This window comes from Devosia sp. Soil_C_22, assembly GCF_057657195.1.
Genome location: NZ_JBDGIY010000001.1, coordinates 1,126,345 through 1,179,938, shown reverse-complemented (window position 1 = coordinate 1,179,938; position 53,594 = coordinate 1,126,345). Strand labels below are relative to the sequence as shown.

Genomic DNA, 53,594 nt, shown 5'->3' with positions numbered 1-53,594 from the left:
CACCCGCGCACCGGGCACTACGCCGTGCCGCTTCTCGAACTCGCGACGCACCGCCTCGAACAGTTTTGTCAGCAGCGCCTCGGCCAGCGTGGTGAACTGCTCTCCTGCCCGCACCGCGTCGATCGTCCCGGCCAGCAGCCCGGCGGCGATGAGGAACATCTGCTCCTGGCCGATGATGCGGGCCCGGTCGATCACCTCCTGGTAGTCGCGCGCGTCGGCGAAGAACGCCTCGATCTTGCCCAGCAGCACCTCGCGCCGCCGCACGTCGTCGGCAAAGGCCGGGTCGATCAACCCGTCCATCACATGGGCGCGGTGGATCACCGCATCGGCCATGCGCGGCGCCGAGGCCATCAGCGCCACCAGCAGCGTGCGCAAGTTCTCATGGTTGCGCAGCAGCGCGAAGAGCTGCACGCCCGAGGGCAGCCGCGACAGGAAATCGTCGAAGCGCCGCAGGGCATCGTCCGGGTTGCCCGCCTGCGCGATGGTCGAAAGCAGCGCCGGCAACAGCTCGGTCAGGTGCGCGCGGGCCGCCGCCGCCCGCGTCGCGGCATAGCTGCCATAGTGCCACTTCTTCACCGTCTCGATGGCCTTGGCGGGCTGGCGGAACCCCATCCGGCTCAGCGTCTCGACCGTCTCGGGATCATCGTCCGAGCCGGTGAAAACGAGGCTCCCCTCCACCGCTGCGAGGCTCTCGCCCTCGGCGAAAAGGTCGGAATAGTAGCCGACAACCTGATTCAACGCGCGCCGGTAAACCGTTTCGAACGTTGGCAAATCCATGCCCATCAGGGTCGCGATGGTGGTGACGCCGCCCTCGTCCTCCGGCATCACATGGGTCTGCTCGTCGCGCAGCATCTGCAGCCGGTTCTCCACCGCGCGCAGGAACCAGTAGATACGCGTCAGATCCTCGGCGGCGCGCGGCGAGATCCAGTTGGCCGCCGCCAGCGCCGCCAGCGCCCCGGCGGTCGGCTTCACCCGCAGCGAGACGTCGCGGCCGCCGGCGATGAGCTGCTGGGTCTGGGTGAAGAACTCGATCTCGCGGATGCCACCAAGCCCGAGCTTCACATTGTGCCCGGCGACGCGCACATCGCCGACATTCTTCGAGATATTGATCTGGCGCTTCATCGCCTGGATGTCGGCAATGGTCGCGAAATCGAGATGCCGCCGCCAGACATAGGGCGCCAGTTCCTTGAGGAAGGCCTCGCCCACCGCCTTGTCGCCGGCGCAGGGCCGCGCCTTGATCCAGGCGGCCCGCTCCCAGTTCTGCCCGCGCGCCTCGTAGTAGGTCAGCGCCGCCTCGATCGGCAGGGCCACCGGCGTCGCGCCGGGGTCGGGGCGCAGGCGCAGATCGGTGCGGAACACATAGCCATGGGCGGTCCGGTCCTGCATCAGCGCGGCCAGCCGCTGCACGACCCGGGTGAAGAATTTCGTCTCCTCGCCCGGCTCGTTCAGCCCCGCCCTTTCCGGATCGAAGAAGGCGACGATGTCGATATCGGACGAATAGTTGAGCTCGCGACCGCCGTGCTTCCCCAGCGCAAACAGCGCCAGGCCGCAATCCGATGCGGTCTTGGTGGTCAGTCCGCGCGCCGCCGCGAGCCGCATCAGCACGCTCAGCCCGGCATGCAGCGCCGCATCGGCGAGATCGGACAGCGCCGCCGTCGATTGCGCCGGCCCCCAGCGCCCGGTCACCTCGGACACGGCGGCGAGCAGCGCTACCCGGCCCTTGGCGATCCGCAACTCGCGGCCGATGTCCTCCTCGGTCTCGACCGTATCCCCGGCCGTCGCCACCTGCGCCAGCGCCGCGGCGAGCGCCACGTCCGGGGTCAGATCCCGTGCCGTGGCGAACCAGTCGGCATGGCGTTCGGCGAGGTCGCGCAGGTAGGGGGCGCTGGCGAGGAGGGTATCGAGCGAGACGGTCATGCCTCCCGCATACCTCTCCGAGCGCCGGATGTCATTCCGCACCGCTCGAAAACCATCGCGAGCGCGAATACTGCGAATTGTCGCTGGATTTTCAGCAACGTGCCGCTATTTTGCTGCGTCCTCACCTTCCGGTTTCATCATGCGCCTCGCATTTGCCGCCCTTGCCCTCACCCTCGGCATGGGCTCCGTTTCGGCCGCTGAACTCAGCGGCATCGGTGCCGCCATCTTCGGCAACAGCTTCAATTTCAAACAGGCCAATCTCGAGAAGGCGCCCGTCGGCGCCATCAAGGTCGGCAAGCTCGACGTGACGCTGCAGCACACCAAGCTCAGGGACATCCAGAAGGCGTTTGGCGGCACGCTGCAGGCCAGCGGCGAAGGCGGCGGCCGCGCCGACTGGCTCTGCTATGCGGCGGACGGCGCCAATGTCTGGTTCATCGCCAACGCGCTGGGCGGGCATGAATTCGTGATGATGGTCGCCGCCGAAGCCGGCAAGCCCGCCAAGGGCTGCGACCCGGCCCCCGCCGGCTTCGCCGTCCCCAATTTCGGCGTCCCCGGCCTCGGCGCCCCCGCAGCCGAGCTGAAGGCGAAATTCGGCGCCGCCTCAGGCAACAAGATTGCCTACCGCTCCGACCGTCCCGGCGGCTATTCCGACATCGCCCAGTATATCGGCTACGTGATGAAGAGCGGCAAAGTCAGCGCCATCGGCGTGGGCGAGACGTCGGTCCCGACGGCGCACTGAGGGTAAGCGCCGGCCTCGCCAAATCTCCCCGTTTACGGGGGAGGATAAAGGGAGCTCACGCCACCAGCGCCTGGAACTGCCACTCCGGGAACATCTTCGACATCTTGCCGATGGTCCGGAAACTGGCGCGGATCATGACGATCTCGCGCGTCCGGTTGAGGCTCACCACCTGCGGCGCCGGCACGAGCTGCACGGCGGCACGGCCGAACATGGTCAGGCGGTGCAGTTCTGTCGCGGGCATATGGACGATGAACGTGGTCATGGCTCCTCTCCTGCCACGCGCGCGTCTCGGAATGCTTACGTGACACACGCAATTTGCGTGGATTTTTCGCGGGTTAAGCCAGACAGGCGATGGCCGCTCTCATCCTCCTCCGCGCAGCGGGGGAGGGGGACCAGCGAAGCTGGTGGAGGGGGCGGCCGCAAGCACTATCGCTTTCAACACGCCGTCCATGTTTTCCATCACCTCGATGGCGGGGATGCGCAACACGCGGACGCCCTGCTCTCTCAGCCAGTTGGTCCGTCGCGCATCATGCGCGGCGCTCTCGGCGTTGTCGTGGGCATAGCCATCCACTTCGACGCACAGGAACGTCTCGACGCAGAAGAAGTCGAGGACATAGGGGCCAATGGGATGCTGGCGGCGGAAACGCAGTCCGCCCACGCCATGACCGCGAAGGTGCCGCCACAACAGCACTTCGGGCAGCGACATCTCGCGCCGCAACCGCCGCGCCCGCTTGAACGTGATGATCGGTCCGCGCATGTGGTCGCCCCCTCCACCATGCTTCGCACGGTCCCCCTCCCCGTAAACGGGGGAGGATTAGGCCCCCGGCAGATCAATCACCGCCCGCACCCCCGGCTCGTTATCCTCGAGCCGCAACTCGCCCCGATGCAGCCGCGCCACCGCAGCCACCAGTGAGAGGCCAAGCCCCGAGCCCGGTTCGGTCCGGCTCTGTTCCAGCCGCACGAAGCGCTCGACCACCCGGCCGCGATCCGCCTCGGGAATGCCCGGGCCGTTGTCGGCGACGGTGATCAGCACGCGCCCGCCTTCCGTGCGCAGCCCGACGCGGATCACCCCGGCCTTGCCCTCGGCCGGCTCGTAGTATTTCAGCGCGTTCTCGATCAGGTTGACCAGCGCCTGCCCGAGCAGCTCGCGGTTGCCGAGCAGCCTCACGCCCGCAGCGATGTCGGTCTCGAGCGCCATGCCCTCGTCCTCGGCGAGCGGGCCGTAAAGCTCGGCGACATCCGCCACCACGGCGCTGAGGTCGGTCTCGCTCAACGCCCCCGACGGCGTCCCCGCCTCGGCGCGCGTGATCATCAGCAGCGCGTTGAAGGTCTTGATGAGCTTGTCGCTCTCCTCGATCGTCGCTGCCAGCGCCTCCTTGCGGGCCCCCTCGTCCTGGCTTTCGCGCAACGCCGATTCCGCCTTGTTGCGCATGCGGGTCAGCGGGGTCTTGAGGTCATGGGCGACGTTGTCGGTCACCTCCTTCATGCCCAGCATCAGCTTTTCGATGCGATCGAGCATGGCATTGAGGTTGGTGGCGAGCGCATCGAACTCGTCGTTGCGCTTGGTCACCGGCACGCGTTCGGACAGGTCACCGGCCATGATCTTGTTCGAGGTGGTGGTGATCGTCTCCATGCGGCGGAGCACGCGCACCGCCGTCACCACGCCCGCCACCAGCGAGAACAGGAGGATGCCCCCTGCCCCGATGGCGAACCAGTTGAGCACGATGGCGGTGAAGCCGCGCCGCTCGACCACGTCGCGGCCGATCACCACGATCAGCCCGCTGGTCAGCTTTTCCGAACGCACCACGGCATTGCCCTGGCGCGGGCGCAGGTCTTCATCCCCGTCCAGCCCCTGGGCGCGGTCGTAGTTGAAGCTGTAGGTGCCGGGCTCGGCCACCACTTCGGGCGGCAGGTCGGAGACGTTGCCGACGATCATCTGCCCGGCCGGATCGGCGAGGTAGTAGATGCCCGGCCCCGGCTGGCTGGCGAGCTGGCCGATAGCGACGATGGTGGCGCGGAAACCGCCATCGTCGTCGAGCTTGCGGATGGCGCGCGTCTCGCGATCGATCTGCTGGGTCTGCTGGCGCTGCAGGTCCACCGAGGTCTGCCAGCTGATGAGGCCGAGCAGCCCCACGGCAAAGACCGTGAAGATGAGCATGAAGATCGCGGTGAGGCGTACCGTGGTCGTCCGCCACAGCTGGACCAGGCGGGACATGTCAGTCGCGGATCATGTAGCCAGCGCCGCGGATGGTATGCAGCAGCGGGTTGGCGTGCCCCTTGTCGATCTTGGCGCGAAGCCGCGACATGTGCACGTCGATGACGTTGGTCTGGGGGTCGAAATGGTAGTCCCAGACGTTCTCCAGCAGCATGGTGCGGGTCACCACCTTGCCGGCGTTCTTCATCAGGTATTCGAGCAGCCGGAACTCGCGCGGCTGCAAGAGGATCGCCTCGCCGTCGCGCTCTACCTTGCGACTCAGCCGGTCCAGCGCCAGCCCGCCGACTTCGTAGGTGGTCGCGGCCTCGGCCGGCGACGAGCGGCGCGCCAGTACCTCGATGCGGGCGAGCAGCTCGGTGAAGGCATAGGGCTTGACGAGATAGTCGTCGCCGCCGGCGCGCAGGCCGGTCACCCGGTCGTCCACCTCGCCCAGGGCGGAAAGGATCAGTACCGGCGTCTGGTTGTCCTCGGCGCGCAAGGATTCGATGATCGACAGGCCATCGCGGCGCGGCAGCATGCGGTCGACCACCAGAACGTCGTAGTCCATCGACGAGGCCATGGCGTAACCGGTCTCGCCGTCGGAAGCATGGTGGGTCACGTGCCCCGCCTCATCCAGCGCCTGGATCAGGTAGGTCGCCGCCTCGCGATCGTCCTCGATGAGCAGAATCTTCATTTGCACCGCCCAAAAGCGAGTAGCGAATAGTGAGTAGCGAATAGCAGGAAGGCGTCGCCGCTCATCTACTCGCTAGTCGCTATTCGCTATTCACTCAAGAACGGGCCCCGGAGCAATCGCCCCGGAGCCCCGGTAGTTACGACTTGGCCGAGTCGATCGGCAGGCCGATGAAGCGGGTCGCGCCATCGCGCTGCGCCTTCACCAGGGCCGTGCCGCGGCCGGCGTCCTTGACGCCCTGGATGGCCTTCTCGAAGTCATCCACCGAGCCGACGACCTGGTTGTTGACCTCGAGGATGGTGTCGCCCACCGCGATGCCACGCTCGGCGGCAGCGGAGTCGGGGTTCACGTCCTGCACCAGCAGGCCCTGGCCGCCATCGTTGGGCACGAGCGTCAGGCCGACGGAAGTCTCGGCCGGAGCGATCGGCTCGGGCGGGGTCGGCTGCTGCCGCTGGTCATTGCTGGCCTGGGCGGTTTCGTCGAGCTTGCCCAGCGTCACCGAGATCTTCTGCTCGGCGCCATCGCGCCAGATGGTCAGCTCGACCGCGGTGTCCGGGTTCTTGCCGGCAATGGTGCGGCTGAGGTCGAGCGCGTTGTCGATCGCATCGCCGTCGACGGCAGTGATCACGTCACCCGATTTCACGCCGGCTGCACCGGCGGGGCCGCCTTCGCTCGGCTCGGTGACGAGCGCACCGGCTGCCGTAGCAAGGCCGACGCTGTCGGCGATGTCACGCGTCACGTCCTGGATGCCGACGCCGAGGAAGCCGCGGGTCACGGTGCCCGACGAAATCAGCTGGTCGGTGACCTGCTTGACCACGCTGGCCGGGATGGCGAACGCGATACCGACATTGCCGCCATTGGGGGAGAAGATGGCGGTGTTGACGCCCACGACCTCGCCCTGGAGGTTGAAGTCCGGACCACCCGAGTTGCCGGTGTTCACGGCGGCGTCGATCTGCAGGAAGTCGCCATAGGCCGAGCCGGCAATGTCGCGGCCGCGGGCCGAGATGATGCCGGCGGTCACGGTGCCGCCCAGGCCGAACGGGTTACCAACGGCAACCACCCACTCGCCGACGCGCGGCTCGATGTCGCTCAGCTTGACGAAGGGCAGGTCGGTCTCGCCGTCGAGCTTGACCACCGCGAGGTCGGTCTTCTCGTCGGTGCCGACGACCTTGGCTTCCTTCTCGGAGCCGTCGTCGAAGACCACGGTCACCTTGTCGGCATTCTCGACGACATGGTTGTTGGTGACGATGTAGCCGTCAGCCGAGATCACGAAGCCCGAACCGGCGGCCATGAAGCGGCGCGGCTGCTGGCGCGGACCATCCTGGCCCGGACGCTGGCCCTGGCCGAACTGGTCACCGAACTGGTCGAAGAAGTCGCGGAACGGGTGATCGTCCGGCAGGTCGGGGAAGTTGAACTGGAACTGGCGGCCGCCGCGCTGCAGGTTGCGGCCCTGCTCGGCGCCTTCGACGACGATCGACACGACCGCCGGCTTCACGGCGTCGACGAGGTCGGCGAAATTGGGAGCATTGGTCACGGCCGGCGCAGTGATCTGCGCAGCCGGTACCAGCTGGGCGGTCTGGGCATTGCTCGCGGTCGTCGCGGCAACGAGGGCGGAGCCGCCACCGATACCCGCGATGATCGCAAGCGCCGAGGCACCGATCCAGCGGCGGGCGCGAGTATTGAGGATAGAGCGCATGGTGATCTCCTTCAGTCAGGCACTCGTGATAGGCCTGACATATGGAGACCGCTGCCTTTCTGCACCGTGGCAAGGGCGTTAATTATCGGTAATGTTCACCGGAGGGCGCGGCCTACCGCTCCAGCTCCTCGAGCGCCCTGGCCTCTTCCTCTGTCAGCGTGCCGCCGGTCGCGACCGCCCGCCGCCGTCGCGCCGCGAGGAACACGCCGACCGCGCCGATCGCCAGCACCACCGGACCCGCGACCCACAGCAGCAGCGTGTGCGGGGCCATCACCGGGTTGAGCAGCACGTACTCGCCGTAACGGGCGACGATGTAGTCGCGCGCCTCGGCATCCGTATCGCCGGCCACCAGCCGCTCGCGCACCAGCAGGCGCAGGTCGCGGGCGAGATCGGCATCGGAATCGTCGATCGACTGGTTCTGGCAGACGAGGCACCGCAGTTCCGCCGAAATGGCCCGGGCCCGAGCCTCCAGCGCCGGGTCGGCCAGCAGCTCATCGGGCCGCACGGCCAGCGCCGGCAGGCTCATCAGCGCGACCAGCAGGATGGCGAGCAGCGCCCTCATTCGGCCGCCACCCGGGCATGGGCGGGCTGCGGCGCGCCGATGCGCAGCCGCCGGTAGGTCAGCGACAGGAAGCCGGCGCCGGCCATGATGATGCAGCCGAGCCAGATCAGCGTCACGTACGGTTTGAACCACATGCGCACCACCGAGCGCCCGTCGGCCTGTGGCTCACCCAGCTGCAGGTAGAGCTGGCTGAAGCCGTAGGTGACGATCGCCGCCTCGGTGGTCGGCTGGCCGCTGGCGCGGTAGATGCGCCGCTCGCCCGATGTGTCGGTCAGGTTGCCGCCGGGACTGCGGATCTGGAAACGGCCGGTGTCGGAGATGAAGTTCGGGCCCTCGACATGCTCGGTGCCGAGGAAGCTCACCTCATGCTCGGCGATCACCGCCGTATCGTTGGGCGACATCGCCGTCACCACCTCGGTGCCCCAGGCGCTGGCCGCGACGATGCCGATCACCGTCACGCCGAGCCCGAAATGGGCGATCGCCGTGGCCCAGGCCGTGCGCGGCAGGCCGAACAGGCGGCGGAACGAGGTGAGGAGGTCGGTGCGGAAGAACTTCGCCCGGTCGATCAGCTCGGCCAGCGCCCCGAAGGCGACCCAGAAGCCGAGCAGCAACCCGAGCGGCGCCAGCGAGATCGAGCCGCCGGCCAGCGCAAAACAGAGGATCGCCGCGAACAGCGCCAGCCCCGCCGCGCCCGCGAGCCGCTGCGTCACCGCGACGAGGTCGCCGCGCTTCCAGGCCAGGAACGGCCCGAATGGCAGGATCACCAGCAGCGGCGCCATGATGGCCCCGAAGGTCAGGTTGAAGAAGGGCGGGCCCACGGAGATCGTTTCGCCCACCAGCGCATCGAGCAGCAGCGGATAGAGCGTCCCCACCAGCACCGCCGCGGTAGCGCTCGCCAGGAACAGGTTGTTGAGGATCAGCGCACCCTCGCGGCTGATCGGCGCGAACAGGCCGCCGGCCCGCAGCACCGAGGCGCGGAAAGCAAACAGCGCGAAGGCGCCGCCGATGAAGGCGGCGAGCAGGCCGAGGATCACGAGCCCCCGGGTCGGGTCCGAGGCGAAGGTATGCACCGAGGTCAGGATGCCCGAGCGCACCATGAAGGTGCCGAGCAGGCTCAGCGAGAAGGTGATGATGGAGAGAAAGATCGTCCAGATCTTCAGCGCATTGCGCTTTTCCATCACCAGCGCCGAGTGCAGCAGCGCCGTACCGGCGAGCCAGGGCATGAAGCTCGCATTCTCCACCGGGTCCCAGAACCACCAGCCACCCCAGCCGAGTTCGTAATAGGCCCAGTAGGAGCCCATGGCGATGCCGAGCGTCAGGAAGCACCAGCTGACCAGCGTCCACGGCCGCACCCAGCGGGCCCAGGCCGCATCGATGCGGCCCGAGATCAGCGCCGCCATGGCGAAGCTGAAGCAGACCGAAAAGCCGACATAGCCCATGTAAAGCAGCGGCGGATGCACGGCGAGGCCGATATCCTGCAGGATCGGGTTGAGGTCCTGCCCCTCGAACGGCGCGGGATTGAGCCGCGCGAACGGGTTGGAGGTGAAGATGGTGAAGCCGAGGAAGGCGGCAGCCAGCAGGCTCTGCATGGCCAGCACCAGCGCCAGCAGGTCCTTGGGCAGGTTGCGCGCGAAAGCGGCGACCCCCGCGCCCATGATCACGAGGATCAGCACCCACAGGACCATCGAGCCCTCGTGGTTCCCCCACACGGCGGTGATCTTGTAGAGCAGCGGCTGGGCCGAATTGGCGTGCTCGAACGCGAGCTTCAGCGAGAAGTCGGAAGCCACGAAAGCCTGGATCAGCGCCGCAAACGCCGCCGCCACCAGCACGAACTGCAGGATCGCGCCCTGCTGCAGGTAACCGGCAACCACCTCCCGCTTCCAGAACACGAGCCCCACCACCGCCGAGATGGTGGCGATGGCGAACGCGAGGATAAGCGCGAAGTGGCCGAGTTCGATGGTCATGCCATGCCTCCGGCCAGAAAGGCCCCCTCACCCGCCGCTTCGCGGCGACCTCTCCCCCAAGGGAGAGGTAAGGTACGCACCGGCAGTGCCGCATCGCCACCTCTCCCTTTGGGGGAGAGGTCGGCCGAAGGCCGGGTGAGGGGGCCTTTCCCTAAGCGCACAAGCATCATCACAGCGGCGCTCCCTCGGGCTGCCATTCCCCCCGCTTCTTCAGCTCGTCGACGAGCTCGCGCGGCATGTAGTTCTCGTCGTGCTTGGCCAGCACGTTGGTCGCGGCGAACGTGCCCTGCGGGGTGACGCTGCCCTCGATCACCACGCCCTGCCCCTCGCGGAACAGGTCGGGCAGCAGGCCGACGAAATGCGTCGCCATCTCGGTCTGCCCGTCGGTCACGACGAAATCGGACACCTCGCCCTCGCGCTTCCAGCTGCCCTCCTTGACAAGGCCGCCGAGCCGGATCGGCGTCCCTGCCGCCACCTGGCGCTCCTGGATTTCGCTGGGCGAATAGAAGAACACGATCTGGTCGCGCAAAGCCACGAAGATCAGCGTCGCCGCGACGACGAGCACGGCCCCGAGGCCGGCAATGATGGCGAGGCGTTTCTGCTTACGGGTCAATTGCTTGCTACCAGTCCGTTATCCGCTGCAAGAACATCGAGCTCGGTGCGCTGGGCCGGGTCGGGGTAAGCCTTGCGCGCCGCATCATAGGCCAGTTGCGCCGCATCCTTCTGCCCCAATACGAGGCGCGAGCGCACCAGCCGCGTCCATTCCTCGATCGGGCCGCCACCCTGCATCAGCCGATCCGACAGGCCTTCGACCATGGCGGCGACATCGGGCGTATCCGGCACTTCACCGCGCAACCCCGCCTCGGCGCCCTCGAGCCCGGCCTGCGCGCCGGCGAGCCAGGCTTCACCGCCCGCGGCCAGCGCCAGAACGGCCTGCCATTGCGCCTTGGCGGCGGCGAAGTCGCCGCGCCGCATCGCGTCCTCGGCGAGATAGTAGCGCGAGCGCACGTGCTTTTCGTCACGGCCGGCGGCGCTGATGAACAGGGCCAGCGCCTCCTCCGACGCGGTCCCGCCATTGGCCATCATCACCGCCTCGGCGAGGTCGGTCTCGCGGTCGGCCGTCGGCCCGTCGAGCGCGATCACCTTGCGCAGCGCGTTGGCCGCGTCCTCGAACCGGCCGAGCTGCATGTAGGCCGGCGCGATCACGGCCCAGCCGCGTACGTCGTCCGGTGTCTGCTGCAGTTGCGCCTCGATGCGGGCGATGGCGTCGTCGAGCGTCATCTCGGGCGGCGGCATGTCGGGGCGCGTCGCCAGCGGCTGCGCCGGCAGGTCGGGCCGGCCGAGCACGCCATAGACGCCGAGCGCCATGAGCCCCGTCACCACTGCCGCGACCGCCACGAGGCCGCGCCGTCCACCTGCCACCACCGCCGGCCTCTCCTCGGCCCTGATCCGCATCAGTTCGCGCGCCAGCTCGCCCTTGGCGGCCACCGCCTCGGCTTCGCCCATGCGCCCGCCGGCGAGATCGGCCTCGATCTCCTTGAGCTGCAGGCGCAGATGGCTCACTTCGGGGCTGTCTACAACCGGCGCGCCCGCGTTGACCCTCCGCCCGGCCCCCGCATAATAGAGCGCGGCGCAGGCGACGGCTGTGACCAATATTGCGAGCGACCAAAAGATCATGTGCAGGCCTGTGCCTCACCCGGGGCAGCTGAAACGCGCCCGATCTATAAGGGCATTCGGGCGAAATATGCACCCGTCCACAATGATGTGTTGCGCGCGCATTGCCGCAGCCCCGAAAGTCGCCTGATGGCAGATGACAGCTACGATTTCGTCGTCCTCGGCTCGAGCCCCCTGGCCGGGCTGGTCGCTGGCCAGCTGGCGGCTGCCCACAACCGCAGGGTTTTCCTTGTCGGCGAGCCGTTCTCGGCCTTCCGGCTGCAGCGCAGCATCGATATCTCGATCGCGCCCGTCACCCGGCCGGAGACCCTCGCGCTGCTCAAGCGCAGCACCGCCGAACTCGTCCGCCTCGCCGCCGGCTGGGGCAAGGGATTGACCCGGCGCGTCGATCCGCTGTTCGTCGCCGAAACCCCGGCCAGCGCCGCCGCGCTCGGCCATTTCCGCCAGCTGGCGCTGCTGCTCGGCTATGCCGTCGAGCCGGTGGCCGACCGGCACTATCCCGGCGCGCAGGTCGTCAGGGTGCGCGACGCGCAGCTTCTGGCCCACGGCGCCTTCGAAGCGGCGCTCGAGGCCTGGCTCGGCCGGCTCGACGTGCGGCGGCTCGACCAGGCTGACGCCGCCATTTCCATCCGCAAGGACGGCGTCGCCCGCGTCACCCATGGCGGTCTCACCGTCGAGGCCGCGCAGGCCGTGTTCGCCAGCGACGAAGCGATCCTGCGCTACCTGCCGCATGAGGCGCTCGACCGTAGCCTCGAGCCGGTCCCCGCCTCGGCCGCCCTGCTCGAGGGCGGCCGCATCGGCGCGGCGTATGTGAGCTTTCTCGATCGCGGCGTCACGCTGATGCAGGAGCCCAAGGCGACGAGCCTGATCGCGCTCGCCACCGGCGCACCCGAAACGGCCCATGCCCGGGTGGGCAGCGCCATCGGCGGCACGGCCACGCTGCGCCTCGCCGGCGAGACCATGGTGCCCACCCTGCGCTCGAGCGACGGGGCGCCCTATGTCGGCCCGGCCCGCGGCGTGCGCGCCACTCTGGTCGCCGGGCTCGGTCCCACCGGCGGTTTCCTCGCCCCCGTCATCGCGCGCGCGCTCGCCGGCGAGGCCAGCCCCGACGAAGCAGCCTGGATCGCCGCACGCGGCGCCACGCGCGGCAACCAGCGGCTCGCCGTCTCCGACTTCAGCGCGGTGCCGGCGTGAGCCCCGGGCCCAACCGCCTCGCCGCGGATGCCCCACATGGCATGGGCGGCGGCGCCATCGACCGCTCGAAGCCGCTGACCTTCCGGCTCAACGGCCGCGAGGTGTCGGGTTTTGCCGGCGACACCGTGCTGTCGGCCGCGCTCGCCAGCGGTATCCAGGCTGCCGGCCGGCATGGCGACGCGCCCCTCGCGCTCGAAGAGGGCTTTGCCCCGCTCGTCTCGGCCGGCCGCGCCAGCCTGCTGCCCATGGAGCGCACGCCTGCCCTCGACGGGCTCGATCTCACCACGGTCGGCCAGCGGCGCGACCCGATTGCCTCGCGCGGATTGCTCGGCGCGTTGCGCAACCGTCTGGTGGGGCCGGCCCGCACGCTCAACCACCGCTTCGGCGACACCGGGCTCGGCGCCCCGCCCTGGCTCGGCGCGCCGGCCGAGCAGATCCTCGAGGCCGACTTCGCCGTCATCGGCGGCGGCGTCGCCGGCCTCAGTGCCGCCGCCTCGGCCGCCGCTGCCGGCAAGACCGCCATACTGATCGAGCGCACCCCGCATTTGGGCGGCAACATCCGCTATTTCGGCACGGCCGAAGGCGAGGCCGCGCCCGACCAGACCATCACCCGGCTCCTCGGCATGGTCGAGGGCAAGGGCGAGGTCACCGTCCTCACCCGCGCCGAGGCCTTCGCCATCGCCGGCACCACGCTGCGCGTGCATCAGGTCACGGTCGAGGGCAACCGACCGGCGAGCCGGGTGGTCAGCGTCAAGGCCGGCCACGTCGTCATCGCCACAGGCGCGCTCGAGCGGCTGCCGCTCTTTCCCGGCAACCGCACGCCGGGCATCGTCGGGGCGCTCGCCGCCTTCAATCGCGCCGAGCGCTACGGCGTCTGGCCCGGCAGGCGCGCGCTGTTCACTACGCCGCAGAGCTATCCCTACCGCCTCGCGCTCCATGCTGCCGATGCCGGCGTAGATGTGCAGCGCATCGTCGACAGCCGCCTGACGCCCACCTCGCGCTTCCTCGATTTCGCCAAGGCCATGGGCATCACGCTCGCCTCGGCGCTCGTCCCCAGCCTCGCTGAGCCGATCCAGCGCAACGAGCCCGGCCTCAACATCAGCTTCGCCGTCGCGCTCGAAGGTATCACCCAGGACGCCACCGTCGTCGAGACCGACCAGCTGGTGGCCGCCGGCGCCTGGCAGCCCGAACTGCAGCTGTGGCTGCGCGCCGGCGGACAGCCCGGATGGGACGACGCTAATGGCTGGCTCGCCCCGCGCAACCGCCTGCCGCACGTCACCATCACCGGCGCCGCGGCGGGCCTGCGCACCACCGCCGCCGCCATCGCCAGTGGCCGCGCCGCCGTGCTCGAAAGCCTCGGCAAGCCCGCGCCGCCAGTGATCGACGAGGTCATCGAGGCCGCCTTCGAGACCCCTGATGCCGCGACCTCGGTCTCCCCGTTCCGGGCCGAGGCACTCGGCAACACCTATCTCGATCGCGGCCCGTCCCTCGTCACCCGCCGCGCCGCCACGGCCAGCCGGCAGGGCGTCTCGTCCATCGCGGTCCGCCCGGTCCAGCTGAGCCTGGGCGACATCGCCGCCGCCGTCGACATCGGCGCCATGGCCAGGCGCGACGCCGGCCCGGTCGCGGCCGAGCGCTGCGCCATTGGCGGCGACATTTCCGACACCGGCTGGCGGGTCTCCCCCGCCCCCGCCGCCGAAGGCATCGCCGCCCCGCCGCCCTGGCTCGCCGGCCGCTTCGGCGAAAAGGTCCAGGTCTGGTCCGTCGTCGCCGCCGACGCCCGCAGCTTCGGCCCCGGCTGCCTGATCTTCACCCGCTCGGACGTGACCGACCCGGCGCAAGCCATCGGCGTCACCTACACCCAACGCCCTGCCCCCGCGACCGGCGGCATCGCGATCCTGTCGCAGGCCATCGAGGGCGAGATTTTCGTGCAGGATGCCGGGACGGCAGTGGCGGCGAGGCTGAAGGAGCGGGTGAAGGTGGGCTAGCGAAGCTGGTGCTTCTGGCTCCCCCACCCACCGGCTCCGCCGGTCCCCCCTCCCCACAAGGGGGAGGGAAACCCGACTGCGGGCTCGGTGCTTCGGTTCTTGCGCGGTGTCCCTCCCCCTTGTGGGGAGGGGGGACCCGCGCAGCGGGTGGGTGGGGGTGGCCACACGCGCCGAACTGCGTTGCGACCCGCAAGCTAGGGGAGCTACCCCGCCCGCCGCTCCGCCCCATCGCGCGCCCGCCGCAGCACCTCGGCATATTCGCCGTTGAACCGCAACTCGGCCATCTTGATCGCCGCGTCCAGCCGGTCCCCAGTCACCCGATCCGACGGGTTCTGCCGGAACAGTTCGAGGTTGCGGTTGACGTGGATGTCGAGCGCCTGGCCAACCTGTGTCCACATCTGGTCGAACAGCGCATTGAGCGCCAGGGAGTCGCGGCAGTCGCGCACCACGTTGAGGATGTAGCAGCCGTTGAGCGCCGCCAGTACCTGGTCGGTGTCGAGCCAGTCCGTGCCATGGTGGCGGCGCAACGCCAGGTTCACGTCCGGCAGCACCTCGCGCAGCTTGGGCTCGAGCAGCTCCGAAACCGTCTTGATCAGGCCCGCGACGATCCCCGACCAGCGCGTCGTCCGGCCGAGCTCCATGTAAGTCGTCACCGCCCGGATCAGCCGGTGGAAGCGTTCGACCGACGAACAGACCATGTCGATATCGGCAAAGGCGCCATATTGCTGCAGCGCCGGGATCTGGGCCTGGGCATGGGCCAGCATGGCGTCGACCAGCGTGCCGAGCCCGGCCCGCGCCACCGCCTGCTCCTCGGACGCCCCGGCGATGCGGATCGCCGCCGCCATCACGCGGCCGGGGTGGGCGATCTCGGCCATCGCCGCCTGCATCAGCAGCGCGCACACGGCCCGGTCGTTCAGCGGCATGGATTGCAGCGCCAGTGCCAGCGCCGCCTCGTCGGTCATGCCGGCCGTCGCGCGGCCGAAGGCCCGCGCCTTGTCGTAGAGCCCGCGGCACTTGAGCGCCTGCAGCACGAAAGGCAGCCGGCGGAAGGTGTCGTCGCCGCCCATCTGCACGCGCACGCGCCGCTCGGGCTCGGGCAACAGGTTCGTCGTCGCCTCGCGCGCCCGCTGGATCAGCGCCGGCACCAGCTTGCCGAGCGCGGCGCGGCCTTCCGGCGTATCCGTCAGGTCGTCGCTGATCAGGTCGGGCGCGATATCGCGCACCATCCACACCCACACGCCCTGCGCATGCGTCTCGAGGATGGCGCCCTCGAAATCATAGCCGCTCATGCCGGGCACGATCACGGCGTCGATCAGGCCGAGAAACGGGCGCGGCTCCACTGCCGGACGGCGCGAAAACGCGGTCTCGAGCCGGGTTGCGGAGGATATTCTGTCGGCCATGGGAACCGGAGGGCGAAGTGGTCCAGAGTCGCCCGAACGCTAGCGCTCGCCGGTAAATAAATGGCTATGCGAAGTTATTCGCAATCGCCGGTAGAGAGATCGATTGTACCTGATCTATCGCAACCACGACGTCACTCCCGCGAAAGCGGGAATGACTGTTCTGCTGTCGCGCAGTAAGACGGGGCCGCCGCTTTCACGGAAATGACCGGTGGCCTTACGCCGCTTACGCGACGTTCCAGGTCCCGTCCGCCTCGCGGCAGGCCGTGCCCTTCTTGGCATAGGGCGTGCCGCCGATGGTCACGGTGTGGGTGAAGTCGCGGCAGTCGATGTTGTTGACCCGCACATAGGGTCCGACGGTCACCGAGCCGGTGGTGCCCCTGTCGCCGGTCCAGTTGCGCGGCGCGCCCGGGCGGCCGAAGGTCAGCGCGTTGAACTGCGCGCTCGAGGCTTCCGACTGGTCCTTGGCCGACATCAGCCCGATCGCGGAGCCGTCGATGAAGGCCGAAGCGCTGGCGAGGCCGATGCTGCCCGGCTGCTGCGCCGCCACCGGCGGGGTCAGCGTCGCGGGCTGAATGGCCGGCTGCGTGGCAAGCATCGAATTGGGCTGCGGCAGGGTCGGCCCGAGCGCGAGGTCGTTGTTGTTGCTCGAGCTGCAGCCGGCAAGCAGCAGCAGGGCGAAAACGGAAAGGGCACGGGCGTGGAGCTGCATCGGGGTCTCTGGAGCGGAAGGCGGTCTCTTGTGGAAGACTTGGGCCTTATTCCTTGCGTATTGAGGCGAAAGTGCGGAAGCCGGCAACCTTTGCGGCAGGCAGCCGCAGTTCGGCAAGCAGGCCCCCCAGCACCGATCGTTTCAATTGCAAGGACCCACCATAGACGTCAACCAGTTCCTTGACGATATCCAGCCCGAGGCCGGATCCGGGCGTCTTCTCGTCCAGCCTGACACCGCGACGCAACACCTTGTGCGCCTCGTCCTCGGTGAGGCCCGGCCCGTCATCGTCGATCTTGATGAGGAGGTTCGTCGTCCCGTCCGCCCGCTCGGCCACCACCGTCACGCCGATCGAGGACTTTGCCCACTTGCAGGCATTGTCGAGCAGGTTGCCCGCCATTTCCTCGAGGTCGCCCTCGTCGCCGCGGAACCAGGGCAGCGACGCATCGGGCCGCACCATGGCGATGGTCACATGCGGGTTGAGCTTCTGCATCACGCGCGTCAGCCGCAGCATCACGTGGGTGGCGTCGGCTTTCTTGCCCACCACCGCCGAGCGCGTCGCGAGCCGCGCCCGGTCGAGATAGGTGGTCACCAGCTGGCTCATCTTCTCGGTCTCGGACGACACCACCCGCGCCAGCACGTTCTTCTTGTCCGATGCCGCCTCGTTGCGCAGCACCGCGATCGGCGTCTTCAGCCCATGCGCCAGATTGCCCACCTGGTTGCGCGCCCGCTCGACGATCTGCGCATTGGCGCGCAACAGCTCGTTGATTTCCTCGCTCAGCGGCGCGAGCTCGGCCGGGTACGAGCCCGACACCGAAGCCGCCTCGCCCTCGCGCACCCGCTCCACCTCGCGCCTCAGCTGTCCCACCGGCCGCAGCGCCAGCCGCGCCACGATGGTCGACATCACCGCCAGCATGATCGCTACCGCGCCGAGCACGATCAGCGTCTGCCCGCGGAACTCGTTCACCAGCGACAGGATCTCGTCGAGCGAGCCGGTCACCATGATGTGGAGCGGGACCTCGTTGACCGTCACCGCCCGCTCGACCACCCGCACCTTGATGCCGAACGGGTCCTCGACCACGGCGGTCTTGGTGTTGGTGGCATCGAACGGTCCGGGCAGCGGCCCCAGCACCATGCCGACATAGGAATTGGAGAAATTGAGCAGCGAGCCCTGCGCGTCGCGAATGGCCCAGTACCAGCCCGACCCGGTGCGGTCGAAGCGCGGATCGCCGATGCGGATCTGCTCCGATTGCGGCGTCGGCGAGAGCAGGCTCAGGTCGGTCAGCGTCTCGATATGGAACTCCAGCGTCTCGACCAGCGAGTTGTCGAGCGCGCGCGAATAGAGCTCGGTCAAGAGGAACGCCGTCGCCACCAGCGCCACCGCCAGCCAGCCGACGGACAGCAAGAACAGCGATGCCGCGATCGAGCCCTTGCGGCTCGACGGCGCGGTCGAGGTCGGCTTGACCAGCAGCGGCGCAATGGCGGAACGGTACCAGGAGCCGATCCGGTCGCGCATGGTCTGCAGGGTGTCGCTAAGCTTCATGGCGGCCCCCTCTTGATCCTCCCCCGCGGGGCGGGGGAGGGGGACCAGCGAAGCTGGTGGAGGGGGCGGCCACGCACACCGGCGCGCGCTGCCCACCCCTCATCCGCCCTTTCGGCACCTTCTCCCTCAAGGGGAGAAGGATGATGTGGCACCATCTCGCCCCACGCCTTCCTTCTCCCTTTGAGGGAGAAGGTGGATCGGCCGCAGGCCGAGACGGATGAGGGGTACCGCACAGCATGGCGATGCGCGGCCGGAGCGTCAGCGACGGGCGAAAACCCCAGCGCTATCCCCCCGGCAAAAATCTCAATCCTCGGCGATCTGGTAGCCGAGCCCGCGCACCGTCTGGATGCAGTCCTCCGGCAGCTTCTTGCGCAGCCGGCCGACGAACACTTCGATCGTATTGGAATCGCGATCGAAATCCTGGTCGTAGAGATGCTCGGTCAGCTCGGTGCGCGAGATCACCTTGCCCTTGTGGTGCATCAGGTAGCTCAGCAACCGCAATTCGTGGCTGGTCAGCTTGATCGAGTGGCCATCCACCGTCACCTTGCCTGCCTTCACATCGAGCCGCACCGAGCCGGCGACGATCTCGTTGCTCGCCTGCCCCGCGGCACGCCGCACCAGCGCGCGCACCCGGGCCAGCACTTCCTCCATGTGGAAGGGTTTTGCGACGTAGTCGTCGGCGCCGGCATCAATGCCCTGCACCTTGTCGCTCCAGCGGTCGCGGGCGGTCAGCAGCAGCACCGGCATCTTCTTGCCGGCGCGGCGCCATTCTTCCAGCACCGACAGGCCGTCCATCTGCGGCAGGCCGATATCGAGCACGACCACGTCATAGGGCTCGGTATCGCCGAGGAAATGGCCTTCCTCGCCATCGAAGGCCACGTCCACGACGTAGCCCCCCTCCTCCAGCGCCTCTTTCAGCTGACGGTTGAGATTGGTGTCGTCCTCAACGACGAGAATGCGCATTGTGGTCCCCTTCAGAGCGCTGTCAGGAAAAGTTGCAGACTTTTCCGGTTCGACAAGCGCGACAACTCCGTACCCGCCACAGCAGAGCCCCCACGCCCGGCGAATGCCGGCCCTACGCGCGAAGAGACGCTCGAGGCGGGATTTTACGCAGGCCTTTACTGGGCGGGCAAGCTCACCGGGCGGCTTTCGCCATAGGAATCCATCACGTTGACCTGCCATTCCCACCGGCCGCCAACGAGGCACAGCTGCGCCTGCTGCGAGATGACACGCCCCTCCTCGCCCGAAGCCTGCAGGGCCTCGGCGAGCTGGCGCACTTCGCCGCTATCGATTTTTTCCTGAATCTCGCGCCGGCTCAGGCACTCCTGCGCCAGAGCCGGGGCAGCCAAACCAGCCCCCAGCCCCAGCGCCAAACCGCCGGCCAGCACGATACGCATAAACCTGTTCATGCTCGCGGTTATGCGGGAGGGGGGATGAATGCGGGATGAATGGGGGCGGATCAGGTCAGATGATGGCGGCATACTCACGAAGTTCGGCGACGGTCTTGGTCAATCCCTGTCGCTCAAGCATGTCGAGATATTCTGTGGCTGACTTTTCCGGCTTCTTCAGCCGGGCCCGACACCGAGTTGCAGCGATCACCACGGCGGCGGTGTTGAGCCCGAACTGATGGAACAGGAAGTCGTCGGGATGCATCGGTTCGATGGCCAGCGGAGCCAGAATGTCGCTGGGAAAGTCCTTCAGATTAAAGGTGACTATGGCATCACTGGATGATGCAATCGCGGCGGCTAGGACATGGCGGTCGTCCTCGTCCGGCAGCTGCAGACCGGCGATCAGCGGGTCATAGCCCTGCACGAGACAGTCGGGAACGGCACGATTCATCAGGTCGCGCGTGCGTTCCAGCTGCTCCAGCGTGAGATCCGTGCGGTCTTCCAGAAGGCTCTGTATCCACTCGCTGTGTATGCGATCGGTCCATTTCGCCCTGAACAGGCCGCCCGCTGCGAGCTCCATCAGGAAGTCTCTTAGCGGCGCCGGATATAGAACGCACGCATCCAGCACGACGGTGTAGCTTGAGCGCCTAATAGCCCATCCCCAGCTCCTGGGCCTGGTTCGCCAACTCCTCCATCACGCGCTGACGCTCGTCTTCGGTCGCCTTTCGATAGGCTTCGAGGTCGCTGAACTTTACGCGCCGATGAGTACCCACCATGTTGAACTTCACACGCCCCTCCTCGAGCAGGCGAATGAGGTACGGGCGCGAGACATTCAAATAGTCCGCCGCCTCTTGGGTAGTGAGTTCGGCGTGGATGGGGATGAGAGTTACGGCATTACCCTGCGCCATCTCGGTCAGCAGATGGTAGAGCAAATTGCTGACCGACTTCGGCAGGCGCAGCGTTTCTCCACCGTCAATTTGAACGCGAAGCTCGGCGCCCTCCTGCTTGACGCGGGAGAGCTGCCGGCTGGCCTGGGCAGCCAATTCAGCATCGTCGGCCGACGGCATGATCGGTCGTTGGAGCAGATTGGTCATTTGGGTCACCTGTGTCGCGATCAGATATAGCGCTCAAACGAAACAAACGCAACAAACGCAATATCTAAAACGGCAACAGCGCTTGACTCCTACGCTCCTTCCTACCCCTTCAGCCCCTTCCTCAAGAAAATGATCGCCAGCCCCTCCATCAGCAGCTGGCCCGCGGCCTGACCCTCGAAGCTGGGCAAATCCACGCCGATGAGCTGGCTGATCGCGGCCAGCACCATGGCCGCCGCGACGATGTAGGTCTTGAAGCCGTCGAGCAGATTGAACGTCACGAGAGTTCTCCTCAGTTGAGATGACAAAAAGCCCACCAGCAGGTTGATCCGCTGGCGGGCGATGGCCTCCCCGAGGCCATCGAAAATCGTCTTACGCATGGAAGGCGCCGGTCCCCTGATGGCCCGGCCCGAACACCGGGCTGAGCTGTTGCACCGTGAAGTCGAAGGCGTCGGGCAGCGCGCCGAAATCGGCCACCTGGTCCGCCGCCGCATAGATCGCCGCCGGCGCCGCGACCGCGATGCTCCGCACCGCCGCCGCCCCGTCGAAGATGATCACCCGATAGGCCTCGGGCGCATGTTCGAGCGGTACTTCCGCCGCCGCCCACGCCCCCGCGTCGGCCCGGCTACGCCGCAGCCAGCTCAGCGCGATATCGCCCCCTGCCCCGCGCAATGCGCGCAAATGCACCGGCGGCAGCGGCAGCACCGGCTCAAGCGTCAGGCTCGCCGACAGCGCCGTGCCGGTACCATCGAGCCGCCCGGCAAAGGCGCGCAGCAAGAGCTCGCCGCCAAGCCAGTCCGGCTCCACCGGCAACACCGCCACATTGCCATCGAGCACCACCAGCCTGTTGCCCGCCGCGGCCGGCCCCATGGCGACATCGGAGCCACCCAGCCCGCGCAACAGCGAAGTCAGCCGATAGCGCCCCGCCGAAACCAGCTCGGCCCCGGCAAAGCCGAGCACCTCCCACTCGCCCGCATCGTTCTCCACCGCGATCCGGTTCACCCCCGCCAAAGCCGCCTCGAAATCCACCGGCGCCAGGTGCCCGCCTGACAGTTCGATCTCGACGCTGCGTCGATCCCGCACATGGATCGGCCCTTCCGTCAGCGGCGTCACCAGCTCGCCGATCGCCGCCGGCCGCGCCAGCCGCGCAATCCGCGCGCCGGTCGCCACCAGTTGCACATCCACCTCGCCCGGCCACGGGCTGGCATAGGCCGCGAGCAGCAGCCGCGAGCGCTCCGGCGTCGCCGGGTCGGGCGGCAGATGTGCCGCGATAAGTGCCGGCTCCGCCAATGGCGCCGGACTCGCCGCCGCCCGCGCCGGCCGATCCGAAAACACCGCCGCCTTCAGCACCGGCGGCACCGCCCGCGCGCTCACTTTTCGCTCCAATCCGTCGCGGATTTCCGTGACCTCGAACGGCCCCTCAGCCTCGCCGGCGAGCGCGATCACATCGCCCACCTCGAGCGCCGCGAAGGACGGCGGCAGCGCGAGCTCCACCGTGTCGCGCTGCACCCCCGCGGCCCGCAGCAGCCGCTCGGCCACGCCGCGCGCCGACACCGCATCGAGCACCAGCCCGGTATTCTCCCCGGCCACCGCCGCCCCCTCGGGCCGCATCGCCGTCGCCGTGCCCGCGAGATAGTCGCGCTCGCGATCGACATAGCCGACCGCCAGACGCCCCACCGTCTCGGACGGATCAGGCCGCCGCCGTGCGGCCAGCGGGCCGTCTTCCTTGACGAGATCGTCGCGGGCAATCGTCAGCGCCGGCAAAACCTCCGGCCGCACCAGCTCCAGCCCAGCCGTACCATCGCGCACCGCCAATCCCGATGCCGCCAGGGCCGAGCCCGTCGCATCGCGCCAGCTCATCACGCCCTCGAGCGCCGCCCCGTGGATCAGCGTCCCCGCCACATCCGCCGCGCCGAGCTCGACCCCGAAATCCGCCCCCACCGCGCGGGCAAACTCATCCGGCGCCAGCACACCCAGCCGCCCGGTCAGCCAATGCCCCGCCGCATGGTTCTCGGCATCCGCCCAGGTCGCGACATCGGACGGAAACGCCGGATAGGGCCGCGCATCCCAGGCCCAGAGCGAAATCCGCCCCACCATCGGATCGCCCTCCCAATGGCCGAGCTGCGCGCGCAAAAACTGCCGCTGCATCAGCGCGTCCGGCGCACCGTTGGAGAAATGCGGCCGCCCATCCTCGGCGCTTTTGGCGTCCGGGAACATGTTCGGCTGGTTCGCCCCCTTGTCGACCACCGCGCAGCCGAGTTCGGTGAACCACACGGGCTTCATCCCCGACACCCACCCGGTCGGCTCAGCCAAGCGCACCCCGCCGACCCGGTCGTGATGGGCATGGCTCCACCAGCCCGCAATGTCCTTGAAGCGCCAGACCCAGTCCTCGCCGTGCGCCCCGTCGGCAATCGGCGCGCGCGTCCCCGCCAGCCGGTCGGCGGCACTGGCATAGTACCAGTCGAACCCCTCGCCCCCGTCGATCCCCGCCTCGAGATAGGCGAGCCCATACGGCCCGTCCGCCCCCGCCTCCGGCGCATCCTCGCCGTCGCGCCAGTCGGCGATCGGCATGTAGTTGTCGATCCCCACCGCCGCGATATCGGGCGAGGCCCACAGCGGATCGAGGTGAAACCACTTGTCCCCTGGCGCCTCCGGCGGCTGGAACCCGTGATACTCGCTCCAGTCCGCCGCATAAGTCAGCGCCACCGACGGCGCGAGGTCCTTTACTTCCGCCGCCAGCTCCACCAACGCGGCGACGAACGGGAAATCTTCGGCGGCCCCCGCCGTGGTCATCCCCACCATCTCCGAGCCGATCACCAGCGCATCCGCCCCCGCCTCCTCGGCCAGCGTCGCGTAGTGCCGCACGAACCGCCGGTAACCCCAGTCCCCGGCCCCGCCGACAAACGCCGCCACATCCGCGACCACGTCGCCCTCCGGCGCAATCCGCCCGCGCCACGGGTAAGCCGGCTGTCCCATCGGATTGTCGGCCGGCACATCCATCAGCAGCATCGGATAAAGCGTCACCGCGAGCCCGCGGTCCTTGAGATCCGCAATCGCCGCCCGCACCGCCGCATCCGAGGGCGTGCCGCCATAAGCCGGCCCGCCGCCGAACGAGCTCACCACCTGAGCCGTCGCGCGCGAAAGTCCTGCAACACCCCACTCGACCCCACGAACCGCCCGCGAAGCCGCCTCCACCTTCGGCCGCACCGTGCACTCGCCACAGCGAAGATCGTCGCCGAACCAGCTCACCACCAGCGCCGCATGCTCGAGGTTCGGGCACAGCTCCTGCAGCTCATCGAGCGACAGCGTCCAGTCGCTCACCAGCGCCGAGGCATGCGCATTCTCGTGCCCGGCGGCACCACGCCCGGTCACCCGCACGCGCGGCACCGGGTCGTAGCCGAACTCGGTCGCCCCGGGGATCACCGCCACCGAGCGGATCAGCGGCTCGAGCTCGCCCACCACCCGGCACAGCTCCACCGTGATGTTGGGAATGCGGTTGCCGAATTCGGTCAGCGCCAGCCGCTCGAACACGAGATAGCTCAGGCCGCGATAAGCCGGCGCCGCCCCCGCGCCCTGCTTCGCCTCGATCAGGCTGTCCGCCTCCTGGTCCTCGGTCCCGCGATAGAACCGCAGGTTCAGCCGCTCGGTCTCGAGCAGCTGCCCGTCGGCCCACACCCGCCCCAGCCGGCTCACCTCGCCCTCGCACAGCCCCACGGCAAAGCTCGCGACGATCTCGCGCTCCTCTGCCTCCTGCGTGCCCTTCGCCCCGGCACTCTCCCGGGTAATCTCCTCGAGCTCGGTGGCCCAGATGATATTGCCCGCCAGGCGGCTCCAGCCATAAAGCCGAGGCACCGCCCCGCCCTCGGATGAGCCCGAAATCCGGATATCCGCCCCCGGCTGCCGCTCCGGCTTTTCCGCAAACAGCTGCTGGTCGATCACCGACCCCGCCAGCGCCCCCAGCGCCCGCCCGATCGTCGCCCCGATCGGCCCGCCAAGCGCCCCACCCACGAACTGCCCGGCCACGGAAAGTGCCAGTGTTGCCATTTGTCCTGCCCCTCACCCGTCGCGGCCTTCGGCCGATCCACCCTCTCCCTCAAGGGGAGAGGGAAGATGCTGCCCCAAACTCCTCCCCTCTCCCCTTGAGGGAGAGGGGTGCCCGAAGGGCGGGGTGAGGGGCAGGTTCAGCGGGAAACGCAAACACCCCCGCCACCCGCTTCCGCCAGCCGTCGCCCAGCGCCCCCTCCACCACGCCCAGCCGTTCCTGCGCGTGCACGAAGCGCGTCGGGCTCACCATGATCCCGCAATGCCGCGGCAGCGCCGAAGCCCCCATGCGAAACAGCAGCACTGCACCCGGCCCGAACGCACCCGGCCGCAACCACCGCTCCGCCAGCCCCAGCAATTCCGCCGCATGCGAGTCATCCCGCCAGTCCGCCCGATAGTTCGGCAGCGCCGGCGCCTGCGTCCCCGTCACCTCGGCCCATACCCCCGCGAGCAGCCCCAGACAATCGCAGCCGACGCCGCGCACAGCCGCCCGGTGCCGGTAGGGCGTGCCCACCCAGCCGCGCGCCGCCGTCACAATGTCCCTGTTCATCCGACCAGCTTCCGCCCGTCCATCTGCGCGCCGGGACGCGGGTAGCGCAGCACGAAATCATTGCCCGGAATGTGCGGAAAGCCGCGGAAGTTGACCGCGTTGGCGAACCGCTCGCGGCACGTCGCGAAGCGCCGGTCGCACCCCGCCGTCAGCACCAGCGCGTCGCCGGCCTCGACCCAGTCCCCCACGGCCGAACCGAACCCCAGCACATCCGCCCCGCCGAGCCGCTCATGCGTCACCACCCGGTCGCGCAAGCCCTCGCGCCTGCCGCCATCCCAGGCCGCCAACCCGAACGCGAACCACCCTGCCTCGAACCCGGCCACGCCCTCGACCACGATGCGAAACCGGTCCCGCACCCCGAGCACCGTGGCCTCCGCCCGGAACGCCGGATCCTCCAGATCCACGCCACAGCGCGCATCGCCCAGTTCGGCATCGCACAGCGCCTGGTACACCCGCCCCTGCGGCTGGTTGATCGCGTGCTGCCCCGAGCGCAGCTCGGCCCGGAACACGCCGTCCTCGCGCACGATCTCGCCGATCGTCGTCCGGCTCACCAGCAGGCGCTGGCTGGTATCGCGCCAGTTCACCCGCCAGGTCTCGACGCTCGCCCCATCGAAGCGCCCGAGCAATATATCGTCCTCATCGATCGCATCCGAATGCAGCACGCCCACCACCTCGGTGGTGTCTACACTCGCCCCGAGCTTCCCCACCCGCTCCCCACCATCGAGCCCGTGCGCCGGCACGAACTCGGTCCCGTCAAAACCCAGCACCGCATCGTGGTCGGTGAACCCGAGCACCAGCCCATCGGCCCGCACGATCCGCCAGCACGTCGCCAGCGTCGTCGCCCCACCCGCGACATGCGCGGAAAAGCCCGCCTCCAGTAGTCTCATTCGCGCACCTCGATCAGCGGAATACTCGGCACCTCGGCCGCATCAAAGCTGGTCAGCTCGACATCCAGCCGGTCGATATCGAAGCGCACCGGCACATCGAACAGAAACCCCGCCGTCACCGCCGCGCCCAAACCCGGCGCCACGTCGAACGTCACCGCACCGGTCAGCGCATCAACCGAGAAATCGGTGGCGGGCACCGCCGCACCCGCCACCGCCATCACCACCGTCCCCGCAACCGGCTTGGTGATGGGTCTCAGGTACGGGTCGAAATTCGCGCCATAACGCTTGGTCAGATCAAAGGAAACGCGTACTCCATCGCCCACGCCGATCTGCTGGTCGAGCATCCCCGGCACATCCGTGCCGTTCGACGAATAGTCGAGCCCATCGCGCCACAGGAAGGCATGAAACCGCCCGCGCCGCTCCTCGAAAAAGGCCAGCACCGCCGCCATGTCGGCGCGCGATTTCACCCCGTAGCCGGCATTGTAGCGCCGACGCGAATGCAGCCACCGGCTGTTCCGCTCCTCGCGGCCGGACGCCAGCGTGACGATGTCGGTAGCGCGCTCCGGCCCGCCGCGCGCACCCAAAGCAATGTCGAGCGGAAAACGCACCGCGTGAAAGGTCATCTTGATCTCCTCGGGCAGGATGTCGCGGCGATCCTCCCCCGTTCACGGGGGAGGGACACCGTGCAGGAACCGAACCATCAGTCGGGTCTCCCTCCCCCTTGTGGGGAGGGGGGACCCGCGTAGCGGGTGGGTGGGGGTGGTCACGTGCCAGCCTCTCAACTCCCCCTGCTCCCCCGCCGCACCGCCCGCAGCAGCATGGCGCTCAGCTCCGCCTCGCTCGCCGCAAAGCTGCGCGCGTCCGTCGCCGTCACGTTGAACGTCACGTTCACCGCCCCGCCGCCCCCAGCCACGCCCAGCCGTCCGTCGCTCCCGCGCGCCAGCGGCAAAATCGCCTCGGCCCCGGCCTCGCCGGCCAGCCCCAGGCCCTGCCCGAGCGGAAAGTAAGCCGGGCTCGCCAGCACGCCGCCCTTGGCGAACGGCGTCACCACCGGGTTGGTGGCGGTGAACAGACTCTCGATCGCCCCGCTCACCAGCGCGCCCACCGGCTGGAACGCCGCCTTCAGCGCAATATCGGCAAAGCTGCGCGCCACCTCGCCCAGCACCGATTTCAGCGAGCGCCCATCGAGCACGGCGCCGCGAAAGGCCCGGCTCAACGCCTTGCCGACGCCATCGGCCAAGTCCCCGATGCGCTCGAGCTCGGCCGATACATCGTCGAGCCCTTCGAGCCGGTCGCCAAACGGATCCGCCATCACATCACCTCATCGGGAAATGCCGCCATCAGCCGACCCAGCACCTCGCGCCCCGGCGCCGCGCCGCGCGTCCGCCCAGAACGCGCCTCGAACGCCGCCGCCAGTTCCTTCGGCGTCAGCCCCCAGAACTCACGCGAACTCAAGCGCAGCACCCCGAACCCAAAGCGCATCGCCTCGTCCCACGGAAACGCGTTCATGCCGCCTCCCCGAACGTCGCGCGCAGCAGCCGCGCCGCAACCTCCGCCGCGCCCTTCAGCCCACCCTCGATCGACATCCGCGCCAGGTCATCGTCGGTAATGGCATTGCCACCCCCACGCAGCCCCGCCCCGATGATCGCCGTCAGATCACGCGCCGACACCCGCCCAGAGCTGAACCGCTCGCTCAACCCCACCAGATCCCCTGCCTGCAGCCGCGCCTCGAGCTCCGCCAGCGCGCCCAATGTCAGGCACAGAGTGCGCTCCTCTCCTTCGAACACGGCCGAAATCTCACCGCGCTGAGTATTCGGCATGCTTTTCTCCCTGTTTCCCGGCTATCGCAATCACCCACCGGGTCACCCCGGCGCAGGCCGGGGCCCATCCTGAAGTGTCTCGGCTTGTGCAAGGCCGAGCCCCATCGCCTCCCTCCCCCTTGCGGGGAGGGAACGAGGGTGGGGGTCGTTCGGCGATCACCGCGCGACCCCCACCCCCGACCCCTCCCCGCAAGGGGGAGGGGAGCTACACCGCCGCAAACGCCAGCTGCCCGGCGCTCTCCAGCGCCAGCTCGAACGTTACCTCGCCGGCATGATCGGCCGCGAACTCCAGCGCCACGATCTGGAACGGTCCCTCCACCGTGCCGAAATCGGGCAGGATCAGCTGCCAGTTGCGAATGGTCCCGGCAAAGAACAGCGAGCGGATCGTTGCGTCGGACGTCGCATCCTTGAAGATGCCCGACCCCGCCGCCGCCGCCCGCTTGATCCCGCCACCGGCGAGCAGCTCGCGCCAGCGCCCGGCGCTCTCGGCATCGGTCACATCGATCGCCGCCGCATTGAACGCGAGGCTCCGCGAACGCAGCCCCGCCACGGTGACAAAACTCCCCGACCCTGTCTGGTCGAGTTTTAGCAGCATGTCCTTGCCGCTCTGGGCGGTCATGTTGGTTCTCCATTTGTGTAAGGCGAGGTGCGGCGGCTCCCCTCCCCCTTGCGGGGAGGGGCTGGGGGTGGGGGTCCATCGGTGATCACCGCACCACCCCCTCCCTCGATCCCTCCCCGCAAGGGGGAGGGAGGAGCTCGAACCCGCTCAGATGGCCTCGCTCAATACCCGCAGCGCCACCGCCGCCCGCGCCTGCCCGGTCTCGGCATCGATGGCCGTGTCCGTCCGCTCATGCTGCACATGCGTCACCGCGAGCCCCGTCGCGGTCAGCGCTTCCGCCACCGCCACGACCCGCTCGGCAATGGCAAGCGCCGCCTTCCGGCTCGGCTGCCCGGCCCACACATGCAGCGTCACCCGATGCTCATGCCCCGGCGCCGCATCGCCATCGCGCGACAGCAGGTCGTGCCGGGCAATCGCGACATAAGGCGGCGCGGCATCCCGCGGCGGCGCGTCGAACACGCCGACGCCGGCGAGCGCTTCATCAGTGCGCAACGTGGACACCAGCGCGGCTTGGAGAAGAATGATGGGATGGGTCATGGCGCGAGAGGCACCCCCCACCCTGTCCCTCCCCCGCAAGGGGGGAGGAGACCAAAACACTGGCGTCGGTGTGAGCGTCTCCCTCCCCCTTGCGGGGAGGGGACAGGGGTGGGGGTGCTCTTCCCCCACCGGCCCTCGTGCACTCCTGCATCAAGCGAGAAACGGCGCCAGCAGTCGTCACTCCCTCCCCCTTGTGGGGAGGGGGGACCCGCGTAGCGGGTGGGTGGGGGTGGTCCCATGCTCGATGTCGCCAACCTCACCCCACCACCCCCGTCTCCACGCACGAACAACTCAACCAGGCCCGCCGTCCATTGAGGTCGGCGGCCGAAACCACGCTCAGCCAGCGCCCGCGATAGCCGAAGCGGTCCCCCGCCTTCACGTCCGACCGGAACCGCACCACCACCGAGTGCGACACCGCCACGCCGCGTGCATCGGCCTCGGTCACCTGCCGCCCGCTCAGCGCCCGCACCCGGGCCCAGAGCGAAGTGATCGGCACGAAGAAGGTCGCGTGCCCGCCCTCGTCCTCGCCGCTCGTCTCGCGCCGCTGATAGCTCACGCGGTCGGAGAGGCTGCCCACTTCCGGCGCCGCGATCACAGCCGCACCTGCCGGTAACTCTCGACCAGCCGGTCGAACCCCGCCGGCACCACCGCTCCCGACCCGGCGACGATCACCGCATCGCGGTGCTCGAACCAGTGCGCCACCAGCGCCAACAGCGCCCGCTTCAGGTCGGCCGGCACATCGGCCGCGTCGCCGAACCCGGCGACATAGTCGATCTCGATGCCCAGTCGCTCCCGCAAGGATGGCGCACCATCGATGCGCGCCGGCAGCAGCACCCGCCCCGGCTCGGTCAGGAACTGCTCGAGGGCCAGCTCATGCTCGTCGTCCTGGTCGTCGAACACGCGCACGGCGGTCAGCTCGAGCAGCGGCGAAACCGGCAGGCGCACCGCCTCGGCCGGCCAGCAATCGAGCACGAGCCGCCAGCTCTGGCGCACCAGCGCCCGTGCCGTGACGCCCTCCAGATGCAGCCGCGCCGCCGCAATCAGCGTCGTCACCAGCCCATCCTCGGCACTGCCATCGAGCCGCAGGAACGCCTTGGTCTCGGCAAGCGAAACCGGCTCCTCCGCGGGCCCCGCGAGAAGGTAGGAAATCATCGGATGTCCTTAAAGATTGGGGGCGCAACCCCTCATCCGGCGCTGCGCGCCACCTTCTCCCCGACGGGGAGAAGAACAGCCGCGGCCCGATCGGGGCACCCTATTCCTCTCCCCGTCGGGGAGAGGGTGGATCGGCCGAAGGCCGAGACGGGTGAGGGGTCTTAGCCCTCAGCTCGCGCTGAACTTCAGCAGCTTGATCGCGTCGAAATCCTGCACGCCGCCGCCGACCCGCTTGGTCGTATAGAACAGCACGTACGGCTTGGCCGTGAACGGATCGCGCAGCACGTTCACCCCGGTGCGGTCCACCACGAGGTACCCGCGGCGGAAATCGCCGAACGCGATCGGCGTGGTGCCGGCGCCGATGTTCGGCATGTCCTCGGCCTCCACCAGCTCGAAGCCGAGCAGCGTGGGCTTCGCGCCCGCGGTCACCCCCGGCGACCACAAATAGTTGCCCTCGGCATCCTTCAGCTTGCGCACCGACCCTTGCGTCCGCCGGTTCATCACCCAGCTGGCATTCTGCCGGTAGCCGGCCTTCAGCGTGTAGACGAGGTCGATCAGCACGTCGCTCGCGTCCTCTGCCGGCCAGCCGCCCGATACGCCGGTGGCGAGAAAGCCGATGCTGTCCCAGGCCCAGCTGCCCTCGGCCACCTGCGTTTCAGCGAGGAAGCCCTTGGGTTTGTTCGTGCCGTTGCCGTTGACGAACGCCGCCGTCTCCTGCTCGGCGAAGGCCGCGTTCACCTCGTCGGCGATCCAGGCGCCGACATCCACCACCGCGTCATCGAGGAAGGCCGCCGTCGCCGCCGGCATGGCGTAGAGCTCGCCGGCCGCGAAATCGATCGCATCGAGCGTCTGCGAGTTGGTCTGCGGCCGGTTCGCGGTCTCCGCCACCCAGCCCGTCGCCGGCCCGGTCAGGCTCACCGGCTTCTTGTATGCCCCGGTCGAAATGTTGCGCACCGAGGCAATGGCGCGAATCGGCGACACGGCCGACAGCCGCTGCAAAATCTCGCTCTCGGTCTCGGCCGGCACGAGATAGCCGCCATCCGGATTGGAGCCGATCGACAGCGCCTTCTCCTCGCCGCGCTTCACATAAGCCGAGAATGCGTCCTTGTACTCATCGCCCAGCTCCGGCCGCCCCGCCTCCAGCGCCGGTCGGGCCCGGTCGAGCGCCACGCGGTCCATCGCCGCTTTCGCCCCATCCAGTGCCGCGTTCAGCCGGCCGAGCTTTTCCTCGGTCAGCGCATCGGTGGATCCGCGCTTTTCGAGTTCGGCGAGCCGCCCGTCATTGGTGCGCTTGAACTCCTCGAACGCGGTCATCAGCTCGTTGAGCAGCCCGTCCGAATCCTGGCCAGCCGCCGTCGCCGCCTTGTTCTCAAGACGGTTCATCACATCGGTCATCTTGGTCCTCTATTGCTTGAACAGCGAAATGGCCGCCCGTAGCGACCGGTCAGCCGGGACGCCCTGCCCCGGCGAAATCCTGGCCTCCGCCAGCATTGGAAACGTCACGATCGAGATCTCCCACAGGTCGATGGCCCAGAGTTTTCGCTCCGTCCCCCGCGCCTCGCGGGTCGCCCGCACGGTACGAAAGCCGATCGACAGCCCGTCGATCGCCCGCTTCTCGATCAGTTTGCGCAGCGCATCAGCGCGCGGCACACCCGGCACCAGCCGGCCTTCGACCCACAGCCCGTGCCCGTCCTCGGCGAGCGCTTCCCAGATGCCCACCGGCTCCTTGGGGTCGTGCTGGAACAGCATGCGCACCTTGTCGGCGCCCCGCCGTTTCAACGATTTGCCGAATGCTCCCGGCATCACGCGGTCGCCGGCCTCGTCGAGCGCCCCGAACACGCTCGCATAGCCGGCGAACCGCCCGCCCGCATCGATGGGGATCGTCGCCATCACCCCTTGGCCCCAGCCGCCGGCCGCGGCCGCGATGGTCGCCGCGGCGGCTTGGCCAACGTGCCGGCAATGTTCCAGGCAAACTGCCGGAACACCTCGCCGGCTACGTGTTTACCAGTAGAATTGTCCTTTGCCCCCATAGGCTTATTTCCTCTGGTGAAAGAGTTGATTCAGCGTCGAAATCTCTTTGACGAAGTCGTTGAAGCGGCGATTGGCGGCCATCAGCTCCTTGAGCGACCAGATCGACAGACCCGTCGCCGCCATCGCCCAGCCGAACAGCGCCAGATGCGCCAAATCCCCGCGCGTCACGATCGCTTTAGTCAGCTCGTCCATAGTGGCCTCCGTAGTTGATAGTTGTCTTGGCGCGGACCGCGCCTTGATCCTCCCCTGCGCAGCGGGGGAGGGGGACCAGCGGAGCTGGTGGAGGGGGGCGGCTGCAGCCACCCGTTGGGCAAAGCTGCCCCCGCCCTTCTCGCATCCGGCGAGACGGGTTAGCCTCTCCCCATCCGCTCAGGGGGAGGAGAACCAATGAGCTCGACCACCAAGGCCGAACCCACGGCTATCGATGTGCGTTTCGGCAGCGCCACGCTCGAAGTTAAGCTCGATGACGGGCATGAGCTGATCGCCCCGCTGTCCCAGTTCCCCCGCCTGCGCGATGGCCCCCCGGCCGCCCGCCTCAACTGGCGCATCGTCGAAGACGGCGCCGCCCTCCACTGGCCCGACCTGGGCCTCAGGATCGCGGTGGCGGAGCTCGACTAGCGCACGATCAGACTGGGGCGGTGCCCCACCCACAACGTCATTCCCGCGAAGGCGGGAACCCAGTTGAGGCACCGAGGCACCGAGCATGCGGCCGCTGGATCCCCGCCTTCGCGGGGATGACGCCAGAGTTTGGGGATCGCTTCCAATGTGAAGCCATCTAACCCAGCCCCACCAGCCCGCGCTTTTCCTCGTCGCTGAGGAAATCCGCCGCGCCGATGCGCGCCCAGAGTGCCGCCCGGTCCTCGGCCAGCGCCTCGACGCCATCGAGGTCGGGCGCCAGCGTCACGCCGGCAAATCCCGGCGCGAGCCAGAAGCTCAGATCGTCCGCCACCCGGCGCACCAGCGGCACCACTGTCTGGCGCCAGAAGCTGCGGTTGGCCTCGGCATAGTTTGCGTAGGTGTTGTCACCCGGGATGCCGAGCAGCTGCGGCGGCACGCCGAAGGCCAGCGCGATGTCGCGTGCCGCCCCGTTCCTGAGCTCCGCAAAATCCATCTCGGCCGGGGTCAGCGCCATCGCCTTCCAGTCGAGCCCGCCCTCCAGCACCAGCGGCCGGCCGGCGTTCTTCGCGCCGGCAAACCCCTGCTCCAGCTCGTCCTTCAGCCGCCGGAACTGCGCTTCGGTCAGCGTGCCGGAGCCCGCCGAATAGACCAGCGCCCCGCTCGGCCGCGCCGCATTGTCGAGCAGCGCCTTGTTCCACTCGGCCGCGGCATTGTGGATATCGAGGCTCTGCGCCGCCGCCTCCATCGGCGCCATGCCGTAATGGTCGTCGAGCGGATGGAACAGGGCCAAATGCAGCACAGCCGCCACCGGCCGCGCATCGAGCCTCAATTCCGTCGTCCGCCCGCCCGCCGTATAGGCATAGGCCGCCGGATACCCGTCCCGCCCGGCCACCACCCGCACCCGATCGGGCCGCAGCACATGCAGCTCGCGCAGCTCACCGTCGATCACCGTTGCCGCCACATAGGCGTTTCCGGCCGTCATCAGGTAGGCGAACACGCTCTCGAGCAGCTCCGCCCCCGATTGCCGCGCATTGGGCCGCGCCAGCAGCCGCAGCACCGGATGCTCGCTCAACCGCCGCCCGCCCTCCAACGCTACCAGCGGCACGCTGGTCGCGGCCTCGGCGATCTTTCGCACGCAGGCATAAACCACCGGGTTCTTAGCGTAGCCGGCATTGGCGAGGCTGACAAAACCCCGCCGGCTCCAGCTCGCCTCGGCCCAGGGCGGCACGCTCAGCATCGTCGAGCTCGCCTTGGTCTCGGCAGCCGAAAGCACCGCGCCAAGGCGCGTGAACCAGTTGGGCATGGTCGTTTCCTGATCTAATGTCTCAGTCGGGTTTCCCTCCCCCTTGCGGGGAGGGGGGGACCGGCGCAGCCGGTGGGTGGGGGTAGCCACGAGCACAAGGCCATGAGCATCTCGCGAGCCCGCTCGATGCGGCGAAACATGTCCCCCGCCGAGGCGGTCGTATGGACGGCTATTCGCGGCGAGCAGTTGAAGCCCTACCACTTCCGCCGCCAGGTGCAGATCGGCCCCTACTACGCCGACTTCGCTGCACATGGCGTGAAGCTCGTCGTCGAAATCGATGGAAGCACGCACTTCGAAGAGGCCGCGGCCGAGTATGACGCGCGGCGCGACGCATTTCTGAGGTCACGGGGCTACAAGGTCCTTCGGATCACCACGCTGGACGTCCGAACCAACCTGGAAGGCGTCGTGAAGGCTATCCTGGCAGCCTGCAGGGGCTAACCACCCCACCCACCATGCTCCGCATGGTCCCCCCTCCCCGCAAGGGGGAGGGAAACCCGACTGCAAATACCGTTTTGCGGCTGCCCCCCGATTTCCCTCCCCCTTGCGGGGAGGGGGGACCGGCAGAGCCGGTGGGTGGGAGTAGCAACAAGCACCGAACGAGCGAGTCATGAGCATCCCCCGAGCCCGCTCCCTCCGCCGAAAGATGTCTCCCGCCGAAGCCATCCTGTGGCGCGCCCTACGCGCCGAACAGCTCCAACCGTATCATTTCCGCCGCCAAGTCCCGCTCGGGCCCTACTATGCCGACTTCGCGACACACGCCGCAAAGCTCGTCATCGAAGTCGACGGCAGCAGCCATTTCGAAGAAGCCGCAGTCGAGTATGACGCTCGTCGCGACGCGTTCCTCCGCGCTGAAGGCTATCGCGTCCTTCGCGTCACCACGCTGGAAGTCTTTACCAATCTCGAAGGGGTGCACGCGGCGATCCTGGCTGCTGTCCCGACATCGTAGTCCCCCACCCACCATGCTCCGCATGGTCCCCCCTCCCCGCAAGGGGGAGGGAAACCCGACTGCTAGCCTCGAGCCGGAGGAGGCGAGTTCTGCCAGAGCTAAGCCACGCACTCGGAGCGTAAGGCTGCCCCCGATTTCCCTCCCCCTTGCGGGGAGGGGGGACCGGCGGAGCCGGTGGGTGGGGGTAGCCCCAAGCACCAGCCCACCCCTAAATCCCCCGCACCCGCGGCCCCGCCCCGCCAAGCATCAGCTCCGTCAGCGCCCAAACCAGCGCATCCACGCGATCCGGCGAATGGCCGTCGCTCAGCCCATCCGTCCCGAACGCGCACATCTCGTCCTCGAGCGCCGTCAGCCCGCCGCGATGCGCCACCCGCCCATTGGCGTAAAGCGCCGCCACCGGCTCGGCCCGCAGCCACTTCCCACGCCGGGCGTTCACACCACGCACCGGCACATCGGCATCCTCCTGCGCGATCACCGCCCTCACCATGTCGCCGCCCTGGTTGGTCTCGGCGACGATGCAGTCGGCGCCGAACTCGTGGAACGCCGCCACCGCCCGCCGCGCCCATTGCTCCGGCCGCGCCGGCCCGAAGCTCAGGTCGGCGAGCACCACTGCCCCCTCCCCGGCCCGTCCGGCAACGACGATCCCGCACGCGTCCGATCGCTTCGTCCCCGTCGCCGGCGGATCCACTGCCACGACGATCCGCTCGATCTCAGCCCCGGCATCGGCCCGGAACAGCTCCCGCCGCCACAGCGCATCCGGCCGATCCTCGATCAGCTCGCCCTCGAGCTCCTGCCGACCGAGCACCGAGCCCGCATAGCGTGCCACGACGGCTCGCAGGAAGGTGCTTGCGAGCCAGCGCTCGTTCTCTCGCGTTGTCATGCGCGAAACCACCGATGTCGGCTCTGCCAACAGCCGCTTCATCAGCCGCGTTGCCCGCGGCGTCGTCGTCACCAGTTGGCGCGGCCTCTCGCCGAGGCGTAGCCCGAACTGCAGCATATCCCACGCCGCCTCAGCCTTCGGCCACTTGCCCAGTTCGTCGCACCACGCGGCCGCAAATTGCGGGCCGCGAAAGCGCTCAGGGTCGGAAGCCCCCAGGATCAGGGCTTCGACACCGTTCTTCCATCGCAGCGTGTTTCCACTCAGCTTCGGCCGATCCTCGGGCGGATGCACCCGCATCACGCCGCTCGGCCCCTTCACCATCACCTCGATTGCCTCGGTGATGGTCTCGCCGACCAGCACCAGCGGTCCGGTGCCGCCCTCGGCCAGCCGCCTGATCCATTCGGCACCGGCCCGGGTCTTGCCCGATCCACGGCCGCCGATCAGCATCCAGGTGGTCCAGTCTCCACGTGGTGGCCATTGTTCGTCACGCGTCATGTAAGGCCAGCAATAGTAGGCGTCCCGCGCCTCCTTGACGGTCAGCGCGGCGGCGAACCGTTCAGAAGTCTCCGAGCTGATCGAGCCGCTTGGCAATGACCTTCCTCATATGCTGCATCTCGGCGCTCTCCCTGGCTGCCGGGCCACGCCGCGGCGCCTCGGGGGTCCGAGCCTGTATCTCGATCAGGCGGTCCATCGTGGCTGCCATCCGTGTGAGAACGGCCGCATCCTTCTCGCTCATTGCCTCTTCCGATCTCTCCATCCGCACCAGCACGCGCTCGATCAAGCGGTACATGCGCTGGATCAGCGCCTGCGCATCCACCACCGCCGCGTCACGCCTGCGCCTCCATCCGAGCTTTGATACGCGTGCGCAAATTGCCGAGCGCGACACGGCGAAGCGCTCGGCCATCGCGTCGAGCGTCTCGTCAGTATCCTCGTAGGCAATCCTGATCGCTGCCCAACCAGCATCATCCGTCGGCAACTCTCACCCCCCGTGCACGTTCATTCGCGGCAGGGAGGGCCCGATGCCATCCGCCGTGATCAAGGACCTGGCCTACGATCCGGAGACCCAGACGCTGTCGGTCTGGTTCCGGCCGTCCGGCCGCCGCTACGATTATCTCGATGTGCCGACGCGCGTTTACGACGCGCTACGCCTCGCGCCGTCCAAGGGCCGCTTCTTCAACGCCCATATCCGCGACGACTACGCCTTCGAAGAGCAGGACCGCGAGCCCCACTTCTCCGACCGTAGCTGAACTCTACCACATCACCGTCACGCGGGGATTCGATGCGGTGAGAAAAGTGCAAGTGACTGATCGGTATTGATATTTCTTGCCGCGCCAGCATTGCGGGCGTGTTTGCGGCCCGCCCTCCCCACCCACCGTCATCCCCGGGCTCGACCCGGGGACCCATGGTTCCTCTCCCACCCTCCGGGACGGAGCTACTCCATCCAGGCACAAAAAAACCCGCATCGGCGGCGATGCGGGTTTCGGAGTTCGGCAGTTCTTGCGGGCTGCCTATTTGCAGCACACGAAGCGCGCCCCCGGCTGGGGAGCGCGACCATTGCGGTGTCCTTCGCGGCTGAGCGCGGGGTCAGACGCGGCTGAGGCTGATCGTGTTGCAGAACACGCCCTGGCAGCCCTTGACCTTCATGCTGTCGTCGCCGGTCATGGTCAGCGTACCGCTATAGGTGCCGCCGCCGAGGGCGACGGTGCCGGTCCACTTGTTCTCTTCGGCCTGCGTGCCCTGCACCACGGTCTGGTTGAGGTAGGCGCGGTTCTTGTCGTCCTTGTCGCGCAGCCAGATCAGCTTGCCGCACAGGGCGTCGCCGCCGCAGTAGCTGATCTTGTACCGGCTCTTGCCGTCATCGGCCTGCCAGGTGCCAGTCGGATCGGCCGCGAGGGCGGCCACGGGGGCGGTCACGAGCAACGAGGCGAGCGCGGCCGCAGCGACTTTGGTCGCGTAGCGCATGGAGTCGTCTCCTAGAAAGTTGAGCATCGGGTCTATGCTTGCCCGCCTATATGGGGACTAAGGCTGAAACTTGGATAACCACGCCGTTCATCTGCCGTTCATCAATATGGCAGGCGACCGGCCTGGATATGGCAGCGATGCTGACAGTCTTTCCAAACGCCTGACGATGCTCGGTCCAAGCCGCCACATTCCACCACCGGCAAAACGCGCAGCCCGGGGCATAAAGTTCCGATCACGAACACGTGATGCAGTCAGATCTCGTCCGGTGGCTCCCAGTTGGGCCAGTCGGCGACGTGGTCTTCCCACTCGCCCGGCTTCACCGACAGCTCCGGCACCGTCCGTCCGCGCACCGAAACGCCGACCGCCGCCACCGTTTCCGGATCGCCCGAAACCAGCGGATGCCACCAGGCCAGGCCCTTGCCCTCGGCGATCCGGCGATAGGCGCAGGTCACCGGGATCCACTCGATGGTCCGCACGTTCTCGGGCGTCAGCTTGATGCAGTCGGGCACGACCTTCAGCCGGTTGGGGTAGTCCGTGCACTTGCAGCTTTCGCCATCGAGCAGGCGGCAGCGCACGTCGGAGACGTAGATGTCACCGGTATCCTCGTCCTCGAGCTTCATCAGGCAGCAGCGCCCGCAGCCGTCGCAAAGTGCTTCCCACTCCGCCACGGTCATTTCCTCGAGTGTCTTGTCTTCCCAGAACGGCATGCGGATTTCCCGTGTGGCATCAATGCGCTTGCGCCACGAACAAGCTGATCATATTGCAGCGAACGCCTTGCCAATGCGCCTCGAATTGGGGAGATTCAAGGCCCTCGCAGGGATGCGGAGTTTTCGGTGCAGGATCCGTTCTATCACAAAGAGAAGCGGCGCAAGAAAACCCGCATGCTGGCGGCGGACGCGTGGCTCGACTCGACGCTGTACGACTTCTGGCAATCCCTGGGACGGTGGTACACCGGCGTCGAGGATTTCTTCGCCCGCTTCCGCGTCACCGGCCTCAAGCGCCTGTTCACCGAGTTGCTGTCGGACGGGCTGAGCTTTTTCGCCATCGGCTGTGTGCTGATGACCGCGCTCGCCCTCCCCGCCTTCGACGCTACCGTCACCGGCCGGTTCAACAAGGCCGAGGACATCGCCGTCACCTTCCTCGATCGCTACGGCAACGAGGTCGGGCGCCGCGGCATCCGCTCCGACGATTCCTTTGCCCTCAACCAGTTGCCCGACTACCTGATCAAGGCGACGCTCGCCACCGAGGACCGGCGCTTCTACGAGCACTGGGGCATCGACGTTGTCGGCACGCTGCGCGCGCTCGCCAGCAACACGTCCGGCGACAGCGGCCTGCAGGGCGGCTCGTCCATCACCCAGCAGCTGGCCAAGAACCTGTTCCTCTCGTCCGAACGCACGCTCGAGCGCAAGATCAAGGAAGCTTTCCTCGCCGTCTGGCTCGAGTGGCACTATTCCAAGGACGAAATCCTCAAGCTCTATCTCGACCGGGCCTACATGGGGGGCGGCGCCTTCGGCGTCGCGGCGGCCTCGGAGTTCTATTTCGGCAAGAAGGTCACCGAGATTTCGCTGGCCGAGGCCGCGATGCTCTCGGCGCTCTACAAGGCGCCCACGCGCTACGCCCCGCATGTCGATCTCGCGGCAGCCCGCGGCCGCGCCAACCAGGTGCTGTCCAACCTCGTCGATGCCGGCTTCCTCACCGAGGGCCAGGTCGCGGCGGCGCGGCGCAACCCGGCCAGCCCCGTCGATCGCGCCCACGAGGCCAACTCGCCCAACTACTTCCTCGACTATGCCTTCGAGCAGGCCAAGTCGATCATCGAGGCCGAGGGCAACACCCACAACACCTTCGTGGTGCGCACCACCATCGACCCGGTGCTGCAGTCCTATGCCGAAGACTCCGTCACCTCGGTCGTGCGCGAGCAGGGCGAGCAGTACAACGTCTCGCAGGCCGCCATGGTCGTGCTCGAGCCGAACGGGGCGATCCGGGCCATGGTCGGCGGCATGGACTACGCCAAGAGCCAGTTCAACCGCGCCATCGTCCCCAATCGCCAGCCCGGCTCGGCGTTCAAGCTGTTCGACTATGCCACCGCCTTCGAGTTGATCCCCGAGTATGATCCGGACACGATCGTTTCCGGCGCCACGCAATGCATCGGCAACTGGTGCCCGCAGAACTATTCGCGCAACGCCGTGGGCCGCATCAGCCTGATCTCGGCCTTCCAGCAATCGATCAACACCGTGCCGGTGAACCTCTCAATCAAGACCGGCCGCCAGCCCATTGCCGACTTCGCCCACAAGATCGGCCTCACCAACGATTTCCCCGTTACCCGCTCGCTCGCGCTGGGCGCCGCGGAGGTCAGCGTCATCGACATGGCCTCCTCCTATGCGGTCTTCGCCAACCACGGCTACAAGACGCCCGCCTTCGGCATCACCCGCATCACCACCCTCTCGGGCGATCCGGTGTTCGACGCCGACCCCGAGGCCAATCGCGAACGCGTCGTCAGCGAGCAGACGGTGCTCTACATGAACCGCATGATGCGCGGCGTGGTGGAGGCCGGCACCGGCCGCCGGGCACAGATCGAGGGCGTCCCCTCCGTCGGCAAGACGGGTACGACCTCGTCCTATCGCGATGCATGGTTCTGTGGCTTCACCGGCAACTATGTTGCGGCGGTCTGGTTCGGCAACGACAACTACGAAATGACCAGGGAATTGACCGGCGGCACACTGCCGACCGTCGCCTGGCAGAAGTTCATGGCCTATGCCCACACGAACATCGAGATCAAGCCGGTGGAAGGCGTCGATTTCCAGCCCGCTCCGTTCGTGATCGCCGATGCCACGGGTGCCGAAGGCCAGCCCGCGGCCCCGGCCATCGAGCGCCCGCCCGGCCTCAAGCCCGCCGCAGCGCAGAAGCTGCTCGAGATGGCCGACGCGCTCCGCAACGCACTGGGCGGGGTCAGCAACGAGGCCGCGCTGACCGTCGCCCCCGCCACCCCTGTTCCAGCCAAGAGCCTGTAACACTTGCGCTTTCTCGTTCACCTCGGGACGATGCTGGTGGTCGCCCTGGTCGTCGGCTTCGGTCTCAGCTGGTACGCGCTGAGCGACGGCCGCCTGTTCGGCGCGGTCGAGGTCGGCCCCTGGCTGAGCTGGCGCAACGTCGGCGCCCCCTCCCCCGACCCCTATACCCGCGCCTATATCGCCCGCTCCGGCGCGCTGGAGCTCGGGGCGGCCGAAGGCATCCAGTTCATCGCCCACGTCGACAGCGACAACCGCCCCCTGGACCGCAATTGCCGCTATCGCATCGACGGCACCACGCCCGCCGCGCGCTTCTGGACCATGGTGCCGGTCGACCCCGCCAGCGGCAGCTCGATCGCGCGACCGGGCGGTCCCGCCGACTTTCACAGTGGCCGGCTGAACCGGGCCGGCGACGGCTCGGTTGCGCTCTACGTCTCCAAGGGCATGGCGCCGCAGAACTGGCTCGAGATCACCGACGACGGCCAGTTCGAGCTGGTGCTGACGCTCTACGATACGTCCAGCGCCTCCGGCCTCGGCGCGGAGATCACCAGCCTCCCCGCCATCATCCGGGAGGCCTGCCTGTGATCCGCACCCTGCTCTGGGTCATTGCCGGTCTGGTATTGGGCGGTGTCATCCATATCGTGGTGATCCTGACCCTGCCTGCCCTGTCGGCCACGTCGGCCTGGGACCGGGTTGCGATGCTCGATCCATCCGGAGGGCCCGCCGTGCTGCCCGCGGCGAGGCCAGGAGAGCCCAATCCATTGCGGCTCGATCCCGAGCTGACTTATGCGGCCTGCAAGGTCGATCTGCGCCTCGGCCCCGCCTCGGTTACCGGCACCCTGCCCCGCGATTTCTGGTCGGTCACGGTCTACAGCCGGGCCGGCACCGTCGTTTATTCGACCACCAATCGCGACAGCGTTGGCACCAACCTCGACCTCGGCATCTTCAATCCAGCGCAGACGCGCCTGCTGGCCGAGCAGCGGCTCGACATTGCCGAGGGCTTGCTGATCGTCGAGGCGCGCGAGGATGACCTGCTGGTCGTCGTTCGCCTCGCCCCGCCCCACCCGGAGATGCGGGCCCGCTACGAGAAGGCGCTCGCCGGGCTCAAGTGCAGCAATATCGCAGCCGACGCTACTTCCTGAACTCACCCTCATCGGGCGGGCCGAGCAGCACGCGGCCGGGCAACGCTTCATCGCCCCGACCGAGGCGACCGTCATCGTCGAGACAGAATTCCCCGGCCTCGGCGTAGTCCACCCAGATCGCCATCTCGCTCAGTCGCTCGTCCACCCGCACGGCCTCCGCGTGTGGCGTCTCCACCAGGAAATGGTCGAGCGCGTAGCTGTAGGAGGCGTAGCGATAGCGCAGCGCGCCAACGAAGCGATCGACGTAGAGGCTGTTCTCGGCTCGCCGCTCGCGCATCCGGGCGATCATTTCGCGCTCGATGTCGGTCAACTGTGACGCCGCCATCGCCCGCTGATCGTCGACGATCATCACCGCGCAGATCGAGGCAAAGGTCGTCGGCAGCGTCAGCAGGTCGGCGCCGACATCGTCGGCAATTGTGTTGTAACGCACGCGCGAGGAGGCGTAGCGCTCCCGGGTCAGCCACCTGTAGTAGAGATCGTCATGGGCGGGCCGCGTGCTCACCGCGCTCGCGACCTCGATGATCTGCTCGTAGTCGAAAGCCCAGTCCTTGACGTGCCGCGCGATCAGGAACCGGTACACCCGGTCGTGCATCTCGCGTTCCTGGTCGGTCCAGTTGAAGTTCGAGACGGGCTGCTTGTTGAAGCGGCGGAATGCGGCGTCGACCTCGGGGATCACCTCGTCATTGAGGAAGCCGGGCTTCACGCGTCCAAAGTCACCGATCTCATGTGCGGACGCCACACCGCAGCCCGCCAGAAGCAGGCCGGCGGCCAGTCCGATCGCTCGTAGGTCAGCCACGGCGGCGCTTGCCGCCCGAGGCCGCGCCCGCCGGCTTGTCAGGTGCACCCTGGCGCTCGTACCGGACGCCGGTAAACAGCACGATTTCACCCGGCCCCGCCGATTGGGTGCGCGTTTTCCGCGTGCGTCCGCGCTTGGGGAGTTGAACCAGCTTTCCCAACCTTGCCTCCGGCGGATGGGCGAGTTGCCGGGGCCCATCCACCGGCAAATCGGGCACGACGCAGAGACCCGACAAGGGCTATTAAGAGTTCGTCAAGGTTAACAGTTCGCTAACGATTTTCCGGAAATAGTCACGCCTGTGGTTGAGGCCCCGAATCTGGGCCTTGCAGGGCAAATGATGATCGGTTTCCAGCCTTACGAGACGTTCCAGCTCCTTATCGAGACGGGCGGAGTGGATCGCACGAACACGCTGCTGTGCGCGGCGTGCGATGCGTTCGCCCGTCGCGGCAAGCCGACAAGTGCCGAAATGGAACAGTTTTCCATTCTGGCGAACCGGCTGTTTCCGGCGGCCTCCCCCGCCGCACGCGCCAAGGCGGCGGCGACGCTTGGCCGCTCGACGGACCTGTCGCCCGAACTCGAGGAACTCGTCGTCCGCCATCTCGGTGACGACCTGCCGGACTTTCTCGTCAACTCTCCCGAGATCTCTGAAGGCACGATGCTCAAGGTGCTGGCTGGCGGGGACGTGACGCTCGGCGCCGCCATTGCTCGGCGCCCCGACCTTTCCACCAGCGTTCTCGGTCGGCTGTTCCAGATGAACAGCCGCAAGGTCTACCGTGCCATTGCCACCAATACGGCGATCGTGCCGCGCGGCCCCTATCTTAGCGCCCTCGCCCGTTCGGCCCAGATGGACCACCAGGTCGCCTGGTCGCTTGCCGCTCGCGCCGATTTCGACGCGGCTCTGCTCGCGCCGGCCTTCTTCGACCTTGGTGAGGCCGACCGGATCAAGGTGATCAGGGCCTTTGCCAGGCGCGAGACGCCGGAAGCGCCGATCAAGCGCACGCTCGAGCAGCTGACCGTGGCGACGGCCGAACTCACGCGCGCGCTGATGAAGCTGTTCTCCGAGAACCGTCGGCCGGAAGTTACACGTCTCCTGCATCAGATCACTGGGCTCGATGAGGTTCGCTGCGGCCAGATCGCGCACGATACCTCAGGCGCTGCCCTGTTCGTCGTGCTGCGCGCCTTCGGGTGCGGTTCGCATGACGGGCTGAAGGTCCTGATCCACGCCACCGCCCATGACGGGCAGCAGCCTGCCGACCTCACCGGTTTTGCCGAGCTGTTCGAGACGGTCAGTGTCGATGCCACGGCCTTCCTGATGAGCGCCTGGCGCGGCGAGGTGAACCTGCTCGACATGACCAAGCCGGAGTACCGGCCGTTCGAGGACAATCGCCGGCGTATCCCGCCGCCGCAGACCCGCGGGCGCGATCCGATCGTCGACCAGGCCATCGAGGCGCTGGCGCGGATCGGGGCCAAGGCCAGCTAGGCACTTCACGACTGAGGCGGCGCCCACGCCGCGATGTCATTCCCGCGAAGGCGGGAACCCAGTCGAGGCACCGAGCGTGCGGCCGCTGGATCCCCGCCTTCGCGGGGATGACGCCGGAGGTTGTGAACAGCTTCCAACGTGACTCTATGCGAGGTCGAGCCCCAGCTCACCGCTCCGCATTTCGAGCGAGATGACCCACAGGTCCGGATCGAACTCCTGCTCGCGCAGGATGCGTTCGCGGGTCTGCAACGGCTCGACATGGTCGAAGCGCAGTTGAAACACGCGCGCTTCGCTGTTCTCGGCCACGGCAGTCGCAGGCGCGGGCGTATAGAGCGACACCTCGCCGTTGAGGTGGTCGACCTCCACGAAAATCTGGCCGGCGATGGGGTCGCCGCGGCGCGACACCACGCACATGTGGCCAATGTCATTGTGGCGCCGCACGAAGGCGGCTACCCAGAGATCGGTACGGAACATGCCGCTGGTGTGCCCGAAATCCAGCCCTGCGGCTAGATGACGGCGCCGTTCTCGAGCAGCAGGTCCAGCAGTTCCGGTGTGATCCGGCCGGTCACCTTGTAGTTGAAGTAGACCTCGAAGTTGCGGATCGCCTTGGCCGTCGCCGAGCCGGCAACGCCATCGGCCGGACCGTGCAGGAAGCCCAGGCTCGCGAGCCCGCGCTGCACCTTGGCCACCACCACCGGATCGGTCACCGAAAGCGCGCGCACCTGGTCCGGCGTAGCGTCGGTGTCGAGCACTGCGATGGCCTCGCCGGGCTTGGGCGGATCTTCCTCGATCTTCAGCGGCACGCCGACCTGGGGACCATCCGGCAGGGCCGCCAGCTTCTGCGGCGGCACGGGGGCCGCGGTGACGGTGGCGGTCAGCGGCTTGGCCGGCGCCACATAGTTCTGGGTCACCCGCCTGGTCGGAGGATCGGTCATGGCCAGCGACTGTACGCCGTCCACGATGGTGTCGAAGGCCTCGCCGGCGGTCTCCGTTGCCATTTCCAGCGCGGCTTCCGGAGAACTGGGCACGGGTCGGCCGAGCAGCGTGTTGGCGGCATTCTTGGCCGCGGCGAGTGGCTTGGCATGCGTGATCTCGGCGAGCGACTGAGTCGGGCGCGCGGCATTCGGGAGGTCTTTCTCCACCGATTCTGTCTTCACCTGCGGCAGGTTCACCGTCACCGGCTGGTCCGACAGTGCCGGCAGCGGCTGCCTGGTGGGCATTGCAGGAACATTGACTACCGGCGCCACCGGAGCAGCGAGGATCGCCTCAACCACCGCGGGCGTCAGCTGACCCATCGGCTTGAGGCCCTTGCTCTGCTCGAACTTGCGGATCGCGGCCGCGGTCTGCGGGCCGTAGTAGCCATCCACGTCGCCGGCAAAGAGGTTGAGGCTTGCGAGCTTGCGCTGCACCTCGAACACCTGCGTGTTGCCGACCGGACCGGTCGCCGGCGCCTCGGTCGCAACCGGCGTGGCTGCAAGCTCCGCCGGCGCCGCGACAGGGGCTTCGGCGGCAAAGCTCTTGGGCCGCATCTTCGGAATCACCGGGACCGAATCGATCGAGCCGGTCGTCACCTGCTCGATGGGGGCAAATAGCGGCGCAGGGTGCTCGTGCCGCTGGCCATAGAGCGCGTTCGAACCGGCCATGGCCGTGGTCACGACAAGGGCCGCGATCGCAGAATTGGTGAGGGGCGAGCGCATGTAGCGCTGAATGACCCAGAGCGCCGCCTGGCCTGCATGGGCCAATGCGACGCCGCCGACCTGCAAAGGCAGGTGCGCAAGAGTTGCTGCCGTCATAGAGCTCTTTTTCTTTCGTCGTGCCATCTGGGCATTTGCTGCGGGGCCGGGTCCCGATGAAGGGGCGTCACCGCCGGAGTTTCCTCCACCTTGGTTTCCGGACCGTTTATCGGCAGCAGAACCGTCATCACGGTTCCCTCACCCGGCGACGACGACGCGTGCAGCGTCCCGTCATGCAGTTCGACCAGGCCCTTGACGATCGAGAGCCCGAGCCCGGTGCCCTCGTAACGGCGGGCCAACCCGTCCTGGGCCTGGAAGAAGGGCTCGCCGATGCGGCGCACCGCGTCCTCGGCCATGCCGATGCCGTGGTCGGCCACCGAAATCGCCAAGTGCCGCCCCTGACGCTTCATGGCCAATGTGACGACGGTGTGTTCCTTAGAGAATTTCACAGCGTTGGTCAGCAGGTTGATGAGAATCTGCCGGCACGCCCGCTCGTCGGCGATCAGCATGGGCAGCGAGCGGGGAATATCGGTCATCAGCCGCACCGACTTCTGCCGCGCCATGGCGTCGACCATCTTCAGGCAGGGCTCGACCAGTGATTCGGGCGCGATCGGCTCGGTGGTGAGCTCGAACTTGCCCGCTTCGAGGCGGCTCATGTCGAGCAGCATCTTCACCACTTCGAGCAAGTGGTGCCCGCTCTGCTGGATCAGCGTCGCATATTCCTTGTGCTGCGGGCTCATCTCGCCCACCACGCCCGAGCTCATCATCTCAGAAAAGCCGACGATGGCGTTCAGCGGCGTGCGCAGCTCGTGGCCGATGGTGGCGAGGAAATGCGACTTGGCGCTCGAGGCTTCCTCGGCGAGTTTGCGGGCGCGCTGCAGTTCGTTCATGTAGTCGTGGCGCTCGGTCACGTCGCGCAGCAGCACAACGACCTCGTTGCGCTCGCTATGCACGTCCTCCTCGAGGACCGGCGACAGCGCCACCTCGATCCAGATGTAGCGCGGCGCGGCCGACGAGGCGCCGGCCTCGTCGCGGCGCATGCGAATCTCGACGCGACGCGTCTGCCCGTCCTCGTTGGCTTCGGCGAAGGCAGTGAGATAGGCGGGGCGGTCCAGCACGTGGATACGATCGACGAGCCCGCTGCCGCTCAGCTCGAAGCGACGGCAACCGAACAGCTTCTCGGCGGAGCGCGAGGTGAACAGCACCGTGCCGTCGGGCGAGAACCGCATCACCGCGTCCTGCACATGCTCGATGAGATGGCGATAGGCGTTGATCTGGGCCTTCTCGTAGACCTCGAACACCTGGTTCAGGCGGTTGCCCGAAAGCGCGACGATCGCCGCCGCGACGGCGAAGATGAACCCGGCCATCAGGGCGTAGCCAAAGCCGAAGGGCTCGGGCCAGCCATACCAGTTGAGGCTCGCGCCGGCGCCGACGGCAATCACCACGACGAGCACCGCCCAGGCGCGCTTCTTGACCGGAGTGCGCGCAAGGAGCGACGCCTGCACGGGCGCCAGCAGCGCGATGCCCAGGCCGAAATCAGCCAGAGCCGGATCGGCGAGGGTCAGCAGCAAACCTGCCAGCAGGGTGGCATAGACCTGCCCGCCCGCCGCCCGTTCGTAGTGGCCGCGCTGGCACAGCGCGAGTGTGGCAACGCCGGTCGCAATGCCGATCATGGCGAGGATGAAGGGCAGCAGCAGGACCTGCGTCAGCGCATAGAGCGCGGCCGGCATGCCGGCGACACTGAGCGCCAGGATCAGCTTGGCGTTTCCGGCAATGGCACGACGGCGCATGGCGTCGGGACGCCCACCGGCGCCACGCCACGGCTCGGCGCGCCATGCCGTCCTCAACCATGCCCAGAGCTTCAACATGCTCGAAACCAAACCGCCCCGCCGAACCTTCTTGTTGTTGGTCGGAGCTTCCACTCCAACGCCTAATGCGGCTTTAAGGGGAAGGGCCGGCGCGGCGTCCACGCACCGCTTCTGCCCGGTTGCGCAGGGGCTTTCTCGGGTTAGCGTAAACGTTTGGTTTGCGACCGGGGGGCGCTCAAACGTGCCGATCCGATGCAATTTTATCGAAATCGCGAAATCGCATTTAAGCCGCGCCGCCTAAGGTCGCTTCCAACAGACAGCGGCATATCGGCCGCGAGGTTGCGAGGCTTTCATGTTCCTGCTCCGGTCCGCATTCTGGCTCACGGTGATGTTCCTCATCATCGCGCCCAAGGATTTCGACCTCGGCAAGGCCGCTGGCGATGCATCGCAGCAGGCGCTCGCCGCAGGACGGCAGGCGGTGGTCGAGCAGGTGCTCGCCGCCGAATGCACCTCGATCGAATGCGCCGGCAGCAAGACCGCCATTGTCGTGCTCGCCGGCAACCAGAACCCCTCCACCGCCGCGTTCCAACCCGCTGCGACAACGCCGGTCCCGCTCCCCCGACCGCGACCGGATCGGATGGGGTAACCCAGAGGCCGCGACACTTCCCGACGCTACTCAAACGCGATCTCTGGCCGAGCCGCAGTGCGCTGCCCCGCACTGCGGCTCCCTGCATTTGCCCGCCCCCTCGACCGCCATTGCGACTCGCCGTTGGAGGCCATCTAGCCTGATATCCTCGCAACGTTGGGACGCCGCCGCCGATGACGATACGGATCGCCGCCGCACAGACCGAGGAGTTTCGCGACGACCTCGACGCCTCCCTGGCGTGTCTGGGCGATTTCGCGCGCCGCGCCGCGGACGCCGACGTTCGCCTGCTCTGCTTTCCCGAGGGATTTCTGCAGGGCTACCTCCTCGATGAAGGAACAGCGCGACGCGCTGCCCTGGATCTGTCGTCACCTGGGTTCGCCGCCGTGCTCGAACGCTTCCCGCGTGGTGGTCCGGTGCTCGTCATTGGGATCATCGAGACGGCCGGCGAAAAGCTCTTCAACACCGCCATCGTGGTCGATCGCGGCGTGCTGGTCGGCCGCTACAGGAAGGTACATCTCCTCGACGGCGAGAGCCTGTTCACGCCTGGAAGCGAGACACCGGTCTTCGCCGCCGGCGGCCTGCGCTTCGGCATCAACATCTGCTACGACACGAACTTTCCCGAAGCTGCGCGCAGGGTTGCCGATCAGGGCGCGTCGCTGCTGGTCTGTCCGGCCAACAACATGATGCGCCGCGACAGGGCGGAGGAGTACAAGCACGCGCACAACGCCATCCGCGGTGAACGCTGCCGCGAGACCGGACTTTGGCTGCTCTCCTCGGACGTGACCGGTACGCGCGACGGACGCGTCGCATGGGGCCCGACCGCGGTGCTGAACCCCAGCGGCGAGGTCGTATCGCAACTGCCGCTCGACCAGACCGGGCTGCTGATCTTCGATCTTCCCGGCACATCGGCGCTTGCGCCGGCCAGTCAGGACACCTATATGAACCGCTGAAACGAGGCTTCGCCGCCTCGGTTCTTGGCGCCGGCTGGAGTTTCCACCTCCTGGCCGGCGTCTTCATTTCCGGCCCCGGCCCTGCATTTGCCAACCATCTAGGCTGGCGCGGATAAAGCGCCTATCTATCCCGAATGAGCCACCCGCAAGCCTTCGCTGACATCGCCGACAACCTCTCCTACCTCGATGACTGGGAGGACCGGTACCGCTACATCATCGAGCTCGGCCAGGCCCTGCCGCCGCTGGCGGAGGACGAGAAGAACGCCGAAAACAAGGTGCATGGCTGCGTCTCGCAGGTCTGGCTGGTCTCCGAACGCGACGGCACCAAAGTCAGCTATCGCGGCGAATCCGACGCCATGATCGTACGTGGGCTGGTGGCGATCCTCGTTGCCCTCTATTCGGGGCGTCCTGCCCGCGAGATCGCCGACACGGACGCGATCGCCATCTTCGACGAGCTTGGGCTGCGCGAGCACCTGACCACGCAGCGGTCGAACGGGCTGGTGGCGATGGTTAACCGCATCCGCACTGAAGCCAAGGCGCTGGCGGCTGCCTGAAGGCTAGCGGACCAGCAGCGTGGCGGCAAAAATCGCGGCCATCATCAAAGCAATCGTCAGTAGTGAATAGTCCATAGCCCGCCCCTGCAATATCTGCACGCTACGGTGCTTCGCACATTCTCGGCAACCACCAACTCAACTGCAAATAACGACGGCATAACGGCGGCCTAGCCGAACTCGCGCGGCCGGGCACCAGCCATCCAGGCGCGACGCCGCTGTGCCTCGGGTCCCGTTGCCGCCTCACCCAGCCCATAGAGCTCAGCCAGCCGGTCGAGGCCGATGCGCAGGACCAGCTTGGCGCTGCGCCGCGGCCAGCCGTGTTCGGTCTCGACCAGTTGCAGGCCCTTGCCGAAACCGCAGACGTCGAGCACGACATCGGCGCAGTCACGGGGCAACTGGCGATGCAGTTCCGCGAGGGCCCTCCGCGCATCGGCAGCCATGTCGCCGATCTCGCCGACATGACCCGGCCCGCCTTTGGCCATGTGAGTGGGCGAATAGCTCATGGTCAATCGCGGCTGCAGTTGTGCCCGCTCGACAAGCCTGCGGACCCGCTCTCCCGCCTCAACCTGGTGCGGCTTCAGGAACGCCTCGGCCTCGCCGCTCGCAACTGCCAGCCGTGCCAGCGGACTCTCGGCAAGGTTCAGCGTCACGCCGTCCTTGCCAGCGACCTCGACGCGGTGCTGCGCGGCGAAGGCATCCTCGTCGAGCATCTGCCGCTTCAGCCATTGTGCCGTCCCCGGCAACGGACGACAGCAGGCCGTATCGCCACCGATTGCACCGGCGGCGATCAGGTCACGTACGTGGATTGCCTCGAGCGCGGCATCGCCGGCCGTGAAGAACTCGCCCTCGCACCGCCCCTCGCCTACCGTGAGCAGGGCACGAACGAACCGCAGCACCGCCTTACCGGGCCGTCGCACGGGTCACCTCCCGCTCGTTGCCCCGGTCATCGGCAAGCAAATCCTCAAGTCGATTCAAATCATCGTCGAAATCCGGACGCTCGCGGAGTTCCTCGATCAGCGCGCAGGCGTGCGATACGGTCGTGCGGTCGCGCCGGAAGAACTTGCCGACCTCGGCATACTGCCGGCCATAGCTCACATGCATCAGATACATCGCGATCTGCCGGGCCAGCGCGATCGGCGCTTCGCCACGATCACGACCGAGCAGATCGGCCATGCTCACCTTGCGATGGCTCGCCACGACCTCGGCGAGGCGCCACCCGCGGGGGTCCAGGCGGCGCGGCTCGAACCGCAGCACCCGCCCGCCCCTTCGTTTTGCCGGTGCGGGGGCATTTCCCGCTTCAGCCAACACGCTCCGCATCGCCGCCTCCAGAATAGGATGATATTCCTATAATCTGCAACGGCTGGTGCGGGGATAAGTCGCCGGATCACGTTCCCAGCGTGGAAAAGCAAACGGCCGCCCCAAGGGCGGCCGTGGAAGTCTCATTCCCCGATAGAGGATTACGCGGCCTTGCGGCCCAGGCCATTGTCCTTGGCGAGGCGCGACCGGGTCGCGGAGTAGTTCGGCGCTACCATCGGGTAGTCGTTCGGCAGACCCCACTTCTCGCGGTATTCTTCCGGCGAGAGATGGTAGTGCGTGCGCAGATGACGCTTCAGCGATTTGAACTTCTTGCCGTCCTCGAGGCAGATGATGAAGTCCGGATGGACGGACTTGCGCACAGGGACGGCCGGCTTCAATTCCTCTACGGGCTCAGCCGCCACCGGCGACTGCAGATTCTTGAGGGCGTTGTGCACGTCGTTGATAAGCTTGGGCAGGTCAGTGACGCTCAACGCATTATGGCTAACATAGGCGGAGACGATGTCGGCACTCAGATCGATGAGATCGTTGTCAATCGTACCGTTTCCGCCGGTGGTGTCGGTCATATCGGGTCCTTTTCTGTGATGCTTACGGGCGAGGAGGTGGCTTCCTTGTCCGTAACTCGTTCTGTAGGCCTGCTTGTTTGTGAAATCAATAGCAGACTCGATACTGTGTATAAATCATCATTTGCGGCAATATTGTGCAACATGGCGTTGCAGTCACCGTAAATCGTCGACAGTCGTTATCGAACTAGGTGTTTCCCCGCTTCGAAAAGCCGCACGTGCCAGCAAATGCGCAGCCACAGGTGTCGATAACAACAGGAAAACGACGCCCAGCAATGCCCGAAGCATCACCGCGCCATCCAGCGATTCGATGGCGACCGCAAGGAAGACTGCGCCGGCTCCGGTCGCCCCGGCCTTGGATGCGGCATGGAGCCGCGTGTAGAGGTCCGGCAGCCGCAGCACACCGATCGCGGCAATCAGGCTGAAGCCGGCTCCGAACAGCAGCAGCGCCGCGGCCACGTAGTGGGCGATCTCTTCGATCATGCCGCATCCTCCGATGCAGGATGCCGGGCGGCGCGGCTCATCAGGTAGCGGGCCAGTGCCACCGTCGACAGGAACCCGACCAGCGCCAGCGCAATGGCGATGTCGACATAGAGGGAAAAGCCGGTGAGCACCGTGAACGTGCCGATGAAGGCGGTTCCCAGCACGGTGATCAGGTCGAGCGCAAGAATCCTGTCGGCGAGGCCAGGCCCGCGCACCAGACGGACGACCGTGATCAGCAATGCCACAAGCAGCAGTCCGAGCGATACCTGGCCGGCGATGGCCAACACGGCGCTTCCACTCATCGAAACGCCCCCATCACCTGTCGCTCGAAACCGTTGGCGATGTCCCGGATGAACTCGTCCCGGTCGGTTACGTGGATCGCGTGGATGTAGAGCAGGCTGCGGTCCTGCGACACGTCAACGCTCAGAGTCCCCGGTGTCAGGGTGATGAGATTGGCGAGCAAAGTGATCTCGGCATCGCTCCGGGCCGTAAGCGGATAGGCGATGATAGCCGGCTTGATATGTGCGTTGAGATCCGGCCGGATCACCAGCCGCGCCACGCGAAAGGCGCTGAGGATCAGTTCGCGCACGAAAGTCACGGCCAGCCCGAGGATACGCAGCGTACGGGGCAGGAAATTGGGCCGATTCACATACGCCCGGACGACGAACAGCCCGGCGGCCGCCACGACGGCCCCCAGCAGCAGGTTGGGCAGCGTGAAGCTGCCGGTCGCGGCGGCCCAGCCCAGGGCGAGCACTATGGTCAGCAACATCACGTTCATGGCGACACCTCTGCCAGCCCCGTCGCGGCGACATAGTTGGCCGGATCGAGCAACCCGGCGGCGGCCTCCCTGCCAAAGCCCAGCAGCGGTTCCGGCCACAGGCCGAGCACCACCACCACGACCGTAAGGGCGGTGGCCGGCGCGAGCCCGAGCCACACCTCGCGCCGCCGCAGCGGCCGAAGGTCCGGATTCGGAGCTTCGCTCGCGCCCTCGTGGCCACCGCGCCAGAAGATGTGGGCCCACAGGCGG

The 53,594-nt window shown here is 67.7% G+C and carries 62 protein-coding genes (2 of these 62 only partly in view); 14 read left to right on the top strand and 48 right to left on the bottom strand.

The features are described 5' to 3' along the window. Window positions 1–1,917: the 5' portion of a bifunctional [glutamine synthetase] adenylyltransferase/[glutamine synthetase]-adenylyl-L-tyrosine phosphorylase gene (locus AC3A6I_RS05525; protein WP_487542388.1), read on the bottom strand. It extends 852 nt beyond the left edge of the window; the window shows 1,917 of its 2,769 coding nt (coding positions 1–1,917); it begins with the start codon at window positions 1,915–1,917; the stop codon falls past the left edge of the window. Window positions 1,918–2,056: 139 nt separating this feature from the next. Here AC3A6I_RS05525 and AC3A6I_RS05520 point away from each other — a divergent pair, with 139 nt between their 5' ends. Beyond that, the gene (locus AC3A6I_RS05520; protein WP_487542386.1) at window positions 2,057–2,656 is read left to right on the top strand and encodes a hypothetical protein; all 600 of its coding nucleotides are present in this window, start codon (window positions 2,057–2,059) and stop codon (window positions 2,654–2,656) included. Between the two features lie 55 nt (window positions 2,657–2,711). Here AC3A6I_RS05520 and AC3A6I_RS05515 read toward each other — a convergent pair whose 3' ends face one another. From AC3A6I_RS05515 to ccmI, 9 genes are all read right to left on the bottom strand, one after another. Continuing rightward, window positions 2,712–2,918 (bottom strand): hypothetical protein, encoded by a 207-nt coding sequence (locus AC3A6I_RS05515; protein ID WP_487542384.1) that lies wholly within the window; start codon window positions 2,916–2,918, stop codon window positions 2,712–2,714. A 99-nt stretch (window positions 2,919–3,017) separates the two neighbouring features. Continuing rightward, entirely contained in the window at window positions 3,018–3,413 is a 396-nt protein-coding gene (locus tag AC3A6I_RS05510) for an endonuclease domain-containing protein (RefSeq protein ID WP_487542383.1), read from the bottom strand. Window positions 3,414–3,470: 57 nt separating this feature from the next. Next, entirely contained in the window at window positions 3,471–4,871 is a 1,401-nt protein-coding gene (locus tag AC3A6I_RS05505) for a sensor histidine kinase (protein WP_487542381.1), read from the bottom strand. 1 nt (window position 4,872) lies between these two features. Then, the gene (locus AC3A6I_RS05500; protein WP_487542379.1) at window positions 4,873–5,544 is read right to left on the bottom strand and encodes a response regulator transcription factor; all 672 of its coding nucleotides are present in this window, start codon (window positions 5,542–5,544) and stop codon (window positions 4,873–4,875) included. Window positions 5,545–5,680: 136 nt separating this feature from the next. Further along, window positions 5,681–7,237, bottom strand: a complete 1,557-nt coding sequence (locus AC3A6I_RS05495; RefSeq protein WP_487542377.1) for a Do family serine endopeptidase — start codon at window positions 7,235–7,237, stop codon at window positions 5,681–5,683. A gap of 112 nt (window positions 7,238–7,349) precedes the next feature. Next, a complete protein-coding gene (locus tag AC3A6I_RS05490; RefSeq protein WP_487542375.1) occupies window positions 7,350–7,799 on the bottom strand; it encodes a cytochrome c-type biogenesis protein in 450 nt (149 codons plus the stop codon). Then, window positions 7,796–9,763 (bottom strand): heme lyase CcmF/NrfE family subunit, encoded by a 1,968-nt coding sequence (locus AC3A6I_RS05485; protein WP_487542374.1) that lies wholly within the window; start codon window positions 9,761–9,763, stop codon window positions 7,796–7,798. The genes AC3A6I_RS05490 and AC3A6I_RS05485 overlap by 4 nt, the downstream gene beginning before the upstream one ends. Window positions 9,764–9,932: 169 nt before the next feature. Continuing rightward, the gene (gene ccmE / locus AC3A6I_RS05480) at window positions 9,933–10,376 is read right to left on the bottom strand and encodes a cytochrome c maturation protein CcmE (protein ID WP_487542372.1); all 444 of its coding nucleotides are present in this window, start codon (window positions 10,374–10,376) and stop codon (window positions 9,933–9,935) included. Further along, window positions 10,373–11,440 carry a c-type cytochrome biogenesis protein CcmI gene (ccmI, locus tag AC3A6I_RS05475; RefSeq protein ID WP_487542370.1) on the bottom strand — a complete coding sequence of 356 codons (1,068 nt, stop codon included), beginning with the start codon at window positions 11,438–11,440 and terminating at the stop codon, window positions 10,373–10,375. Before ccmI ends, ccmE begins: the two co-directional genes overlap by 4 nt. Window positions 11,441–11,566: 126 nt before the next feature. Between ccmI and AC3A6I_RS05470 the strand changes: the two genes are divergently transcribed. Together AC3A6I_RS05470 and AC3A6I_RS05465 are read left to right on the top strand one after the other, a co-directional pair. After that, window positions 11,567–12,631 (top strand): FAD-binding oxidoreductase/lyase, encoded by a 1,065-nt coding sequence (locus AC3A6I_RS05470; protein ID WP_487542369.1) that lies wholly within the window; start codon window positions 11,567–11,569, stop codon window positions 12,629–12,631. After that, window positions 12,628–14,619: an FAD-dependent oxidoreductase gene (locus AC3A6I_RS05465; protein ID WP_487542367.1), complete on the top strand. Its 1,992-nt coding sequence runs from the start codon at window positions 12,628–12,630 to the stop codon at window positions 14,617–14,619. The genes AC3A6I_RS05470 and AC3A6I_RS05465 overlap by 4 nt, the downstream gene beginning before the upstream one ends. A 203-nt stretch (window positions 14,620–14,822) precedes the next feature. Here the strand turns inward: AC3A6I_RS05465 and AC3A6I_RS05460 are convergent, their stop codons facing one another. From AC3A6I_RS05460 to AC3A6I_RS05355, 22 genes are all read right to left on the bottom strand, one after another. Beyond that, window positions 14,823–16,019 (bottom strand): hypothetical protein, encoded by a 1,197-nt coding sequence (locus tag AC3A6I_RS05460; RefSeq protein ID WP_487542365.1) that lies wholly within the window; start codon window positions 16,017–16,019, stop codon window positions 14,823–14,825. Window positions 16,020–16,242: 223 nt separating this feature from the next. Next, window positions 16,243–16,728 carry an RT0821/Lpp0805 family surface protein gene (locus AC3A6I_RS05455; protein ID WP_487542363.1) on the bottom strand — a complete coding sequence of 162 codons (486 nt, stop codon included), beginning with the start codon at window positions 16,726–16,728 and terminating at the stop codon, window positions 16,243–16,245. A 46-nt stretch (window positions 16,729–16,774) separates the two neighbouring features. Then, on the bottom strand, window positions 16,775–18,268 hold the full coding sequence (locus AC3A6I_RS05450; protein ID WP_487542361.1) for a sensor histidine kinase: 1,494 nt from the start codon (window positions 18,266–18,268) through the stop codon (window positions 16,775–16,777). 303 nt (window positions 18,269–18,571) lie between these two features. After that, window positions 18,572–19,231: a response regulator transcription factor gene (locus AC3A6I_RS05445; RefSeq protein ID WP_487542360.1), complete on the bottom strand. Its 660-nt coding sequence runs from the start codon at window positions 19,229–19,231 to the stop codon at window positions 18,572–18,574. Between the two features lie 155 nt (window positions 19,232–19,386). Continuing rightward, window positions 19,387–19,665 (bottom strand): hypothetical protein, encoded by a 279-nt coding sequence (locus tag AC3A6I_RS05440; protein WP_487542358.1) that lies wholly within the window; start codon window positions 19,663–19,665, stop codon window positions 19,387–19,389. Window positions 19,666–19,732: 67 nt separating this feature from the next. Continuing rightward, window positions 19,733–20,284: a VapC50 family PIN domain-containing toxin gene (locus AC3A6I_RS05435; RefSeq protein WP_487542356.1), complete on the bottom strand. Its 552-nt coding sequence runs from the start codon at window positions 20,282–20,284 to the stop codon at window positions 19,733–19,735. 19 nt (window positions 20,285–20,303) lie between these two features. Next, window positions 20,304–20,750, bottom strand: a complete 447-nt coding sequence (locus AC3A6I_RS05430; protein ID WP_487542354.1) for a helix-turn-helix domain-containing protein — start codon at window positions 20,748–20,750, stop codon at window positions 20,304–20,306. Window positions 20,751–20,851: 101 nt separating this feature from the next. Further along, window positions 20,852–21,127, bottom strand: coding sequence for a hypothetical protein (locus AC3A6I_RS05425; protein ID WP_487542352.1), 276 nt, complete (start codon window positions 21,125–21,127; stop codon window positions 20,852–20,854). Continuing rightward, entirely contained in the window at window positions 21,120–24,791 is a 3,672-nt protein-coding gene (locus AC3A6I_RS05420) for a baseplate multidomain protein megatron (protein WP_487542350.1), read from the bottom strand. Before AC3A6I_RS05420 ends, AC3A6I_RS05425 begins: the two co-directional genes overlap by 8 nt. Before the next feature lie 49 nt (window positions 24,792–24,840). Continuing rightward, window positions 24,841–25,338: a C40 family peptidase gene (locus AC3A6I_RS05415; protein ID WP_487542348.1), complete on the bottom strand. Its 498-nt coding sequence runs from the start codon at window positions 25,336–25,338 to the stop codon at window positions 24,841–24,843. Further along, entirely contained in the window at window positions 25,335–26,225 is an 891-nt protein-coding gene (locus tag AC3A6I_RS05410) for a DUF2163 domain-containing protein (protein WP_487542346.1), read from the bottom strand. The genes AC3A6I_RS05415 and AC3A6I_RS05410 overlap by 4 nt, the downstream gene beginning before the upstream one ends. Next, a complete protein-coding gene (locus AC3A6I_RS05405) occupies window positions 26,222–26,848 on the bottom strand; it encodes a phage distal tail protein, Rcc01695 family (RefSeq protein ID WP_487542344.1) in 627 nt (208 codons plus the stop codon). Before AC3A6I_RS05405 ends, AC3A6I_RS05410 begins: the two co-directional genes overlap by 4 nt. A gap of 155 nt (window positions 26,849–27,003) precedes the next feature. Then, window positions 27,004–27,537: a phage tail tape measure protein gene (locus AC3A6I_RS05400; protein ID WP_487542343.1), complete on the bottom strand. Its 534-nt coding sequence runs from the start codon at window positions 27,535–27,537 to the stop codon at window positions 27,004–27,006. Beyond that, complete coding sequence (locus AC3A6I_RS05395) at window positions 27,537–27,734, bottom strand: rcc01693 family protein (RefSeq protein ID WP_487542341.1); 198 nt, start codon at window positions 27,732–27,734, stop codon at window positions 27,537–27,539. Before AC3A6I_RS05395 ends, AC3A6I_RS05400 begins: the two co-directional genes overlap by 1 nt. Beyond that, window positions 27,731–28,045 carry a gene transfer agent family protein gene (locus tag AC3A6I_RS05390; protein WP_487542339.1) on the bottom strand — a complete coding sequence of 105 codons (315 nt, stop codon included), beginning with the start codon at window positions 28,043–28,045 and terminating at the stop codon, window positions 27,731–27,733. Before AC3A6I_RS05390 ends, AC3A6I_RS05395 begins: the two co-directional genes overlap by 4 nt. Before the next feature lie 205 nt (window positions 28,046–28,250). Further along, complete coding sequence (locus AC3A6I_RS05385; protein WP_487542337.1) at window positions 28,251–28,664, bottom strand: phage major tail protein, TP901-1 family; 414 nt, start codon at window positions 28,662–28,664, stop codon at window positions 28,251–28,253. 147 nt (window positions 28,665–28,811) lie between these two features. Further along, window positions 28,812–29,201 carry a DUF3168 domain-containing protein gene (locus AC3A6I_RS05380; RefSeq protein WP_487542335.1) on the bottom strand — a complete coding sequence of 130 codons (390 nt, stop codon included), beginning with the start codon at window positions 29,199–29,201 and terminating at the stop codon, window positions 28,812–28,814. 256 nt (window positions 29,202–29,457) lie between these two features. Beyond that, window positions 29,458–29,796 carry a phage head closure protein gene (locus AC3A6I_RS05375; RefSeq protein WP_487542333.1) on the bottom strand — a complete coding sequence of 113 codons (339 nt, stop codon included), beginning with the start codon at window positions 29,794–29,796 and terminating at the stop codon, window positions 29,458–29,460. Then, entirely contained in the window at window positions 29,793–30,353 is a 561-nt protein-coding gene (locus tag AC3A6I_RS05370) for a head-tail connector protein (RefSeq protein WP_487542331.1), read from the bottom strand. The genes AC3A6I_RS05375 and AC3A6I_RS05370 overlap by 4 nt, the downstream gene beginning before the upstream one ends. A gap of 168 nt (window positions 30,354–30,521) precedes the next feature. Further along, window positions 30,522–31,748 (bottom strand): phage major capsid protein, encoded by a 1,227-nt coding sequence (locus AC3A6I_RS05365; protein WP_487542330.1) that lies wholly within the window; start codon window positions 31,746–31,748, stop codon window positions 30,522–30,524. 9 nt (window positions 31,749–31,757) lie between these two features. Then, on the bottom strand, window positions 31,758–32,243 hold the full coding sequence (locus AC3A6I_RS05360) for an HK97 family phage prohead protease (RefSeq protein WP_487542328.1): 486 nt from the start codon (window positions 32,241–32,243) through the stop codon (window positions 31,758–31,760). A 144-nt stretch (window positions 32,244–32,387) separates the two neighbouring features. After that, entirely contained in the window at window positions 32,388–32,576 is a 189-nt protein-coding gene (locus AC3A6I_RS05355) for a hypothetical protein (protein ID WP_487542326.1), read from the bottom strand. 195 nt (window positions 32,577–32,771) lie between these two features. Here AC3A6I_RS05355 and AC3A6I_RS05350 point away from each other — a divergent pair, with 195 nt between their 5' ends. Continuing rightward, entirely contained in the window at window positions 32,772–33,002 is a 231-nt protein-coding gene (locus AC3A6I_RS05350) for a DUF2442 domain-containing protein (protein ID WP_487542324.1), read from the top strand. 157 nt (window positions 33,003–33,159) lie between these two features. Here AC3A6I_RS05350 and AC3A6I_RS05345 read toward each other — a convergent pair whose 3' ends face one another. Next, window positions 33,160–34,305, bottom strand: coding sequence for a phage portal protein (locus tag AC3A6I_RS05345; RefSeq protein ID WP_487542322.1), 1,146 nt, complete (start codon window positions 34,303–34,305; stop codon window positions 33,160–33,162). A gap of 102 nt (window positions 34,306–34,407) precedes the next feature. Between AC3A6I_RS05345 and AC3A6I_RS05340 the strand changes: the two genes are divergently transcribed. After that, window positions 34,408–34,743 (top strand): endonuclease domain-containing protein, encoded by a 336-nt coding sequence (locus AC3A6I_RS05340; RefSeq protein WP_487542321.1) that lies wholly within the window; start codon window positions 34,408–34,410, stop codon window positions 34,741–34,743. A 169-nt stretch (window positions 34,744–34,912) separates the two neighbouring features. Further along, window positions 34,913–35,251 (top strand): endonuclease domain-containing protein, encoded by a 339-nt coding sequence (locus AC3A6I_RS05335; protein ID WP_487542319.1) that lies wholly within the window; start codon window positions 34,913–34,915, stop codon window positions 35,249–35,251. A 208-nt stretch (window positions 35,252–35,459) separates the two neighbouring features. Here AC3A6I_RS05335 and AC3A6I_RS05330 read toward each other — a convergent pair whose 3' ends face one another. Both AC3A6I_RS05330 and AC3A6I_RS05325 read right to left on the bottom strand, forming a co-directional pair. Beyond that, window positions 35,460–36,626 carry a DNA-packaging protein gene (locus AC3A6I_RS05330; protein ID WP_487544985.1) on the bottom strand — a complete coding sequence of 389 codons (1,167 nt, stop codon included), beginning with the start codon at window positions 36,624–36,626 and terminating at the stop codon, window positions 35,460–35,462. Between the two features lie 61 nt (window positions 36,627–36,687). Further along, on the bottom strand, window positions 36,688–37,107 hold the full coding sequence (locus tag AC3A6I_RS05325; protein WP_487542317.1) for a hypothetical protein: 420 nt from the start codon (window positions 37,105–37,107) through the stop codon (window positions 36,688–36,690). Window positions 37,108–37,150: 43 nt separating this feature from the next. Here AC3A6I_RS05325 and AC3A6I_RS05320 point away from each other — a divergent pair, with 43 nt between their 5' ends. Beyond that, window positions 37,151–37,378 carry a KTSC domain-containing protein gene (locus tag AC3A6I_RS05320; RefSeq protein ID WP_487542315.1) on the top strand — a complete coding sequence of 76 codons (228 nt, stop codon included), beginning with the start codon at window positions 37,151–37,153 and terminating at the stop codon, window positions 37,376–37,378. Between the two features lie 337 nt (window positions 37,379–37,715). Here AC3A6I_RS05320 and AC3A6I_RS05315 read toward each other — a convergent pair whose 3' ends face one another. Both AC3A6I_RS05315 and AC3A6I_RS05310 read right to left on the bottom strand, forming a co-directional pair. Continuing rightward, window positions 37,716–38,093, bottom strand: coding sequence for a DUF2147 domain-containing protein (locus AC3A6I_RS05315; protein ID WP_487542314.1), 378 nt, complete (start codon window positions 38,091–38,093; stop codon window positions 37,716–37,718). 251 nt (window positions 38,094–38,344) lie between these two features. Beyond that, window positions 38,345–38,800 carry a YcgN family cysteine cluster protein gene (locus tag AC3A6I_RS05310; RefSeq protein WP_487542312.1) on the bottom strand — a complete coding sequence of 152 codons (456 nt, stop codon included), beginning with the start codon at window positions 38,798–38,800 and terminating at the stop codon, window positions 38,345–38,347. A gap of 126 nt (window positions 38,801–38,926) precedes the next feature. Here AC3A6I_RS05310 and AC3A6I_RS05305 point away from each other — a divergent pair, with 126 nt between their 5' ends. Genes AC3A6I_RS05305 through AC3A6I_RS05295 form a run of 3 tightly spaced genes read left to right on the top strand, consistent with a single transcriptional unit; the run spans window position 38,927 to window position 42,240 of the window. Continuing rightward, complete coding sequence (locus AC3A6I_RS05305) at window positions 38,927–41,101, top strand: transglycosylase domain-containing protein (protein ID WP_487542310.1); 2,175 nt, start codon at window positions 38,927–38,929, stop codon at window positions 41,099–41,101. 3 nt (window positions 41,102–41,104) lie between these two features. Next, window positions 41,105–41,683: a DUF1214 domain-containing protein gene (locus AC3A6I_RS05300; protein WP_487542308.1), complete on the top strand. Its 579-nt coding sequence runs from the start codon at window positions 41,105–41,107 to the stop codon at window positions 41,681–41,683. Beyond that, window positions 41,680–42,240 carry a DUF1254 domain-containing protein gene (locus tag AC3A6I_RS05295; protein WP_487542306.1) on the top strand — a complete coding sequence of 187 codons (561 nt, stop codon included), beginning with the start codon at window positions 41,680–41,682 and terminating at the stop codon, window positions 42,238–42,240. Before AC3A6I_RS05300 ends, AC3A6I_RS05295 begins: the two co-directional genes overlap by 4 nt. Here the strand turns inward: AC3A6I_RS05295 and AC3A6I_RS05290 are convergent. Beyond that, on the bottom strand, window positions 42,230–43,036 hold the full coding sequence (locus AC3A6I_RS05290; RefSeq protein WP_487542304.1) for a hypothetical protein: 807 nt from the start codon (window positions 43,034–43,036) through the stop codon (window positions 42,230–42,232). The genes AC3A6I_RS05295 and AC3A6I_RS05290 overlap by 11 nt on opposite strands. Window positions 43,037–43,370: 334 nt before the next feature. On the opposite strand from AC3A6I_RS05290, the gene AC3A6I_RS05285 reads away from it, so the two are divergent. Further along, complete coding sequence (locus AC3A6I_RS05285) at window positions 43,371–44,516, top strand: DUF2336 domain-containing protein (RefSeq protein WP_487542302.1); 1,146 nt, start codon at window positions 43,371–43,373, stop codon at window positions 44,514–44,516. Window positions 44,517–44,660: 144 nt separating this feature from the next. Here the strand turns inward: AC3A6I_RS05285 and AC3A6I_RS05280 are convergent, their stop codons facing one another. The 3 genes from AC3A6I_RS05280 to AC3A6I_RS05270 are packed head-to-tail and all read right to left on the bottom strand — an operon-like array spanning window position 44,661 to window position 48,117. Further along, window positions 44,661–44,990, bottom strand: a complete 330-nt coding sequence (locus AC3A6I_RS05280) for a DUF1491 family protein (RefSeq protein ID WP_487542300.1) — start codon at window positions 44,988–44,990, stop codon at window positions 44,661–44,663. A 32-nt stretch (window positions 44,991–45,022) separates the two neighbouring features. After that, entirely contained in the window at window positions 45,023–46,309 is a 1,287-nt protein-coding gene (locus tag AC3A6I_RS05275; protein ID WP_487542298.1) for a peptidoglycan-binding domain-containing protein, read from the bottom strand. Further along, window positions 46,306–48,117 (bottom strand): PAS domain-containing sensor histidine kinase, encoded by a 1,812-nt coding sequence (locus AC3A6I_RS05270; protein WP_487542296.1) that lies wholly within the window; start codon window positions 48,115–48,117, stop codon window positions 46,306–46,308. The genes AC3A6I_RS05275 and AC3A6I_RS05270 overlap by 4 nt, the downstream gene beginning before the upstream one ends. 292 nt (window positions 48,118–48,409) lie before the next feature. Here AC3A6I_RS05270 and AC3A6I_RS05265 point away from each other — a divergent pair, with 292 nt between their 5' ends. From AC3A6I_RS05265 to AC3A6I_RS05255, 3 genes are all read left to right on the top strand, one after another. Beyond that, window positions 48,410–48,703 carry a hypothetical protein gene (locus AC3A6I_RS05265; protein ID WP_487542294.1) on the top strand — a complete coding sequence of 98 codons (294 nt, stop codon included), beginning with the start codon at window positions 48,410–48,412 and terminating at the stop codon, window positions 48,701–48,703. A 173-nt stretch (window positions 48,704–48,876) separates the two neighbouring features. Next, window positions 48,877–49,653 (top strand): carbon-nitrogen hydrolase family protein, encoded by a 777-nt coding sequence (locus tag AC3A6I_RS05260; RefSeq protein WP_487542292.1) that lies wholly within the window; start codon window positions 48,877–48,879, stop codon window positions 49,651–49,653. A gap of 134 nt (window positions 49,654–49,787) precedes the next feature. Next, complete coding sequence (locus AC3A6I_RS05255; RefSeq protein WP_487542290.1) at window positions 49,788–50,207, top strand: SufE family protein; 420 nt, start codon at window positions 49,788–49,790, stop codon at window positions 50,205–50,207. Window positions 50,208–50,374: 167 nt separating this feature from the next. Here AC3A6I_RS05255 and AC3A6I_RS05250 read toward each other — a convergent pair whose 3' ends face one another. From AC3A6I_RS05250 to AC3A6I_RS05220, 7 genes are all read right to left on the bottom strand, one after another. After that, window positions 50,375–51,124, bottom strand: coding sequence for a DUF6456 domain-containing protein (locus AC3A6I_RS05250; protein ID WP_487542289.1), 750 nt, complete (start codon window positions 51,122–51,124; stop codon window positions 50,375–50,377). Next, the gene (locus AC3A6I_RS05245; protein ID WP_487542287.1) at window positions 51,108–51,524 is read right to left on the bottom strand and encodes a helix-turn-helix domain-containing protein; all 417 of its coding nucleotides are present in this window, start codon (window positions 51,522–51,524) and stop codon (window positions 51,108–51,110) included. The genes AC3A6I_RS05250 and AC3A6I_RS05245 overlap by 17 nt, the downstream gene beginning before the upstream one ends. Before the next feature lie 140 nt (window positions 51,525–51,664). Further along, window positions 51,665–52,087: a Ros/MucR family transcriptional regulator gene (locus AC3A6I_RS05240; RefSeq protein ID WP_487542285.1), complete on the bottom strand. Its 423-nt coding sequence runs from the start codon at window positions 52,085–52,087 to the stop codon at window positions 51,665–51,667. Between the two features lie 153 nt (window positions 52,088–52,240). Then, on the bottom strand, window positions 52,241–52,567 hold the full coding sequence (mnhG, locus tag AC3A6I_RS05235) for a monovalent cation/H(+) antiporter subunit G (RefSeq protein WP_487542283.1): 327 nt from the start codon (window positions 52,565–52,567) through the stop codon (window positions 52,241–52,243). Then, the gene (locus AC3A6I_RS05230; RefSeq protein WP_487542281.1) at window positions 52,564–52,869 is read right to left on the bottom strand and encodes a monovalent cation/H+ antiporter complex subunit F; all 306 of its coding nucleotides are present in this window, start codon (window positions 52,867–52,869) and stop codon (window positions 52,564–52,566) included. The genes mnhG and AC3A6I_RS05230 overlap by 4 nt, the downstream gene beginning before the upstream one ends. Next, entirely contained in the window at window positions 52,866–53,345 is a 480-nt protein-coding gene (locus AC3A6I_RS05225) for a Na+/H+ antiporter subunit E (RefSeq protein WP_487542279.1), read from the bottom strand. Before AC3A6I_RS05225 ends, AC3A6I_RS05230 begins: the two co-directional genes overlap by 4 nt. After that, on the bottom strand, window positions 53,342–53,594 hold the 3' portion of the coding sequence (locus tag AC3A6I_RS05220; protein ID WP_487542278.1) for a proton-conducting transporter transmembrane domain-containing protein. It continues 1,313 nt past the right edge of the window; 253 of the gene's 1,566 nt are visible here — the last part of the coding sequence; its start codon lies off the right edge, out of view — the gene reads right to left on this strand; the stop codon is at window positions 53,342–53,344. Before AC3A6I_RS05220 ends, AC3A6I_RS05225 begins: the two co-directional genes overlap by 4 nt.

Bases quoted from the DNA above. Each gene is read 5' to 3' on its own strand.
- AC3A6I_RS05515 (WP_487542384.1), bottom strand. From the start codon at position 2,918: ATGACCACGTTCATCGTCCATATGCCCGCGACAGAACTGCACCGCCTG.
- AC3A6I_RS05350 (WP_487542324.1), top strand. From the start codon at position 32,772: ATGAGCTCGACCACCAAGGCCGAACCCACGGCTATCGATGTGCGTTTC.
- AC3A6I_RS05460 (WP_487542365.1), bottom strand. From the start codon at position 16,019: ATGGCCGACAGAATATCCTCCGCAACCCGGCTCGAGACCGCGTTTTCG.
- AC3A6I_RS05355 (WP_487542326.1), bottom strand. From the start codon at position 32,576: ATGGACGAGCTGACTAAAGCGATCGTGACGCGCGGGGATTTGGCGCAT.
- AC3A6I_RS05260 (WP_487542292.1), top strand. From the start codon at position 48,877: ATGACGATACGGATCGCCGCCGCACAGACCGAGGAGTTTCGCGACGAC.
- AC3A6I_RS05225 (WP_487542279.1), bottom strand. From the start codon at position 53,345: ATGAACGTGATGTTGCTGACCATAGTGCTCGCCCTGGGCTGGGCCGCC.
- AC3A6I_RS05430 (WP_487542354.1), bottom strand. From the start codon at position 20,750: ATGACCAATCTGCTCCAACGACCGATCATGCCGTCGGCCGACGATGCT.
- AC3A6I_RS05335 (WP_487542319.1), top strand. From the start codon at position 34,913: ATGAGCATCCCCCGAGCCCGCTCCCTCCGCCGAAAGATGTCTCCCGCC.
- AC3A6I_RS05320 (WP_487542315.1), top strand. From the start codon at position 37,151: ATGCCATCCGCCGTGATCAAGGACCTGGCCTACGATCCGGAGACCCAG.
- AC3A6I_RS05265 (WP_487542294.1), top strand. From the start codon at position 48,410: ATGTTCCTGCTCCGGTCCGCATTCTGGCTCACGGTGATGTTCCTCATC.
- ccmI (WP_487542370.1), bottom strand. From the start codon at position 11,440: ATGATCTTTTGGTCGCTCGCAATATTGGTCACAGCCGTCGCCTGCGCC.
- AC3A6I_RS05520 (WP_487542386.1), top strand. From the start codon at position 2,057: ATGCGCCTCGCATTTGCCGCCCTTGCCCTCACCCTCGGCATGGGCTCC.
- AC3A6I_RS05385 (WP_487542337.1), bottom strand. From the start codon at position 28,664: ATGACCGCCCAGAGCGGCAAGGACATGCTGCTAAAACTCGACCAGACA.
- AC3A6I_RS05485 (WP_487542374.1), bottom strand. From the start codon at position 9,763: ATGACCATCGAACTCGGCCACTTCGCGCTTATCCTCGCGTTCGCCATC.
- AC3A6I_RS05285 (WP_487542302.1), top strand. From the start codon at position 43,371: ATGATGATCGGTTTCCAGCCTTACGAGACGTTCCAGCTCCTTATCGAG.
- AC3A6I_RS05450 (WP_487542361.1), bottom strand. From the start codon at position 18,268: ATGAAGCTTAGCGACACCCTGCAGACCATGCGCGACCGGATCGGCTCC.
- AC3A6I_RS05275 (WP_487542298.1), bottom strand. From the start codon at position 46,309: ATGACGGCAGCAACTCTTGCGCACCTGCCTTTGCAGGTCGGCGGCGTC.
- AC3A6I_RS05445 (WP_487542360.1), bottom strand. From the start codon at position 19,231: ATGCGCATTCTCGTCGTTGAGGACGACACCAATCTCAACCGTCAGCTG.
- AC3A6I_RS05315 (WP_487542314.1), bottom strand. From the start codon at position 38,093: ATGCGCTACGCGACCAAAGTCGCTGCGGCCGCGCTCGCCTCGTTGCTC.
- AC3A6I_RS05380 (WP_487542335.1), bottom strand. From the start codon at position 29,201: ATGACCCATCCCATCATTCTTCTCCAAGCCGCGCTGGTGTCCACGTTG.
- AC3A6I_RS05490 (WP_487542375.1), bottom strand. From the start codon at position 7,799: ATGAGGGCGCTGCTCGCCATCCTGCTGGTCGCGCTGATGAGCCTGCCG.
- AC3A6I_RS05345 (WP_487542322.1), bottom strand. From the start codon at position 34,305: ATGCCCAACTGGTTCACGCGCCTTGGCGCGGTGCTTTCGGCTGCCGAG.
- AC3A6I_RS05390 (WP_487542339.1), bottom strand. From the start codon at position 28,045: ATGCCGAATACTCAGCGCGGTGAGATTTCGGCCGTGTTCGAAGGAGAG.
- AC3A6I_RS05340 (WP_487542321.1), top strand. From the start codon at position 34,408: ATGAGCATCTCGCGAGCCCGCTCGATGCGGCGAAACATGTCCCCCGCC.
- mnhG (WP_487542283.1), bottom strand. From the start codon at position 52,567: ATGATCGAAGAGATCGCCCACTACGTGGCCGCGGCGCTGCTGCTGTTC.
- AC3A6I_RS05245 (WP_487542287.1), bottom strand. From the start codon at position 51,524: ATGCGGAGCGTGTTGGCTGAAGCGGGAAATGCCCCCGCACCGGCAAAA.
- AC3A6I_RS05420 (WP_487542350.1), bottom strand. From the start codon at position 24,791: ATGGCAACACTGGCACTTTCCGTGGCCGGGCAGTTCGTGGGTGGGGCG.
- AC3A6I_RS05440 (WP_487542358.1), bottom strand. From the start codon at position 19,665: ATGCGTATCGTGCTGGCCGGCGGTTTGGCGCTGGGGCTGGGGGCTGGT.
- AC3A6I_RS05495 (WP_487542377.1), bottom strand. From the start codon at position 7,237: ATGCGCTCTATCCTCAATACTCGCGCCCGCCGCTGGATCGGTGCCTCG.
- AC3A6I_RS05425 (WP_487542352.1), bottom strand. From the start codon at position 21,127: ATGCGTAAGACGATTTTCGATGGCCTCGGGGAGGCCATCGCCCGCCAG.
- AC3A6I_RS05370 (WP_487542331.1), bottom strand. From the start codon at position 30,353: ATGATTTCCTACCTTCTCGCGGGGCCCGCGGAGGAGCCGGTTTCGCTT.
- AC3A6I_RS05365 (WP_487542330.1), bottom strand. From the start codon at position 31,748: ATGACCGATGTGATGAACCGTCTTGAGAACAAGGCGGCGACGGCGGCT.
- AC3A6I_RS05280 (WP_487542300.1), bottom strand. From the start codon at position 44,990: ATGTTCCGTACCGATCTCTGGGTAGCCGCCTTCGTGCGGCGCCACAAT.
- AC3A6I_RS05505 (WP_487542381.1), bottom strand. From the start codon at position 4,871: ATGTCCCGCCTGGTCCAGCTGTGGCGGACGACCACGGTACGCCTCACC.
- AC3A6I_RS05230 (WP_487542281.1), bottom strand. From the start codon at position 52,869: ATGAGTGGAAGCGCCGTGTTGGCCATCGCCGGCCAGGTATCGCTCGGA.
- AC3A6I_RS05255 (WP_487542290.1), top strand. From the start codon at position 49,788: ATGAGCCACCCGCAAGCCTTCGCTGACATCGCCGACAACCTCTCCTAC.
- AC3A6I_RS05470 (WP_487542369.1), top strand. From the start codon at position 11,567: ATGGCAGATGACAGCTACGATTTCGTCGTCCTCGGCTCGAGCCCCCTG.
- AC3A6I_RS05415 (WP_487542348.1), bottom strand. From the start codon at position 25,338: ATGAACAGGGACATTGTGACGGCGGCGCGCGGCTGGGTGGGCACGCCC.
- AC3A6I_RS05240 (WP_487542285.1), bottom strand. From the start codon at position 52,087: ATGACCGACACCACCGGCGGAAACGGTACGATTGACAACGATCTCATC.
- AC3A6I_RS05510 (WP_487542383.1), bottom strand. From the start codon at position 3,413: ATGCGCGGACCGATCATCACGTTCAAGCGGGCGCGGCGGTTGCGGCGC.
- AC3A6I_RS05270 (WP_487542296.1), bottom strand. From the start codon at position 48,117: ATGTTGAAGCTCTGGGCATGGTTGAGGACGGCATGGCGCGCCGAGCCG.
- AC3A6I_RS05405 (WP_487542344.1), bottom strand. From the start codon at position 26,848: ATGACCTTTCACGCGGTGCGTTTTCCGCTCGACATTGCTTTGGGTGCG.
- AC3A6I_RS05400 (WP_487542343.1), bottom strand. From the start codon at position 27,537: ATGGCGGATCCGTTTGGCGACCGGCTCGAAGGGCTCGACGATGTATCG.
- AC3A6I_RS05455 (WP_487542363.1), bottom strand. From the start codon at position 16,728: ATGCAGCTCCACGCCCGTGCCCTTTCCGTTTTCGCCCTGCTGCTGCTT.
- AC3A6I_RS05410 (WP_487542346.1), bottom strand. From the start codon at position 26,225: ATGAGACTACTGGAGGCGGGCTTTTCCGCGCATGTCGCGGGTGGGGCG.
- AC3A6I_RS05360 (WP_487542328.1), bottom strand. From the start codon at position 32,243: ATGGCGACGATCCCCATCGATGCGGGCGGGCGGTTCGCCGGCTATGCG.
- AC3A6I_RS05500 (WP_487542379.1), bottom strand. From the start codon at position 5,544: ATGAAGATTCTGCTCATCGAGGACGATCGCGAGGCGGCGACCTACCTG.
- AC3A6I_RS05330 (WP_487544985.1), bottom strand. From the start codon at position 36,626: ATGACGCGTGACGAACAATGGCCACCACGTGGAGACTGGACCACCTGG.
- AC3A6I_RS05310 (WP_487542312.1), bottom strand. From the start codon at position 38,800: ATGCCGTTCTGGGAAGACAAGACACTCGAGGAAATGACCGTGGCGGAG.
- AC3A6I_RS05395 (WP_487542341.1), bottom strand. From the start codon at position 27,734: ATGAACGCGTTTCCGTGGGACGAGGCGATGCGCTTTGGGTTCGGGGTG.